This is a genomic window from Pseudogemmobacter sonorensis, assembly GCF_042762395.1.
In the GTDB taxonomy this organism is placed as follows: domain Bacteria; phylum Pseudomonadota; class Alphaproteobacteria; order Rhodobacterales; family Rhodobacteraceae; genus Pseudogemmobacter; species Pseudogemmobacter sonorensis.
Map to the genome: position 1 here is coordinate 1 of NZ_JBEFZE010000034.1, position 42,732 is coordinate 42,732.

A 42,732-nucleotide genomic window follows, 5' to 3' on the forward strand; every position below is an offset into this window, starting at 1 on the left:
CTCGGCGCCTTTGGCGCCTCACCCCCGGGATATTTTTGCAAAGAAGAAAGGGGGGGTATTGGGGGCTTGCGTCGGGTTGGGGTGGGGCGCAAGGCGGGGGCGCCCGCAGGCGATGGGGCTGCGGGCGCGGGCGGTTTTTCGGTGGCGGGGCCTGCGGCGGCCGGGTCAGGCCAGTTCGGCGAGGCGCCGGAGCGCGGAGGCGATCCGGGCGGCTTCCTCCTCGCGCGCTTCCAGATTGGCGCGGGCCTCGTCCACCACCTCTTCCGGGGCGGAGGCTACGAATTTCGGATTGTCGAGCCGCCCCTTCAGGCCGCCGATCTCTTTGCCGATCTTGTCGAGCGCCTTTTGCAGCCGGGCCTTTTCCTCGGCGATGTCGATCAGCCCTTCGAGCGGGATGGCGAAGGCTGCGCCCTCCAGCGCGACCATGATCGAGCCCCTGGGCGCCGCGCCCTCGGAGAAGCTGTCGATCCGCGCCAGCCGCCGGATCAGGGCCTCGTTCTTTTCCCAGGCGGCGCGGGCGGGAGCGGAAAGCGCGGTCGCGACCAGGTCGATCTTCAGCCCCACCGGCACATGGACCTGGGCGCGGGCCGAGCGGATCTCTTCGATCAGCCCGGTGACGAAGCCCATCTCGGCCGCGGCCTCGGCGTCGATCAGCGCGGGCCCGTACTCCGGCCAGTCGGCATGGACCAGGGGAGAGGCGCGCTTGCCGGTGGTGGACCAGAGTTCCTCGGTGATGAAGGGCATGAAGGGATGCAGCAGGATCATCGACTGGTCCAGCACCCAGGCCATGGTCGCCCGCGTCTCGGCCGCGTCCTGGCCGTCGAACAGCGGCTTGGCGAATTCGACATACCAGTCGCAGACCTTGCCCCAGACGAATTTGTAAAGCGCATCCGCCGCCTGGTCGAAGCGGAATTCGGCCAGGGCCAGGTCGACCTCGGCCAGCACCCGGGCGGTTTCGCCGATGATCCAGCGGTTGGCGGTGGCCAGCGCCCGGGGCGGGGCGGCGGTGGTGGCATGGCCGTCCCAGACGCCGTTCATCTCGGCGAAGCGGCAGGCGTTCCACAATTTTGTGCCGAAGTTGCGATAGCCCGCGATCCGCTCGCGCGAGAGTTTCAGATCGCGCCCCATCGCCGCCATCGCGGCAAGCGTGAAGCGCACCGCATCGGCGCCGTATTCGTCGATCAGCTCCAGCGGGTCGAGCACGTTGCCCAGCGATTTCGACATCTTCTTGCCCTTCTCGTCGCGGACGAGGGCATGGACATAGACGGTGCGGAACGGCACCTGATCGACCACGGCAAGCTGCATCATCATCATCCGGGCGACCCAGAAGAAGATGATGTCGAAGCCGGTGACCAGGACGCTGGTCGGGAAATAGCGGGCGAGTTCGGGGGTTTCCTCGGGCCAGCCCAGGGTGCCGATCGGCCAGAGCCCCGAGGAGAACCAGGTGTCCAGCACATCGGCGTCGCGCCAGACCGGATAGACCAGCCGGGTCGGATCCTGGCTGAGGTTGTATTCGGCCAGCGCGGCGGCCAGCACGTCGGCCGCCTCGGCCCGGTCGGCCACCTCGACGATGCGGGCGTGGTTCAAGGGCATCGGCAGCGGCGCCAGCGCGTCGCGGAAACGCTCGGTCACGCCATCGAGGGTGGCGGCGCAGAAATGCACGGGCTCGGCCGTGTTGAAGCCGCCGTCGAGCAGCAGGCCGAAGATCTCGACCTCGTCGAGGGCATTGTCGCCCTGGTCGTCGGCGAAACCGGCGGGCCAGATGTTCAGCCCATACCAGACCGGAATGCGGTGGCCCCACCACAACTGGCGCGAGATGCACCAGGGCTCGATATTCTCGAGCCAGTGGAAATAGGTCTTGGTGTCGCGCTCGGGCAGGATCACGGTGTCGCCGTTCCTGACCGCATCCAGCGCGGGCCCGACGATCCTGTCGGTGTCGACGAACCACTGGTCGGTCAGCATCGGCTCGATCACCACTTTCGAGCGGTCGCCGAAGGGCTGCATGATCGGCTTGGCCTCGACCAGCGGCACCCGTTCCAGATGCTCGGCCCCGGTCTCCTTGTCGACGGATCTGACCAGCGTGGTGACCGAGAGCTTCTCGGCATTGATCGCCGCGATCACCGCCTTGCGCGCCTCAAGCCGGTCGAGCCCGCGCAACTCCGGCGGCACCAGGTTGATCAGGTCGACCTCGGCGGCCGAGAAGGCGGCGCCGTCGAGGATCGCCTTCGCGCGGTCGCAGCTTTCGGCGTAATTCAGCCCGTCGTCGCGCATCCGCGCGCGGCTGTCCATCAGCCGGTAGAGCGGCAGGCCGTTGCGTTGCGCCACGCCGTAGTCGTTGAAGTCATGCGCGCCGGTGATCTTCACCGCGCCCGAGCCGAAGGCCGGGTCGGGATACATGTCGGTGATGATCGGGATCAGCCGCCGATGCTCTTTCGGGCCGACCGGGATTTCGCAGAGTTTCCCGACGATTGCGGAGTAACGTTCATCCGATGGATGAACCGCCACGGCGCCGTCGCCCAGCATGGTTTCCGGCCGGGTGGTGGCGATCGAGATATAGTCGCGCTCTTCCTGGAAGGTGACTTTGCCACCCTCGTCCTTCTCCTGATAGAGATAGGTCTCGCCCCCGGCCAGCGGGTATTTGAAATGCCACATATGGCCCGCGACCTCGATCTGTTCGACTTCGAGGTCCGAGATCGCCGTCTCGAAATGCGGGTCCCAGTTCACCAGCCTTTTGCCGCGATAGATCAGGCCCTTGTCGTGCATCTCGACGAAGACCTTGATCACGGCGTCATGGAAATTGCCCTCCTCGCCCTCGGGCGCGCCGGGGGCGCCGGACATGGTGAAGGCCTCGCGGTCCCAGTCGCAGGTGGCGCCGAGGCGCTGGAGCTGGCCGATGATGTTCCCGCGCGAGCGGCGCTTCTGCTCCCAGACCAGTTCCTCGAATTCGGCGCGGGTGAAATCGGTGCGGCGGCGGTTGGTCCTGGCCAGTTCGCGCTCGACCACCATCTGGGTCGCGATCCCGGCATGGTCGGTGCCGGGCTGCCACAGCGTGTCATGGCCGCGCATCCGGTGCCAGCGCACCAGCACGTCCTGCAGCGTGTTGTTGAAGGCATGCCCCATATGCAGGGCGCCGGTGACATTGGGCGGCGGGATGACGACCGAGAAGGCGGGTTTTCCGGGTTTCGCATTCGCCCCGGCGCGGCCGACCTTGTTGTCGAGCCACAGCTTCGAGATGCGGGCTTCCGCCTCGGCGGCGTTGAAGGTCTTTTCCATCGGCATCCGGCTTCTCCCCTGTGCTGACCGCGATGTAGCCAAAACCGGCGCGCAGGGGAAGGGCGCGCCGGGCGGTTGGGGTCTTCAGCTTGCCATGATCAGGGGCGTGAAGCCGCCAAAGACCATCCTTGCGCCGTCGAAGGGCATTTCGGACATGTCCTGGGTGGCGGCCAGCGCCTCCAACCGGCTGAAGGCGGCATCGCGGGTGGCCTTGTCGGGCCAGGTCATCCAGAGGAAGATCATCGTCTCGCCCTCCCGCAGATCGACGGCGCGCGATGCAAGTCGGTCCTCTGGCCCGGCGGCACATCGTCGCCCCACCCCGCGACAAGGGTCAGCGCGCCAAGATCCTTGAAGCTTCGCCACCATTTCAGCTCATGCTCGCGATAGCGCGCGCGGTCCTCGTTGCGCAGGGGAATCAGGAAGCCGTCGATATAGGCCACGCTCTCCTCCGGCGGGGCCATGAGGTGGCGATGGATCGGGGCCCCGGCTTCCAGACTGCGCCGGAAGGCGTGAAATGCAAACGAAACCTGTGCCGGGGCGTCCGGTTGGGGGCCGGAGCGGGGAGGGGGCGCGCCGGACCACGGCTTTATCGGCTTTGTAAAGTTCGCCGGGTCCTGTAAAATCGCTTTCGCGAAAGGGGGATGGTTGTGAGGTTCCGCGGTCGTCCCGTCCCGATGCGCCCGACCTGAACCGCCTGACCGATCCCTTGCCGGAGCCCGCAATGCCCCTCCTGCCTGCAAGCCCCCTCAGCCCGGCCCGGCGATGCCGCCCGCTTTGACCGCCACCCTGACCGGCGCGCGGCTGCGCGAGCGGCGGCTCGCCCTCGGGCTGCGCCAGGCCCAGGTCGCGGCGGGGGCGGGGATCTCGGCCTCCTATCTCAACCTGATCGAGCACAACCGGCGCAACGTCACGCCCGAGGTGCTGGAGCGGTTGGCCCATGCGCTCGGGGTCGAGGCGGGGGCCTTCTCCGACGCCTCTCCCGCCGCGCTGGTCGAGGATCTGCGCGCCGCCGCCGCCAGCCTGCCCGCCGCAGCCCCGGGGATCGAGCGGCCCGAGGATTTCGCCGCCCGCTTTCCCGGCTGGGCGGGGCTGGTCGCGGGGCTGCACGGGCGCAATGTCGCGCTGGAGCGGGCGGTCTCGGCGCTGAACGACCGGCTGGGCCACGACCCGCATCTGTCGGCCGCGCTGCATGAGCTGTTGTCGGCCCTGTCGGGCGTGCGGGCGACTTCGGCGATCCTGGCCGAGACCGAGGATCTGGACCCCGAATGGCGGCGGCGCTTCCACGGCAACCTGCACCAGGACAGCGAGCGGCTGGCCCGGGGCGCGGGGGCGCTGGTGGCCTATCTCGACCGGTCCGAGACCGCGCCCGAGGAAGGCGCCGCCGCCCCGCAGGAAGAGCTGGAGGGCTGGCTGGCCGCGCGCGGCTGGCACCTGCCCGAGATCGAGGCCGAGTTGGAGGCCGAACTGGCGGCGGAAGACGGGCCCGAGGGCAAAGCGGGGGCAACGAAAGAGGTGGCGGCGGCCATCACGGGGGCCATGACGGGGGCCATGACGGGGGAGGGCCTCGCCGCGGAAGCGGACCCCGCAGGGCGCGCCGGCCCGGGGGCCGACGCGGCCCCGGACGGCTTGCAGGATGACGTTTCGCGCGCCGCGCTTGACTCCACCCGCGACTCCAGGCCCGGCACCGCCCCCTCCGTCGTCCCACATCCTGCCAGGGACGCCGCCCCGCCCCCGCCCCCGCCCCGGTCCCGGTCCCGGCCACGCGCCGCCGACGCCACCCCCGGGACCGGACCCGGCGCCCCGCCGGATGCCCCGTCCGGGATGGAGGGCGGCCCGCCCGCCGGTATCGACAGGCATGGCGACCGGCGGGTTGACAGGCGGGGCGACAGGCATGCCGAGGGGCCTGTCGGCGGGCGGGCCGGGGCGCAGGCGCTTGAGCGCGAGATTTCCGCGCTGGCCTCCGGCGCGGGCCGGGCGCTGGCGCTGGCGCATCTGGCGCAGGCGCGCGCCGATGCCAGGGCGCTGCCGCTCGGCCCGTTCTCGGCCGCCCTGGCCGAGGCGGGGCCCGATCCCGCGCTGCTGGCGGCGCGGTTCGGGGTGGGCGTGCTGGCAGTGATGCGCCGCATCGCGCTCCTGCCGGGGGCCGAGGCGGGGCTCGTGCTGTGCGACGCCTCGGGGACCTTGCTGTTTCGCAAGCCCGCGCCGGGCTTCACCCTGCCGCGCTTCGGGGCGGCCTGCCCGCTCTGGCCGCTGTTTTCGGCGCTGGCGCGGCCCGGTCTGGCGGTCTCCGCCCTGGTCGAAAGCGCCAGCGCCGGGGGCGGGGTCTTCCGCGCCATGGCCTTTTGCGAAAGCCGTCTGCCCTTCGGCTTTGCCGGGCCGGACCTGCGCACCGCGGGCATGCTGCTCCTGCCGCTCGGCGATCCGGCACCGGGCGATGAGGCGCTGCCGGTCGGATCGACCTGCCGGATCTGCCCGCGCGAACCTTGCCCCGCAAGGCGCGAACTCTCGATCCTGGGCCTAAGCGCCTGAGGCTCGCCCCTGTTCCCCGACCCGCCCGAACCCGCATCGACGCCGAAACCCGGCCCCGCCGGGATCTCCCACATCCGGACCGCGCCCCGCGCCGAAATCCCGGCGCACATGCGGCCTCCACATGCACCCCCCACCAGTCGCCCCGCCTCTCCCCCATTCTTCTTTGCAAAAATATCCCGGGGGTGAGGCGCCAAAGGCGCCGAGGGGGCAGCGCCCCCTCCCTTTGACACCGCCGCGCAAATCGTCCGATACTGTCACGCCCGGACAGGGTGGCGCGGCCGCGACCATGGCGACCGCCGCGCCACCCGGCCTCCGGGCCGAAGTCTTCTCGGGGGAGGGAGACCCGCCATGACGCAGCATGTCCTGCTGATCGAGGACGAGCCGAACATCGCCGAGGCGATCTGCTTCATCCTGACCCGCGCGGGCCTGCGGGTCACGCATCTTGCCGAGGGCAAGGGCGCGCCCGAGGCCGCGCGGCGGCTGGCGCCGGATCTGGTGATCCTCGACCATATGCTGCCGGGGATGTCGGGGCTGGACGCGCTGCTGGCGATCCGCGCCGATCCGGCGACCGAGGCGCTGCCGGTGCTGATGCTGACCGCCAAGGGCCTGCCGCGCGACCGGGAAATGGCCGAGCGCGCGGGCGTCAGCCGGTTCATGACCAAACCCTTTTCGAATGCCGAGATCCTGGCCGAGGTCCGGGCGCTGACGGGCGGGGCTTAGGCCCGATGGCGGAACGCATGGCAGGCGGCCCGCGCGGCGCAGCTCGGCAAGAGCGGGGAGCGCCCCGCCCACGGCGGCAGGCCGGGCCCGCCCCTGCCGCCACCACCCCGCGCGCGCCGCAGACCGGCCGTGCCACCCCCCGCCGCGCGCGACAAGCCGGTCTCGCCCCCGCCACCGGCTTTGCGCCGAGGCCCGGGCTTGCCGCCACCGGCTTTGCGTCGCGGGCTGGTCTCGCCACAATGGCCGATTCCATGCCGCAGGCCGGTTTTTTCGCCGCCACGGCTTTTGCGCTGCGGGTGAACATCGCGCTGCGGGGCGGCATCGCCGGGCCTGCATCGCAAGCCGGTCTTGCCTCTGTCGCCGCCGCCCTGTCGCAGGCCCAACCTGCCGCGGCGGCGGCTCATGCGCCGCGGGTTGGTCCCGCTCCGGCCACAGGCCTTGCGCTGAGGACGGAGGCCACCGGCTTTGCGTCGCAGCCCAACGTCTCTTCTCAGCCCAACGTCTCTTCTCAGGCAGGTCTCGTTTCTTTCGCCGTTTCCATGCCGCGGGCCGATCTTGCCGCCGCCAGGGGCCCTGCGCCTCGGGCAGGGTTTTCCGGCGCAACCTGCGGTGCGCCGAAAGCCGTTTTCGCCATGCTCACCGGCTTCGTGTCGCAAATCGGCCATGCGGCAGTTCCTCGATCCGCGAGGCGGCCCGGAGTTGCCACAGCCTCGGGCCTCGGGTCGCAAGGCCGCCGGATGGCGGGCAGGCGATGAAGGCGCCGCGTCGGCCGATGTTCCTCGCCCGTTCGAACTACCGGCTGCGCCGGTTGCGCGATGCGGTGCGGCTCTTGCCGGTCTTCGGGCTTTTCCTGCTGACCCTGCCGGTGTTCTGGCCCGCCGCCGGGGACGGGGGGCGGGGGCTCTCGTCGGATATCGTCTATCTTTTCGCGATCTGGTCGGCGCTGATCCTGGTGGCGGCGATCTTCGCCCGCGCGCTGAGCCGACCCGGATCCGAGGGCGAGCCGGGCCCCGGTCCCGGCCCGCTGGCGGGGGCGCCCGATCTTGCGGCCGCCCGCAACCCCGCCGAGGCCGATCCGTCCCAAGGCCCCGGTCCCGGCTTCAGTCCCAGGGCCGAGGCCCGGCCCGGCAGCGGCATGGATCTTCCGCCGCCCGCCTCCGGGGACCCGGGCCGGGGCAGGGCGGCAGAGCCGACTTCGGATCCGGGAGAGGTGGCCCCGGGCCGCGCGCCCTTCCCCGACCGGGATGCCCCGTCCGGGCCGCCGACCCGGTCCGGGCCTGCGGGCCTGGCCAATCCGCTCATGCGGGCCGACGCTGGCAATCCGCTTGCCGCGAATGGTCCGCCTGTCCATCTCGATTCCGTCGCGCCATCCGATCCCGTCGCGCCATCCGGCCCAGTTGTCCCGCTCGATCCGGGTGTTCCATCCGATCCGTTCGCCCGGCCCGATCCGGTCCAGCCCGGTCCGCTCCCGCCGCCTGCATCCGGCGCGACGCGGGGCGCAGGCATGGAGCGGGCCTCGCGCGCCCTGTTCGACTATTCCGAAGCAGGCGTGCGGCCTGATGCCGAGGCCTTGCCTGAACCCGACAGAGAGTTTGCCGCAGATGCCCCGCCGGGCGGCGTTGCCCCGCTTGACCACGCCACCGCCACCGCCCGCCCGCCGACCACCATCATTCCAACCGACACTGGCATCGCGTCGGCCGTCGGCCCGCCGCCCCGCATTGTCGTCGCGCCCGGCCGGGGCCTTCCGCCCGAGGCGAGCGCGGTGCCAGAGGCGCGCGCCTTGCCCGGCCACGCCGCCGTGCTCGCCATCGTCCCCCCGCCCGACACCGTCACTCCGCCCGATACCGACCAAGACACCCCGTCCGGCCCGGGCACACCCTCCGACCAGGGTGCCCGCCCGAGCCCGCTTCCGCCGCGCTTCGGGCGTCCGGCCCCCTCCATCCGCCCGGCGGGGGGCTGAGCCATGGCCTTCAACCTTCTCGTCCTCTCCTGCCTCGCCTATGTGATCTTCCTCTTCTCGGTCGCCTTCCTGGTCGAGCGCCGGGCGCTGGCCGGGCGGCTGGCCTTCCTGCGCTCGCCCCTGGTCTATACGCTGTCGCTGTCGGTCTATTGCACCGCCTGGACCTTCTACGGCGCCGTGGGCTATGCCGCGCGCTCGGGGCCCGAGTTCCTGACCATCTACCTCGGCCCGACACTGGTCTTCATCGGCTGGTGGTGGGTGCTGCGCAAGCTGGTGCGGATCGGGCGGCGGCAGCGGGTCACCTCGATCGCCGACCTGATCTCGTCGCGCTTCGGCAAGTCGAACCTGCTGGGGGTGATCGTCACCCTGATGGCGGTGGCGGCGGTGACGCCTTATATCGCGCTGCAACTGCAATCGGTGGTCCTGGCCTTCGAGATCTTCGCCGAGGCGCAGATCCTGGCCGAGAGCGCCCCCGCCCCCCGTCCGGTGGCCGCCACCACGGCGATCTGGGTCGCGGGGGGGCTGGCGTTGTTCACCATCCTCTTCGGGACCCGCAACCTCGACGCCAACGAGCAGCACCCCGGCATCGTCACCGCCATCGCGGTCGAGGCGGTGGTGAAGCTGATCGCGCTGGTCGCGGTCGGGGGCTTCGTGGTCTGGGGCCTTGCCGGGGGCGTGGCCGAGACCATGGCGCGGATCGACGCGCTGGACCCGGCCTCGTGGGCGTTCCAGCCCGGGCGCTGGACCGCGATCCTGATGCTGGCGGGCGCGGCGGTGATCTGCCTGCCGCGGATGTTCCAGGTCATGGTGGTCGAGAATTCCGACGATGGCCAGCTTGCCCGCGCCTCATGGGCCTTTCCGGCCTATATGCTGGTGATGAGCCTGTTCATCGTGCCGATCGCCGTCCTGGGGCTGGAGCGGTTGCCCGAGGGCTCGAACCCCGACATGTTCGTGCTGACGCTGCCGCTTGCCGAGGGGCGGGGGGGGCTGGCGATGATCGCCTTCCTGGGCGGGTTCTCCTCGGCCACCTCGATGGTCATCGTCGAGGCGATCGCGCTGGCCACGATGGTGTCGAACCATATCGTGCTGCCAAGCTGGCTGCGGCTGCGGCCCTCGGGCGCGATTTCCGAGGATGTGCGGGCGCTGGTGCTGAACGCGCGGCGGATCTCGGTCGTCTTGGTGCTGGCGCTCGGCTATGGCTACTACCGGCTTTCCGGGGGGTCCGAGGCGCTGGCGGCGATCGGGCTGATCTCCTTCGCGGGGGTGGCGCAGTTCCTGCCCGCGATGCTGGGCGGGATCTTCTGGCGCGGCGCGACGCGGGTGGGGGCGGCGGCGGGGTTGCTCACGGGGTTCGCGCTTTGGGCCTGGTGCCTGTTCCTGCCGTCCTTCGGGCCGGGGGGGCTGATGTCGCCCGCGGTTCTGGACCATGGCCCCTGGGGGATCGGCTGGCTGCGCCCGCAGGCGATGTTCGGCACCGGCGCGATGGATCCGCTGGTCCATGCGCTGTTCTGGTCGATGATCCTCAACGCCTCGGCCTTCTTCCTCGGCTCGGTCCTCAGCTTTCCGGGCCCGGTGGAGCGTCTTCAGGGCGTGGCCTTCGTCAATGTCTTCGACGGATCCGCGGACGAGGGGGGCGGCTGGTCGCAAGGCCGGCCCGGCGGGATCTGGCCCGGCGGGGTCTGGACCCAGGGCGCGGCCGAGCCCGAGGCGCTTTTGATCATGGCGCAGCGCATCCTGGGCGAAGAGGCCGCGCAGGCGCTGTTCGAGGGCGCCGCCCGCGACCAGGGCAAGAGCCAGTCGCTGCTGCCCGACCCGACCCCGGCCTTCCTGGCCGCGCTGGAAGAGCGGCTGGCCGGGGCGGTCGGCGCCGCCACCGCCCATGCGATGCTGACCCGTTTCGTCGGCAGCGAGACCGTCTCGGTCGAGGATCTGATGATGCTGGCGCAGGAAAGCGCGCAGATGATGGAATATTCCAGCCAGCTCGAAAGCCAGCGCGAGGAACTGGCCCGCACCGCCACCGCGCTGCGCGAGGCCAATGAGAAGCTGACCGCGCTTTCGGTGCAGAAGGACGCCTTCCTCAGCCAGATCAGCCATGAATTGCGCACGCCGATGACCTCGATCCGCGCCTTTTCCGAGATCATGGCCGAGGGCGACCTGCCCGCCGCCATGGTCGCGCGCAACAGTGGCATCATCCGCGACGAATCCCTGCGGCTGACCCGGTTGCTGGACGACCTGCTGGACCTGTCGGTGCTGGAAAGCGGGCGGGTGCAGCTTTCGCTGGGGCTCGCGAGCCTGCGCGACATGATCGACCGCTCGATCATGGCGGTGGAGCAGGTCCGGCCCGAGCGGCGGTTCTCCTTCGTCCGCGACCCGCTGGCCGAGAACATCTTCCTGCGCACCGATGCCGACCGGCTGACCCAGGTCTTCATCAACATCCTGTCGAATGCGCGCAAATATTGCGAACCGGCGCGCCCCGGCCTTCGGCCCGAGATCCGCATCGCGGTGCGGATGCGGGCGGGGCGCGTCAGGATCGACATCTCGGACAACGGCTCGGGCATCCCCAAAGAGGCGCAATCGGTGATTTTCGAGAAATTCTCGCGCCTTCCGGGGGAATCGCGCGCCAATGGCGCGGGCCTGGGCCTGGCGATCTGCCGCGAGATCATGGGCAATCTGGGCGGCTCGATCGACTATCTGCCCGGTCAGGGCGGGGCGGCCTTCCGCATCGTGCTGCCGCTCCGGCTCGAAGGCGGTCCGGGGTGATGTCGGGTTTAACGATTCGCTAACCCCGGAGGCCTAGGCTTGGCCCTGTCCCGTCCGGTGGCCTTTCTGGTGGCTTGTCCGCTGGCCTGTCTGGTGGCTTGTCCCGTCCGGCGGCGGGGCGCGCGGCTGCGCTGCGTCCTGGTGGTGGCGCGGCCGGGGCAGGTCTGGGCGAAAGGGGAACCGGCGGCATGAACGATATCCTGCGGCGCAAGGCCCGGCGGGGCGCGGCCCCCGGCAACGAGCCGCCGACGGGGGCCGAGGCGGGCTGGCGGCTGGCCTTCCCGCGCGCGGCCCGCGACGCGACCGGGCTGCTGATCGAGGTGGCCGAGACCGCCCTGTCGCGCCGCAGCCTGGACGAGGTGCTGGAGCTTCTGCCCGAACGCGCGCTGATCGGCCTTCTGGACGGGCCGGGGGGCGGGCTTGGCATGGTTGCGCTGTCGCCAGGCCTTTCCTCCGCGCTGATCGAGATGCAGACGGTGGGGCGGGTGCTGCCTGGCCCGGTGCTGCCGCGCCGCCCCTCGCGCATCGACGCGGGGCTCGTCTCGATGGTGATCGACGGCGGGCTGGCGGGGCTGGACGATCTGCTCGCCACCGATCCCGATCTGGTCTGGGCGGGGGGCTTTCGCTACGCCTCCTTCGTCGAGGATGCGCGTTCGCTGGGCCTTTTGCTCGACGAACAGCTTTATCGCCTGCTGCGGGCAAGGCTGGCGCTTGGCATCTCCGAGGCTGATGACGGGGCGGGCGCCGATGGCGCGCCCGGGGATGCCGCAGCGCGCAAGGCCCGCCTCGTTTCCGGCGTCAGGACCGGCGAGTTGCTTCTGGTCCTTCCGGCCGAGGGGCGGGGACAGGCGCCCCCGCCCGCGCCCGAGGCCGCCTCCAGCCAGGCCGGAGAGGCGCGCGCCCGCTTCGGCGATGCGCTGGCCTCGGCGGTCATGCTGTCGGATTGCCGCCTCGATGCGGTCCTGTCGCGGCTCGTCATGCCCTTGCATGAGGTCATGGATCTCGCCCCCGACCAGGTTCTGGTGCTGGACGGGGCGGCCATCGACCGGATCACGCTGGCGGGGCTCGATGGCACCGCCCATGCCAGGGCGCGGCTCGGCCAGCATCGCGGCATGCGGGCGCTGCGGCTGGCCGAGATCGGGCCCGAGGTGCAGGCTGCGCCGACCGCTTCCGGGACGAAAGCCCCGCTGGACGGTTCCAGGGCGAAGGCCCCGCTGATCGGGCCCGGCGCGCATAGCCCGTCGTCCGCGCTGGCCCGCAATCCGCCCGGCGGAGCGGTTGCCGCCGACTTGCCCCCGACCGGCCCGCCCCCGACCGGCGCATCTCCGACCGGCGCGCCTCCGACCGGCATCGCCCCGTTGGATATGTCCCCTATCGGTATGCCCTTGGCGGGTATCCCTCCGGTCGGCACGGGTCCTGTCGGCACAGTTCCGGCTGGCAAGGGGTCGGCTGGCAAGCCCCAAGCCGGTGCGAACCTCGCCGACGCGGCGCCGACAGCGGCGGGTGTTCCGGCGGATCCGGTCGCGGCAACTTCGACGACGGCAGGTCCCGTGACGCCAGACCCGCCGATGGCAGAATCCGAGACAACGGCCCCGACCGGGTCGCCGTCCGCTCCGGGCGGCGCCGACGGCCTGCTTGCGACGGGCTAGGGAGGGGCAGTTGGGACCAGACGGGCAGGAGAGGGGCCGGGCCGAGGAGGGGCGGGCGATGGGCGGGGACCGGGGATGGGAGGGACAAGGATTGAGGGCGCGATCCCGAAGTCGTCAGATCCTCGGCCGTGCAGGGATCCCGCCTGCGATCTTCGGCCGTCCTTTGTCTCCGGTCTTCGGGTTCCGGGTTCCGTCCTCGACCGTGGGCCTGCGCCCCTCGGGTCCACTCCCCGGCTTCAGGTCTCCGGCCTTCAGCCGCGCTTTGCCGCCGCCAGCGCCTCGATCTGCGGGCGAAGATGTTCGAGCTGATAGCCGTGGCGCGCGGGCAATGCGATCAGTTCATCCGCCGGGCGCGTCCCGGCCTGGGTCAGCGCCCAGACGACCGAGGAGCGGTTGCCGCTGGCACAATAGGCCAGGACCGGGCCTTCGGCCTCGGCGATGGCGCGGGCCTGGGCCTCGACATTGGCCATGGTGAGCGCGCCGCCGATCACCGGGTTCTCGACGAAGACGAGGCCGAGCGCCTCGGCCTCGGCCCGCATGCCTTCCGCATGCAGATGATCCGGGATTTCGGCATCTGGGCGGTTGTCGATCACCACGCGGTAGCCCGCAGCCTTCACGGCGGCCAGGTCCGAAGGTTCGATCTGGGGCGAGACGGCATAGGTGTCGGTCAGCGGGCGGATATCCATGGGGTGCGGTCCTGCGTGTCGTTGGTCAGTCGTCAGTCTATCGCCTGGCCCGGCGGGCCGGAAGGGGCCCCGCGAACCGGCCGGGGCCTTGGTCTTCTGGTTCGCGGCTTGGCCCGTGCAAGGACATGGACTTTCACCCTTGCCGCGCCGGGGGGCGCATCGGCGCATCCACCCGTGATCCCCCCGCCAGCCAGCATGTGCCGGGTGCTGATCCAGCCCCAAGCGCGCGCTCCGGCGCCCCCCAATGCGTGCGCGCCCCGGCGCCAAGGGCGGATCGTGCGCCGCCGGACGGGCGGGTTGCCCCGTCGCAGCCGCACTTGACCTGCGTCAAGGCGCCATCTTCCGCGATCCTTCATGCTGTGCTTCGAAATCATAGCGGAAGAGGAGGGCATCATGCGCGGCTTTGGCGAATATCCGGTGCGGAAGACGGGCGAACTTGCCCTGGACATGGGCATTGCTGGCCATGACCTGGCCCTGCGGGCGCTGCTGGCCGAGATGCGGGCGCTCAATACCCTCATGGGGCTGGCCCCCGCTCCTGCAACGGCCGATCCCGAGACCCGTCGGCAGCGCGACGAGGCTTTCGAAGCGGCCTTCGACGACGTGCCGGTTTGATCACCGACGCCCGGGCTTGAGGCGGGCCGCTGCACCGGGAGGTCGGGCCGTCCCTGTAAATTTGCGGTGGGGTCTCAGGTCCGGCGTCGCGGGATGGTTTCGGAGCCTGCCGGGCCGAGCGGCTGTCCCGGCCGCCTCTGGAAGGGCGGGGCCTGTTCCCTTGGCCGCGATCCGAATCGCGCCGGGATTGCTGTTTTGGGACAAGCTCGGCTGCTGTAGCGGCCGCCTTTCCGGGATCGCCCTCCGGCCTGCGGGTCGCGCGGAGCCTCTGGCCCGAGGTGCGGTCGTGGCGCCTTTTGGGGCTGCATGGCGTCAAGGGCTTGATCCCTTTGGTAAAAGGCCTGTTAAACTGCGCTGCACGGGTGCAGGAGAGGGGCGGCGGATGCCGCCCGATGGTGTGGTATGAAGGCTGACGGCGCCGAGGTCGGGATCGAAAGCGCAGGTCCGGGTGGCGAGATCGCGGTCCTGACCCTCCACAATCCGCCGTCCAACGCGCTTTCGGCGCCTTTGCGTGCGGCGCTGGTCCGGACCTTCGAGGCTTTGAGCCAGGATGGCGGGGCCGGATCCGCCGCGACAGCGATGCCGGGGGGCGATGGCGCCACGGCGGAAGGCCTTGGTCGGGCCTCCGGGAAGGCGCTGGAAAACCTGGTGGCCGGATCCCAGCCACCCGAAAACGCGCCATCCGAACGCCAGCCTTTGCGCATGGGCGCGCCGCCCGCCTTTCCGCCGCAGAGTCGGCCCGGGCCCGCCGTCCCGCCCCGAACCGCCCCTGCCGCCCTGCGAGGCGTCGTTCTGGCCGTCCGGGGCGGGCGCGGTTTCGGCGCGGCCTCGGCGCTCGACCTGCCCGAGGGCGATTCACGTCTTCAGCCCGACCTCGCCCGGCTTTGCGCTTTGGTCGAGGATTGCCCGCTGCCGGTCGTCGCCGTGCTTGAGGGCGCGGTCGGCGGCCCTTGGGCGGAGCTGACGCTGGCCGCCCATGCCCGGGTGGCGGCCGATGGCGCGCGGTTCAGCCTGCCGGGGATCGCGCTTGGCCTGCCGCCGAATTCCGGCGCGACCCAGCGCCTGCCGCGCCTGGTCGGCACGGCGACGGCGGTCGAGATCCTGCTCGACGGCGTCGTGGTCACGCCCGAGGCGGGCCTTGCCGCCGGGCTGGTCGACCGCCTGGGGGGCGAGGTGCCTCTGGAGGCGGCGGTCGCGCTGGCGCGGGCGATGCGGGCGCCGCGCCCGGTCTCCGCGCGGCCGGTCTCGTCCGGTCTGGACGGTCTGTCCGGGCCCGAGGCGCATCGCGCGGCGATCGGGGCGGCGCGGGCCAGGCTGCGACCGGCGCCGCTTTCCGCCCCGGCCCGGATCCTCGATTGCGTCGAGGCCGCGCTTTACCTGCCCTTCGCCAATGGCGTCGCGATGGAGGCGGTGGCGCATGAGGATCTGGAGGCCTCGGCGGAATCGCGGGCCCTGCGGGCGGCGGCCCGGGCCGGGCGCAGGGCCTGCGCCATGCCCGCCCGGGCGCGCCCGGCCGAGGTCGCGGTGCTGGGGCTGAGGGGGCTGGCCGGGGCGCAGGCGGTTCTGGCGCAGCATGCGCTGGCGCGGGGGCTGCGGGTGCGCTGGCAGCTTGCCGACCGCGCGGCGGCGGCGACCGCGCGGCGCTGGCTTGAGGCGCGGCTCGACGCCGATCTGCGGGCCGGGCGGGTGCAGGCGCTGGCGCGCGACGCCGATCTGGCGCGGCTGGATCTGGGCGTGGATGAGGTGGAGGCGGCGGGGCTGGTCGTCCATGTTCCGGATGCCGCGCCGCGGCCCCCGGCCCGGGATGCGGTGCATCTGGCTCTGGGGGGCGGCGACGGCATGGCGGGTCTGGCGCTGGCGCCCTCGGCGAGGCTGAGCGAACTGGCCTGCCCCGAGGGCATGGCCGCGCGGGATGTCGCCACCGCCGCCGAACTCTTGCGCCGGATCGGCCTGCCCGCCGTCCTGACCGGCGGGCGGCCGGTGCTGGGGCGGCGGATGGCGTGGGCCGGGCGCGCGGCGCTGGAGCGGCTTCTGGCCGCGGGGGTGGCGCGGGACAGGCTTGCCTCGGCGCTGTCCGGTTTCGGCCAGGGGGCCGGGCCGCTGGCGGATCTGGGTGCGGATCGGGGCCCGGAAATGGCCCAGACGGAAATGGCCGGGGAAGAGATCCTGAGCCGCTGGCTGGCCGCGCTTGCCAATGAGGGGATCGCGCTGCTGAGCGAGGGGGTGGCGCGCCGGGCCTCGGACATCGACCATGTCATGGTCGAGGGGCACGGCTTTCCGCGCTGGCGCGGCGGGCCGATGTATCAGGCTGACCTGCGCGGCGCGATGGTGCTGCGCGCCGATCTGCGGCTTTGGGCCGCCGAGGATCCGGCCTGGACGCCGCATCCGGGGCTGGACCGGATCCTGCTCGCGGGCCCCGGCGCGCTTGCCTGACGGGGGGATGCATATGTCCTGTGCCCCGGTCTCGGGAACTTTGCGCGAGAGGCCCGGCCCTTAGCCGAGAAGGATCCCCGCCACCACCATCATCAGCCCGAAGGCCGAGACCAGCAGCGCCACCATATTGACCAGCACCACCCTTTGCAGGCCGATGCGCTTTTCGTCCTCGGCCAGATCGGGGCGGCGCAGGCGCAGCGCGCGCAGGACGCACCACAAGAGCCCGCCCACGCCCGCAAGCGACAGGGCGGCTCCGATCCAGACCAGCCATTCCATCGTCCGCGCTCCACCTTGCATGCCTTTGCGACTGGCTAGCGGTTGCGCCGCGCGGGTGCAAGTCCGGGAGGCGTGGGGCGCGCGGGGGGCCGAGAGGGCCATTGCCCGGGGCTGGGCGGATCGGGGTTAGGCGGATCGGGGCTTGAAAGCGCGCGGGCGCGCAAGCTATCTGCTGTGGTGCCGCGCGCCCCGATGCCGGCGGGGGCCGCCGGTCCCCGGGGATCTGTCGCGGATCTATCGGGGATCCCTCGGGGCCGAAGACAAAGGAGAGCAGGATGGAGCAGCAGGTGGACGCATATCAGGTGACGGCCGACGAGTTGCGCCAGTTCGTCGAACGGATCGAACAGCTTGAATCCGAGAAGAAGGACATCTCGGAGCAGATCAAGGAGGTCTATGCCGAGAGCAAGGGCCGGGGCTACGACACCAAGGCCCTGCGGATGATCGTTTCCCTGCGCCGCAAGGACAAGGATCAGATCGCCGAGGAAGAGGCGGTGCTGGAGATCTACAAGGAAGCCCTCGGCATGCGCTGACGGGTCCGGCCCGGAAGGGGCGGGACCGGATCGGGTCGAATGGGCCGCCCTGGGCGGGCGGGTCCCGAGTGGACCAGGCTGAGGGTGCGGAGCCTCGGCGTCTGCCCGGAGCTGCGGCGGGACCGACGCCCCGGTTTCTCGCCCGGCGCCTCGGCGCCTCGGGTCTCGCGCGGCCTCAGGTCCCGCAGCGCCTCGGGCGGCATGTCCGGGGCGAGGGATGTCCCGCGCAATGTCCCGGGCCCGGCGCCGGGTCGCGGCCTTGAGCCCAGGGGCCTGCACCGGCATCATCGACGAAGGCCCGCGCGTTCAGGCGTCGGCCCTGGCCCGCGGGCGTCTTCCGGCGCCCCGACAGGCCCCGAACCAAGGGAGGCGCGGGATGGATTTCCCGGATGTGACGCTGGCGACGGTCATTCTGTGGCTCGATCTGGTCGGGACCTTCGTCTTCGGGCTTTCGGGGGGCATGCTGGCGGTGCGGCGCAACCTTGATCTCTTCGGGATCATCGTCCTGGCCACCGCCGCCGCGACCGCGGGGGGCGCGATCCGCGACATCGCGCTTGGCGATACCCCGCCCGCCGTGCTGCGCGACCTGCGCTATCTGCTGGCGACGCTGGCGGCCGGGCTGAGCGCCTTCTTCTTCCACCGCCTGATCGAGATGCTGTCGAAGCCGGTGATGCTGCTGGACGCGATCGGGCTTGGGGTCTTTGCGGTGACCGGCAGCCAGAAGGCGCTCGACTTCGGGCTTTCGGCGCCATCGGCCTGCCTGATCGGGGTGCTGACTGCCGTCGGCGGCGGGGTCTTGCGCGATATTCTGGTGGCCGAGGTGCCGCGCGTCCTGCGTGAAGAGGTCTATGCCGTGGCGGCGATCCTGGGCGCGGCCATGGTGGTGCTGGGGACAAGCCTTGGCTGGTCGCCGGTGACGACGGCGGGGATCGGCTTTGCGCTGACCGTCGTCGTGCGGGTGCTGAGCGTGCGCTTCGGCCTTCGGATGCCCCGTGCGCGCTGACCGGCGCGCTGACGGGCGCGCTGGCCCCGGCCCGGACAAGCGCCCCGAGAGGCGCGCTCACCAGAGCCCCGACTGGCGCCCCGAAAGGCGCAACGGCTGTCGTCGGCATGACATGATTCCGGGTTAGGCCGCCCGCATGGACCCAGCCGCCGCCCCGTCCCCTGTCCCGCCTTCGTCCACGGGCCTTGCCCCGCCGCCGTCGCTGGCCGATCTGGCGCGCGTCTTCGCCCGGATCGGGATCCTGTCCTTCGGCGGGCCCGCCGCGCAGATCGCGCTTTTGCACCGCGTCGCGCGGGACGAGCGGAACTGGGTCGACGAGGGCGAATATCTGCGCGCGCTGTCCTTTTGCATGCTGCTGCCGGGGCCCGAGGCGATGCAGCTTGCGACATGGATCGGCTGGCGGCTGCGCGGCACCCCGGGCGGGCTGATCGCGGGCGGGCTGTTCGTCCTGCCCGGCGCGCTGGTGGTGCTGGCGCTTTCGGGGCTTTATGCGGGTTTCGGCGGCGTGGCCCCGGTGGCGGCGCTGTTCGTCGGCGTGCAGGCCGCCGTCATCGCCATCGTGGCGCAGGCGCTCTTGCGGCTGTCGCGCCGGGTCCTGGTCACCGGATGGGCGCGAGGGGTCGCGCTGGCGGCCTTTGTCGGGCTGTTCGCGCTGAACCTGCCGTTTCCGGCGATCCTGATCGCCGCCGCGCTGACCGGGGCGCTTGCGACGGCGGGCCCGGTCGCGCCCTCGCCGGGGCGGGTGCAAGGGCGGGCCCCCGGCGGCATGTTCCCGCGCGCGGTGGCGCTGTGGCTTGCGGTCTGGCTCTTGCCGTTGGCGGCGCTTTTCGGGCTGGCCGCGGCCTTTCCGGCGGTGCCGGGGCTGGAGCGGCTGGCCGAGATCGGCGCCTTCTTCTCGCGCCTCGCCGCGCTGAGTTTCGGCGGCGCCTATGCGCTGCTGGCCTGGATGAGCCAGGAGCTGGTCGCCGCGCGCGGCTGGCTGACGGCGGCGCAGATGATGGACGGGCTGGCCCTGGCCGAGACGACGCCGGGCCCGCTGATCCTGGTCAACCAGTTCGCGGGCTTCATGGCCGGATATCAGGCCGGGGGTTGGGCCCTGGCCCTTGCCGGGGCGGCGGTGGCGCTGTGGATGACCTTCGCGCCCTCGTTCCTTTTCATCTTCGCGGGCGCGCCCTTCATCGCGCGGCTGACGGAGGCGCCGCGCCTGGCGGGGGCACTTTCGGCCATCACCGCCGCCGCGGTGGGGGTGATCGCCAATCTGTCGCTGTGGTTCGCGCTGCATGCCCTTTTCGCGGCGCATTCGGTGGTCGCGGCGGGGCCCCTGCGCATGACCTTGCCCGTCCCCGCCAGCCTGAACCCGCTGGCGGCGCTGATCGCGGTGGTGGCGGCGCTGGCGCTGATCTGGCGCGGCTGGCCCCTGTGGCGGGTGCTGGCGCTTTCGGGGGCGCTTGCGCTTTTGCTGCCGTCGGCGCTTCCGGCGCTGGCGGTCGCACGATGAGAGGGGACGGGGGATGAAAGGCACATGGCGAAAGGCGCGCGCTCGCCTCTTTCCTTGTCACCCGAATCCCCTATGCTGGCCGGACAACGGAAAGGGTGGCGGATGACGCGCAGCATCGACTATGGCAATCTCATGCACCGGGCCATGCGCGGCCTGATCCGCTCGGTCCTGGAGGAGGTCGCCGAACACGGCCTGCCGGGGGCGCACCACTTCTTCATCACCTTCGACACCACCGCCCCGGGGGTCGAGATCGCCGACTGGCTGCACGAGCGCTATCCGGGCGAGATGACGGTGGTGCTGCAGAACTGGTTCACCGGGCTTGAGGTCACCGAAGAGGGCTTTTCGGTCACGCTGAACTTCGGCAACCAGCCCGAGCCCCTGGTGATTCCCTTCGACGCCCTGCGCACCTTCGTCGACCCTTCGGTGGAATTCGGCCTGCGGTTCGAGACCCAGGAGGACGACGAGGACGAGGAAGAGGAGGAGGAGGGCGAAGAGGCCCTCTCCGACGACGGGACGCCGCCCGCGCCGCGCCCCGAGGCCGAGGTGGTCAGCCTCGACAAATTCCGCAAGACCTGAGGATCGGGTGTCGAATGAACAGGGGCATTGAATAGACATGGGCGGGAAATAGAGATGGGCGTGGAAAGCGATATCGCATTGTTCCGCCGCAGGCTGCTGCGCAATCCGCGCCAGATCTCGGCCATCGCGCCCTCGTCGCGGACGCTGGCGCGCGCCATGACGCTGGGGATCGGCCCCGGCTCGGGCAAGGTGGTGGAATTCGGCCCCGGCACCGGGCGGTTCACCGAGGCGCTGCTGGCGCGCGGCCTGCCCCCCGAAAACCTTTCGCTGTTCGAGCTGGACGACGAATTCGTCCCCTACCTGCGCCGCCGCTTTCCCGGCGTCGCGGTCCATCGGGCCGGGGCCGAGACCGCGCCCGATGTGGTCGAGGGCGAGGTGCAGACCGTGATCTCGGGCCTGCCGCTGCTGTCCTTTCCCAAGGCGCTGCAAGAGGCGATCCTGTCGGGGGCCTTCCGCATGCTGGGCCCGCGCGGCACGCTGGTGCAATTCACCTACGGGCCGCGCCCGCCGGTGCCCGATGCGATGATCGAGGCGCTTGGGCTGAAGGTGAACAAGGGCCACAAGGTCTGGGCCAACCTGCCGCCCGCCCGGGTCTATCGCTTCCGCCGCTCATGACGCGGTTTTCGTGAGGCGGCTTCGGCCCGCCGCGCTTTTGCGGGCGGGCCGGTCGTTGCGGTGGGGCGCTCAGAACTCCTTGCCGATCAGCCGGTCGAGCGAAAGCCTGCCCCCGCCGAAGGCCGCGATGATCGCCGCGCCCGCTGCCCAGAAGGTCGAATTGAACACCGCCTTGGCCTGCACCTGATGCAGGAAGCCCGCGCCGCCGTCGCCCAGAAGCTTCTGCTGCCCGTTCGCGGTCAGGTATTGCAGGTTCTCGTTGAGGAAGGCCATGCCCTCGGGGGTCAGCAAGGCCTCGAAATCATAGGGATTGGCGACGTGGAACCGGATGGTGATCGCCAGCATGACCGCATTGGCCAGCGCGGCGGGCCGGGTCAGCAGCCCGAGCGCGATCAGCGCCCCGCCGACGAATTGCAAGATTGCCAGCAGCGGCGAGAACAGCCAGCCCGCGGGCCAGCCCAGCACATTCTCGACAAAGCCCACCTGCGCCATCGGCGCGATGATCTTGGGCCAGCCCTCGACCATCAGGAACCCGCCGATGATCAGGCGAAACGCCAGCCATCCCGTCGGCTGGGCGAAGTCGTGATAGAAGGGCGCCATGAACGGCAGGATCAGCCGCCCGCGTGGCGAAGAGGTCATTTCGGGCAATGCGCCCGCCGCAGGTTCGTTCGCCCGCAGCGCATTTGATCGCGTCATCTCGATTTCCCTTTCAGAACCTGGTCGCGACCCCGGCCTTGTCCCCGCCTTGCTCCGGGGCAAGCGTCGCCGGGGGGCGTCGTCGCCTTGCGTCTCCGGGCCGCCGGGGCAGGGCCGGGACCTTTCGGGCGGCGGTCCCGTGCAGAGGGCTGGGGCGCTTTCGCCCCCCGGTCATGCGCCCCCCGGGCGGGCGCCGCAAGGGGCAGTATGCGACGGCATGCCGATTGATTTCGCCCGCCCCCGGCGCTATGCGGGAGGCGAACAAATCCAGGAGGCCCCTGATGACCGCGACCCGCACCGAGACCGACAGCTTCGGCCCGCTCGAGGTTCCCGCCGAGAAATACTGGGGCGCGCAGACCCAGCGTTCCATCATCAACTTCCCCATCGGGTGGGAGCGTCAGCCGGTTCCGGTGATCCGCGCCCTTGGCGTGATCAAGAAGGCGGCGGCGGCGGTGAACGCGGCCCAGGGCGATCTGGACGCCGGGCTCTCCGGGGCCATCCAGCAGGCCGCGCAAGAGGTGATCGAGGGAAGGTTCGACGACAATTTCCCGCTGGTCGTGTGGCAGACCGGCTCGGGCACCCAGTCGAACATGAACGCCAACGAGGTGATCTCGAACCGCGCCATCGAGATCCTGGGCGGCGAGAAGGGCTCGAAAAAGCCGGTCCACCCCAACGATCATGTGAACATGGGGCAGTCGTCCAACGACACCTTCCCCACCGCGATGCATGTCGCCATCGGCATGCATGCGCGCGACGTGCTGCTGCCGGGGCTGGAGAAGCTGGCTGGTGCGCTTTGGGCCAAGTCGGAAGAGTTCAAGGACATCATCAAGATCGGCCGCACCCATACCCAGGATGCCACGCCCCTGACGCTTGGCCAGGAATTCTCGGGCTATGCGACCCAGGTCGATCGCGGGATCGAGCGGGTGAAGCTCGCGCTGCCGCATATCTATGAGCTGGCCCAGGGCGGCACCGCCGTCGGCACCGGGCTGAACACCCGCAAGGGCTATGACGTCAAGGTCGCGGCCGAGATCGCCGCGATCACCGATCTGCCCTTCGTCACCGCGCCCAACAAGTTCGAGGCGCTGGCCGCGCATGACGCGATGGTGTTCTTCTCGGGCGCGCTGAAGACGGTGGCGGGGTCCTTGTTCAAGATCGCCAACGACCTGCGGCTGCTGGGTTCGGGCCCGCGCTCGGGCCTGGGCGAATTGATCCTGCCCGAGAACGAGCCGGGCTCCTCGATCATGCCGGGCAAGGTCAACCCGACCCAGGCCGAGGCGCTGACCATGGTCTGCGCCCATGTCATGGGCAATGACGCCGCCATCGGTTTCGCGGGCAGCCAGGGGCATTTCGAACTGAACGTCTACAACCCGATGATGTCCTACAACGTGTTGCAGAGCATGCAGCTTCTGGGCGATGCGGCATCCAGCTTCACCGACAACATGGTCGTCGGCACCCAGGCCAATGTGGCGCGGATCGACAAGCTGATGAAGGAATCGCTGATGCTGGTCACGGCGCTGGCGCCGACCATCGGCTATGACAACGCCACCAAGGTCGCCAAGACCGCGCACAAGAACGGCACCACTCTGCGCGAGGAAGCCATCGCGCTCGGCTTCGTCGATGCCGAGACCTTCGACCGCGTGGTCCGCCCCGAGGACATGATCGGCCCGAAGGACTGATCGCAATGGCCGAAATCGTCAACCTTCGCACCGCGCGCAAGCAGGCCGCCCGCAAGGCGGCCCGGGCGAAGGGGGATGAGAATGCGCTGAAGCACGGCCAGACCCGCGCCGCGCGGGATCTGGCGCAGGCGCGGGCCGAGAAAACGGCCCGCGACCTGGACGGCCACCGGCGCGAGACCCCGGCGCCGGAGGGGTCCGATCCCTCGGGGGAATGAAGCCGCCGCCGCGCATGGCGGGGGGGGGGGATGGCGCATGACGGTTGCCCCCCGACGATCCGGCGCCCTGCGGCCGCAGAGGCGCAGGCCTTCAGGGCGCTTCCGCTGGCGGGGCCGCGCCTGCATCCCGAGACCTTCGGCGCTGCCGTCGAGGATGAGGTGGCGCGCGCGCCGGAGACTTTCGCGGTCCGGCTTGCAGAGGGCACGGTTCTTGGTGGTTTCGATACCGGGAACGGGCTGCGCGGGGTGATCGGCGTGGCGCGGAGCAGGGCGCCTGAGACCCGGCAGTCGCGCATCTGTGGGGCATGTATGTCGCGCCGGAGGCGCGCGGCACGGGCCTTGGGCGGGCGCCGGTCGGGGCCGCCATCACCGAGGCGTTCCGCGACTGCCGCACGATTCGCCTCTTGGTCAAGCGCATCCGGATGCGCTGGTTGTTGAACGCGCCGGTGATCGCCCCCAGCCCGAAGGTTCCAAGCAGGGTCCCGTAGCCAAGCGCCCCGCCCGCACATCGCGCGCCGTGGTCAAGGGCAAAAGCGCGGTCACTCCGATCCCGAAAAGGCCAAACAGAAACTGCGCCGCATCACATTCAGCACATGCCCCGAGACCATGGTGTAACGCAGACGCGTCGAACGCGGCGGCGATACGGCTTTGTCGGCGCGCCGGTTTCCGGCAATGGGCGGTCGATCATGCGACGCTTTGCACGGTCGATCATGCAACGCTTTGCGTCGGCGGGGTTTCCCACGACAAATTGGGGATGCGCCTGGACGCGGATATTGATGCGGATCTTCCGGCCTGCGCCCCGGGGGCCAAGGCCCGTCTGGGGATCGCCTCAGCCCTCGTGATCGGGCCGCTTGCGCGAGGGGGCGAGATAGGGCCGCGTCACATCCTCCAGCCGGATCTCCAGCGCCTCAAGCTCAAGCGCGATGGCGCCGCCGCCGGCAAGGATCAGCACCAGCCGCCCCGGCCCGGCAAGAGCGGGATCGACGTCCTCGGCGGGCGCCTGCGCGGCGGGCTGCCAGTCCAGCGACAGGATCGACAGCACCGCGTCAGAGTCGTCCGGGTGGTCGATGCCGGCGCTGCGCACCGCCAGCACATCCTCGACGGTCAGCAGGCTGCGCACCCTTTCATAGGGGCGGCCCTCGCGTTCGGCGGCCTCGCGGTCCTCCCAGCGGAAACGGTTGAGCAGCGCGGCGAAGCGGCGCTGCTTCGGCGCATAGCGCATCTCGCCCGGCGGCAGCACGGCATCCTGCACCAGCGCCGACAGCACCGGCACATCGCCCGGGCCGCGCGCGATCAGAAGCAGCGGGCCCTCGTCGCCATCCGCGAATCGCGCATCGGCCATCACGCGCCCCCCTTGATCCGTTCGATCTTCGCCCCGCAGGCGGAAAGCTTTTCCTCGACCCGCTCATAGCCGCGATCGAGGTGATAGACCCGGCTGACCACCGTCTCGCCCTCGGCCGCCAGACCGGCGAGGATCAGCGAGACGCTGGCCCGCAGGTCGGTCGCCATCACCGGCGCGCCGCGCAGCCGCTCGACCCCGGTGACGGTGGCATGGCCGCCGTGGACCTCGATCCTGGCGCCCATCCGCATCAGTTCGGGGGCATGCATGAAGCGGTTCTCGAAGATCCTCTCCTCCAGCACCGAAGTCCCCTCGGCGGTGCACAGAAGCGCCATCATCTGGGCCTGCAGGTCGGTGGGGAAGCCGGGGAAGGGCTCGGTCACCACATCGACCGCGCGGACCCGCCCGTTGCGGCGCGCGACCTTGAGGCCCCTCTCGGTCTCGGTCACCGAAATCCCGGCGGCGTCGAGCTTTTCGCAAAAGGCCGCCAGCAGGTCGATCCGCCCGCCCAGGCATTCCACCTCGCCGCCGCAGATCGCGGGGGCGAGCATGTAGGTGCCAAGCTCGATCCGGTCGGTCACCACAGGATGGGTGGCGCCGCGCAGGGCGGTCACGCCCTGAATGGTGATGGTCGGCGTGCCTTCGCCCTCGATCTCGGCGCCCATCCGGCGCAGGCAGTGCACGAGATCGACGATCTCGGGCTCGCGCGCGGCGTTACTGAGGACGCTGGTGCCCTTCGCGAGCGTTGCGGCCATGACGAAATTCTCGGTCGCGCCGACCGAGGCGAAGCGCATCTCATGCACAGCGCCCGTCAGCCCGCCTTGGGTCTTCGCATGCAGATAGCCGTCCCTCAGGTCGATCTCGGCGCCAAGCGCGGCCAGCGCGTCGATATGGATGTCCATCGGCCGCGCGCCGATGGCGCAGCCGCCGGGCAGCGAGACCACCGCATGGCCGAGCCGCGCCAGCAGCGGCCCCAGCACCAGGTTCGAGGCCCGCATCTTGCGCACGATGTCGTAATCGGCGGTCGGGTTCAGCACGCCATGCGAGGACATGGTGATCACCTTGCCGTCCTGCAGCGACGAGACCTCGGCCCCCAAGGATTGCAGCAGGCTGGTCATGGTGCGGATGTCCGAAAGCCGCGGCGCATTGGTCAGCGTCAGCGGCTCTTCCGACAAGAGCGTGGCGGGCATCAGCGCCAGACAGGCGTTCTTGGCGCCCGCGATGGGAATCGCCCCGTTGAGCGGCCCGTTGCCCTTGACCAGTATCGAATCCATGCCCGCCTCTTGCTGCCGTTCTTGTCGTTGTTCCGTCTCTGCCCTCGGGGCCATCCGCGGCCGCCCGGGGCCGCGCCGCGCGCCTCAGTCCGTTTCTCCGGCCTCTTTCGCCGCCTGCGCCCCCGCGCCGGGGCCGCCCGTTTCCGCCCGCACCCGGGCCTGGGCCTTGCGCCGGGCCATATTGGCCTTGAGCGCGGCCTTGAGCCGGTCCTCGCGCGTCGCGGGCTTCGCCGCACCCGCCTTCGCGGCGCGGTGCGAGCCGACGCCGGGCGATGCGGGGCGCTGCCCCGCGGGGGGATTTCCATCTTCGGTCTTGCGCATGGGCCGAGCCTTATCCCAGCCCGCAGGCCCGGTCCAGAGCGGCATGTCAAAAGGGGGGTTGCGGAGGCAGATGTTTGCGTCTAAATCCGCCTCCACCGACGGCGCTGCAGTAGCTCAGTGGTAGAGCACTCCCTTGGTAAGGGAGAGGTCGAGAGTTCAATCCTCTCTTGCAGCACCATCTTTCCCCCTTCGAATTTGGCTTTCCTGTCAGGCGGTTGGCTGGTCTCATTGGCCGGTCTTGGCGGTAATCTGTCGCGCCATGGGCCGCCGCGGATGCCGCCTGCCCGCCGGGAGGGGCCGTCGCCGCCGCGGCGGCAAAGGGCATTGGAGCGCGAGGTATTGCGGCAAGGAGCGGGCGAGGGGCCTTCGATCGGGGCGTGCGGGACGAAACCGCCCGGCGCCCCCGCCGCGCGATGGGGCAGGGGGGGCGTCAGGCCGAAAGGAACGCCACCCCGGGCAGGTTACGGATCGTCTCGATGTCGCGGTAATAGCCCTCGGTGATCGAATCGACCAGCGCGGGTGTCCAGCCGGGCAGGTCGAAGCGCAGGGAAAGCTGGTCGGGGCGGCCGAATTTCTCAAGGAAGGCGGTGACGATCCGCCGCCTCTGCGCCAGATTGGCAGGGGGGTGGTCGTCGGTGTAGCGGCGCATCCGGGCGAAGCCCTCGGGCGACATGATCAGCGACAGCAGCTCGTCGGTTTCCTCAAGTGCGAAACCGTCGTCATGGCCCGAGACCTCTTGCAGCACCTCGTCCCAGATCAGCGGCGTATCCTCGTCGGCCCAGATCGTCAGCGGCACGCCGGGGTTCTGGGTCACGATCTGGCGCACCACATCCGACCAGCGGATCTGCAACGGATCGGCGCCTTCGATGAATTCCTCGTAGCTTTTGCCCTTCTGGCGCTCGAACAGGGCGGGAAGGAAGGTCGCGGGGTTGCGGATCGCCAGGTGGAATTCGGCGCCGATCGCGGGAAAGATCTGGGTGAAGGCGCGGATCCGCTCGCCCGCGAAACCGTAAAGCTGGCCGCGCAGCGCCCATTGCGGAAAGGCGAGGAAGCTGTCCCAGCTCAGGATCAGCCGGTCGGCGTCATCCTCGTCCATGATCTGCTCCAGCACCATGGTCTGGGTCTCGACCGAGGCGGCGGCGCCCTTGAGCTGGACGGCGGTGTCGCGCAAGAGGCGGCGATAGCGGGTGGGGGCGGGCACGGCGATGCCCTGCTCGGCCAGGGCGCTGCGGTTCTTCAGCAGGCAGCGGATGAGCCGCTCTTCATCGGTGCAATGGGCGCCGAGATGGTAGACGATGCGCATGGCGGGCCTGCTCCGGGGCTTTTTTCGAGGCTTGTTCTCTCGGCGCGCAAGCGCCCCGACCGGCGCCGATGCGGCGAATATAGGCGGTTTCTGGCCGGGACGAAACCGGATTTCTGGGGTGCCGTTCCGTGCGGGACCTGGCCTGCGGCGCCGCGCGGCGGGCGTCCGGCTTCATCATCATCATGCGATGATTTCAACACCGCATCCATTGACAGATGCGGCGCGGCGGCAGAGCCTGCGTGCTGATCCAGGTGCCGGGGGAAGCCCCGGGTAAAAGGGAATCCGGTCAGGGCGAAGGCCCGAATCCGGGACTGCCCCCGCAACTGTAGGCGGAGAGCCTGTCCGACATGCCACTGGTGCGCAAAACGCGCCGGGAAGGCCGGACAAGGCGGCGACCCGCAAGTCAGGAAACCTGCCCGGATCTGTTCACCTGTTCCGGCCGCGGTGGGCGCGTCGGGAGCGGCAAATCCGCAAAGGTGACGGCAAGCGCCTTCACGACCCCGGTCGTGGGGGCCCGTTTCGCGGCCTTTGGTCGCGGGGCGCGTCCGTTCATTTATCGGCCCGGGGGTTTCCGGGCCGCCCGGAAGGCATGTCACGATGATCCAGACCGAATCCCGTTTCCGCCGCCGCGCGCCCTGCCGGGCCGATCATGTCGGCTCTCTCCTGCGCCCCGGGATGGTGCGCGCGTTGCGCGAGCGGGGCATTTTCGACGGCGAGCTGACCCTGGTCGAGGATATGGCGGTCCGCGACCTGGTGAAGCTTCAGAAGGATGCGGGCCTCAGGGTCTTCACCGACGGCGAGGTGCGCCGCCAGTTCTGGCACTACGATTTCATGGGCATGCTGACCGGCCTCGACATGAAGCCCTCGACCCGAAGCCTGCCGTTCCAGACCGAGCACAAGACGCCCCCCATCGAGGCGCATCTGACCGGGCCGCTGGATTTTCCCGCCGATCATCCGATGCTTGCGCATTTCACCTTCGTGCGGGATCTGGTGCGCCCCGGGGAGGGCGTACCCAAGATCTCGATCCCCGGCCCCTCGGCCTGCCACTACCGGATGGAGCCGGAGAATATCGAACACGCCCCCTATCGCGATCCGGAGGCTTTGTTCCACGACATCGCCGCGACCTATAAAAAGGCGGTGCGGGCCTTCTACGACGCGGGCTGCCGCTATCTGCAACTGGACGACATCTTCTTCGCCTATCTGGGCGATCCCAAACAGCGCGAGATCCGACGCGCCATGGGGCAGGACCCCGATGAGCTGGTAAAGAAATACGCCTGGATGCTGGAAGAGGCGATCAGGGACCGCCCCGAGGATCTGGTGATCGGCATGCATATGTGCCGGGGGAACTTCCGCTCCTCGCATGTGGCCGAGGGGGGCTACGACTTCGCGGCGGATGCGATCTTCAACCAGACCTCGGTCGATGTGTATTTCATGGAATACGACACCGATCGCGCGGGCGGGCTGGAGCCCTTGCGCCTGCTGCCCAGGGGCGACAAGCGGGTGATGGCGGGGTTCATCACCACGAAGACCGGCGATCTGGAAGATCTCGACTGGCTGCGCGCCAAATTCGACGAGGCGTCGAAACATGTCGATCTCGACCAGCTTGGCATCGCGCCGCAATGCGGTTTCGCCTCGACCGAACATGGCAATGCGATCACCGAGGACGGTCAGAAGCGCAAGCTGGAACTGGTGGTGAAGACCGCCGAGGCGATCTGGGGCGAGGCCTGATCCCGCCCGCGGGCTCCGGCCCTTCGGGTCCGGGCCCTTGGCGCCGCGCCTTCCGGGGCCGCTCTTCCGGCCTCGGTCTTCCTTCGGGCGCAGGGCTTCGGGCCGCGCCCTTCCGCAGAAAGGATATGACATGACTTTCCCGATCCGGGCGGCCCTTGCTGTCCTGCTCTTTGCCGCGCCCGCCATGGGTCCGGCCACTCCGGCGGCGGCCGAAACCCTGCGTTTCGCGCATTTCGTCGCCCCGACCCATACCCTGACCGAGGCCATCGTGACGCCGCTGACCACGGGCGTCGCGCCCTCGGGCCTGGTGATCCGCACCTATCCGGCGGGCGAGTTGGGCGCGGGCCCGGCCGAGCAATATGTCCGCGCCGTGCAGGGCGTGGCCGATATCGTCTGGGGCCTGCCGGGCTATACCTCGTCGCAATTCCCGCTTTCCATGCTGACCGAATATCCCGGCGCGCTGCCCCAGGGCATGAGTGGCGCGGATTTCCTGTGGAACGGCCATGAGGCGGGGCTTCTGGCGCGCGAATATCCCGCGACCGAGCCGCTGGCGCTGTGGACGGCCGAGCCCGCCGTGCTGGTCACCCGCGACCGCGCGGTCCGCGCGCCCTCGGACCTTGCGGGGCTGAAGATCCGCGTCTCCGGCTCGGTCACCTCGGGCGTGGTGCAGGCGCTTGGCGCGATCCCGGTGCAGATGCCCGCGGGCGATGTCTACAACGCATTGCAGACCGGGCTGGTCGACGGGGTGATCATCGGGTCGAGCGGGATCTCGGACTTCCGCTTCGACGAGGTGCTGGGCCATGTGACGCTGGGGATTCCGCTGGGCAATCAGGCCTTCTATGTCGTCGCCAATGCCGCCCGGGTCGAGGCCCTGCCCGAGGCCGAGCGTGCCGCGCTGCGCGCGGTCTCGGGCCGCGATCTCTCGCGCCATGCCGAGGCGGCCTGGAATGCCAGGGGCGCGGCGGCGATCGGGGGGCTGCGCGCCCGCGACGGCGTGGTGGTGGATCTGACCGGGGCCGAGATCGCGGCCTTCGAGGCGGTGCTTCTGCCGCTGACCGAGGCCGCCATCGCGGGTCTGGGGGCCGAAGCCGCCATCGCCGCGATGCGGGGCGCCGAGTGAGCACCCCCAGACCTGACACCTCCGGGCGCGACGGGGCCACGGACGCCACCACCACGGGCGGCGCGGTCGAGCATGGGGGACGGCCCGCCGCCACCGGCGCCGAGCGGCCCGAGTTTGGGCGACCCGAGTCTGGGCGGGAGAGGCGGCCTGCAGCCACGGGCGGGGGACAGCCCGCTGTCGGGGGCGGGGGGCAACCCGATGCCCTGTTCCGCCGCGCGCTCGGCTTCCTCGACCGGATCGCGGGCGGGCTGGCGGCGTTCTGCGCCCGGCTTTCCGGCGCGGTGCTGCTGGCCCTGACCGGCATGCTTCTGGCCGATGTGGTCGGGCGCGGCTTCGGCCGCCCGCTGTTCGGCGCGCAGGACCTGGCCGAAATGGGCATGGTCGTGGTCACCTTCGGCGCGCTGGCCATGCTCGACCACCGGGGCGGGCAGATCCGGGTCGATCTTTTCGCGGGTGCGATGCCGGGCTGGATGCGGCGCGGAGGGGACCGGCTGTCGGCGGCCCTGGGGGCGGCGATCTGGCTCGCACTGGCCTGGGCGCTGTGGGATGCGGCGCGGCTTTCGGCCCTGCTGAACCTGTCGAGCAATATCCTGTCGATCTCCAAGGCGCCGTTTCAGCACGCCCTTGCCGCCTTCGCCGTGATCGCGGCGCTTGGGGGGATCCTGCGCGCCATCCTGCCGGAGCGGCCCCGCCATGGCTGACACCCTTTCCGGCCTGGCGGGCATCCTTGCGCTGCTGGCGCTGATCCTCTTGCGGGTGCCGGTGGCCTTCGCGATGTTCGCGGTCGGTTTCGTCGGGATCTGGGCGCTGTCGGGCCTGCCCGTCGCCATGGGCCTTCTGGCCTCGGAGACCTTCACCCTGGCCTCGAAATTCGAGCTGATCGTGATCCCGCTCTTCATCCTGATGGGCAATCTCGCCAGCCGCGGCGGCATGAGCCGGGCGCTTTACGAGGCCGCCTTCGCGCTGGTGGGGCGGTTCCGGGGCGGGCTGGCGCAGGCGACGCTTCTGGGCTGCGGCGCGTTCTCGGCGCTTTGCGGCTCGTCCATCGCCTCGGCGCTGACCATGGGCAAGGTCTCGCTGGGCGAGATGGAGCGTTACGGCTATGCCCCCCGCCTCGCCACCGCGACGGTGGCGGCGGGCGGCACGCTGGGCATCCTGATCCCGCCCTCGACCGGCTTCGTGCTTTACGCGATCCTGACCGAGCAGAGCATCGGGCGGCTGTTTCTGGCGGGCTTCCTGCCGGGCCTTCTGCTGCTTGGGCTTTTCATGGCGGTGGTGACGCTGATCTGCTGGCGCCGCCCGGGGGCGGGCCCGGCCGGTGCGCCGGTGGCGCGGGCCGCGGCGCGGCGCGCGATGATCGGCGCGCTGCCGGGGCTTTCGGTGATCCTGGTCACCATCGGGGGGCTTTACAGCGGCCTCTTCTCGCCCGTGGAATCCGCCGCCGTCGGCGCGGGCCTGCTGGCCATTCTGGGCCTGGCGCGGCGCGGGATCGGGTTGCGCGACCTGTGGGACGCGGGGCGCGATTGCGCGCTGACCTCGGCCAGCGTGATGCTGATCCTGATCGGGGCGCATCTGTTCAACCCGTTCATGGCGCTCAGCCATATCCCGCAGGACATCGGCGCGGCGCTGACCGGATCCGGCCTTGGCCCCTGGGGGGTGATGGCGCTGATCGTGCTGTGCTATCTGGTGCTGGGCATGTTCATGGACGGCTTTGCGATGCTGGTGCTGACGCTGCCGGTGTTCTTTCCGGTGGTGACGGCGCTTGGGTTCGACCCGATCTGGTTCGGCGTGATCGTCATGGTGGTGCTGGAGATGGGGCTGATCTCGCCCCCGGTGGGGATGAACGTCTTCATCGTCCATTCGGTCGCCCGCCATGTGCCGCAAGGGGTGATCTATCGCGGCGTCGCACCGTTCTGGCTGGCCATGCTGGCGGGCGTGGCGATCCTGTCCGTCTTCCCCGCCATCGCGACCGCGCTTCCCGACTGGGTCATGGGGCCCGGTTTGCGCTGAGGGCGCCCTGCGCAAGGCCCGGGCGATAGGGGATTGCGCGAGGGGCCGGGCTTCGGGCATCAAGGCAGGGTTCGCACCGGCCCCGTCCGGCGCGGTTTGCCCGTAGCGCGGCCCCACCGCGTTTCCGTTTCGCCCGCCCCGAAAGCCCGCGCCATGACCAGTCGCCTGTGCCATATCGAAATCGACGAGACCGGCCTGGCCCGCGCCACGCCCGAGATCGAGCAGGAGCGCCGCGTCGCGATCTTCGACCTTCTGGAGGAGAACGCCTTCGCCTTGCCCCCGCGCGAGGGGCGCGAGGTGCCGCCCGGCCCCTACCGGCTGGGGCTTTCGATCCGCGAGGGACGGCTGGTCTTCGGCCTGGGCTGCGAGGACGAAAGCCCCGTCGGCGAGTTCCACCTGAGCCTCGGCCCGTTCCGGCAGGTGGTGAAGGATTATTTCCAGATCTGCGAAAGCTATTTCGAGGCGGTGAAGCGCCTGCCGCCCAGCCAGATCGAGGCCATCGACATGGCGCGGCGCGGCATCCACAACGAAGGCGCCTCGATCCTGGTCGAGCGGCTTTCGGGCAAGGCCGAGGTCGACAACGCCACCGCGCGGCGGCTGTTCACCCTGATCTGCGTGTTGCTCAGGGGGTGAATTTGGCCGATCTGCCGCAGTCCGTGCTGTTTTGCTGCGACCATAATGCGGTGCGCTCTCCGATGGCCGAGGGCATGATGAAACACTTCTACGGCCAGCGCGCCTATGTCCAGTCGGCGGGGGTCAGGAACGACATGGAGGTGGACGGCTTCTCGATCGCGGTCTGCCAGGAGATCGGGGTCGAGATCTCGCGCCACCGCGCCCGCTCGTTCGAGGAGATGATCGACTGGGGCGACGATCTGGGCCAGTTCGACCTGATCGTCGCGCTGTCGCCCGCCAGCCAGCGCATGGCGCTGGAACTGACGCGCTACCACCATATCGAGGTGGAATACTGGCCGATCCTGGATCCGACCGGCCTTGGCGAAAGCCGCGAGGCCCGGCTGGCCGCCTACAGACAGGCGCGCGACCAGATCCGGGGGCGGATGATCCAGCGCTTCGGCCCGCCGCAGACCGATGCCGCCCGGGATGGGGCGGAGGGCTAGGGCGATTTCGGCGGGGCCGGGTCGACGCCGCCCGTTCGTTGGGGGCCGATCGTTGGGGCCGGATCGGCAGGGTCATGGTCCCGGGCCCGGGGCAGGTCCCGGATCGGCAGGTCCCGGATCGGACGCGCCCAGATCGGCAGGGCGCACGCGGCCTTAGGCCGCATGCCCCTGCCGCGCGGCCTGGATCGCGCCGACATTCTCCTCAAGCCAGCCCACCAGCGCGATCAGGTGGCAGGCCGCGCCCCGCCCGGCCGGGGTCAGCGAATATTCCACATGCGGCGGCACCACGTCATGGGCGAGACGGCGCACGAAACCGTCGGCCTCCAGCTCTTTCAGCGTCTGGCTCAGCATCCTTTCGCTGACGCCCCCGACCGCGCGGCGCAATTGCGCGAAACGATGCGGCCCGGTGGCAAGCGTCACCATGATCAGCGTGCCCCAGCGGTTGGTCAGGTGCTGAAGCATCCTGCGCGAGGGGCAGTCGGCCGCCATCACATTGCCGCGCTGCCAGCGGTCGAGCAGGTTCTGTGCATCCCTGGGCGAGGTCATGTGCGGTCCTTCGGCATACTGACAAAAAGGTGCGTTCTTCCTTTTCGTAAGTAATGCGTTATCTCTGTCGCTGTCAATTTCAGGGAATGGAGACATCCGATGACCATCGCCATCACCGGCGCCACCGGCCAGCTTGGCCGACTCGCCCTTGCCGCGCTGAAGGCGCGCGCGCCCGAAGCGGCCGTCGTGGCCCTGGCCCGCGATCCGTCCCGCGTCGCCGAAGCCGGGGTCGCCGAAGCCGGGGTCGAGGCCCGCGCCTTCGACTATACCCTGCCCGAGACCTTTTCGGCGCTGGAGGGGGTCGGGGTTCTGGTGCTGATCTCGTCGAACGCGGTCGGCCAGCGTTTCGCGCAGCACAAGGCGGTGATCGAGGCGGCGAAGGCGTCGGGCGTCGGGCGGGTGATCTACACCTCGCTTCTCAAGGGCGAGGGCTCGACGATGAAGCTCGCCGAGGAGCATGTCGCGACCGAGGCGCTGCTGAAGGCCTCGGGCCTGCCCTTCACCATCCTTCGCAATGGCTGGTATACCGAGAATTCGACCGGCGCGCTTGGCGCGGCGCTGGAACATGGCGCGATCATCGGCGCTTCGGGCGAGGGGCGGTTCTCCTCGGCGCCGCGCGCCGATTACGCCGAGGCGATCGCCGTGACCGCCCTTGGCGCGGGCCATGAAGGCAAGATCTACGAACTGGCGGGCGACACCGCCTTCACCGCCGCCGACCTGGCCGCCGAGGTGGCGCGGCAATCGGGCAAGCCGGTGGCCTTCGTCAACATGTCCGAGGCGGAATATGCCAAGGCGCTGGAAGGCTTCGGCCTGCATCCGGGCTTTGCCGCCATCCTTGCCGACAGCGATGCCCAGACCGGCGCCGCCGATGCGCTTTTCGACGACAGCCGGACGCTTTCGACCCTGATCGGGCGCCCGACGACTCCCCTGGCGGAAACCGTCCGCGCCGCGCTGGCCGCGCTCTGATCCGTATCGGGCTTCCATGCCGGGCTTCCATGCCCGGCCTTCCACGCAAGGGGCGGTCGCTTTCGCGGCCGCCCCTTTCGCTTTTAGGCCTTTCCCCCGCTGTCCGCGCCGCTATCCTTCGCCTCCAACCCATGTCCGACCCATGTCCGACCCTGGCCCGACGAGAGGAGCCCGCCGATGCCCACGCCCGAGACCGAAGCCCGCAAGCTGATCGAGGCCTATTACGCCGCCTTCAACGCGCTCGACCCCGAGGCGATGACGGCGCTGGTCACCGAGGATGTCGAGCATCGGGTGAACGAGGGCGCGATCCGGCTGGGGCGCGCGAAATTCGCCGAATTCGGCGCGCATATGGGGGTAAGCTATCGCGAGACCCTGAAGGATATCGTGATCTTCGTGAATGGCGAAGGCACGCGGGCGGCGGCGGAATTCACCGTCCACGGCGAATATCTGAAGACCGACCCGGGCCTGCCCGAGGCGAGGGGGCAGAAATACATCCTGCCCGCCGGGGCGTTCTTCACGCTGCGCGAGGGCAGGATCGCGCGGGTCAGCACCTTCTACAACCTTGCCGACTGGATCGCCCAGATCTCGGGCGCGCCGGTTTCGGGCGCGGGGGTTTCGGGCGGCCAGACCCCGGGCGGCCAGATCCCGGGCGGGCAGGCCGCAGCGGGATGAGCGGGCAGGCCGGGGCAGGCGGCGTCGAGATCCGCGCCCTTGCCGGCGAGGCGCTTGGCGCCGCGCTCGACGATGTGGCGCGGCTGCGGATCGCGGTCTTTCGCGACTGGCCCTATCTTTACGACGGCGATCTCGCATACGAGCGCGACTACCTGCGGGTCTATCGCGACAGCCCCGGCGCGCTGGTGGTGGGCGCTTTCGACGGCGCGCGGCTGGTGGGGGCGGCCACCGCCTCGCCGATGGAGGACCATGCGGCGGAATTCGCAGCCCCCCTGCGCCGCATCGGCCTGCCGGTCGAGCAGATCTACTACGCGGCGGAATCGGTGCTTTTGCCGCAATACCGGGGCAGGGGCATCGGGCACCGATTCTTCGACCTGCGCGAGGCCCGCGCCCGCGCGCTTGGCGACAGCCATATGGCCTTCTGCGCGGTGATCCGGCCCGGGGATCATCCCTTGCGCCCGGGGGATGCCCGCTCGAACGAGGGATTCTGGTCGCGGCGCGGCTATGCCCGGGTCGAGGGCGCGGTGGCGCAATTCGCCTGGCGCGACATCGGGGCGACGGAGGAGAGCGGCAAGCCGCTTCAGTTCTGGATGCGGCGGCTTTGAACGCGGGCCGGGGATGCCTCCGGCGGGGATATTTTTGCCAAGATGAAGAGGTGGCGCGGGGGAGGCGGGGACCGGGCCGGTTTTCGGCGCCCCTCTTCGGCGCCCCTCTTCGGCGCTCGGGGTGGTTTGGCGGCGCGCCCGGCAGAAAGTCCTTGAAAAAGGGCGGGGCGGGGCGCATATGCCGGGCACTGTGCCCGCGGAGACCCGCGGGCTTGACCCCGTTACGGAGTGAACATGGCCAAGGAAGACATTCTCGAATTCCCCGGTGTCGTGAAGGAACTCCTGCCCAATGCGACATTCAAGGTCGAACTCGACAATGGCCATGAACTGATCGCGACGATGGCAGGCAAGATGCGCAAGAACCGCATCCGTGTTCTGGCCGGCGACAAGGTGCAGGTGGAAATGACCCCCTACGACCTGTCGAAGGGCCGCATCAACTATCGCTTCAAGTAAGTTGCGGCTTATCCTCGGCTCTTCCTCGCCGCGCCGGAAGGATCTTCTGGCGCAGATCGGCGTGACGCCCGACCTGATCCTTGCCCCCGACATCGACGAGGATCCGCGCAAGGGCGAATTGCCCCGCCCCTACGCCGCCCGCGTCGCGCGCGAGAAGGCGCAGGCCATCCCCTCGGCGCCCGGGGATGTCGTGCTTTCGGCCGATACCACGGTGGCGCTTGGCCGCCGGATCCTTGGCAAGCCCTCGGACGCGGCAGAGGCGGCGCGGTTCCTGACCCTTCTGGGCGGGCGGCGCCATCAGGTGATCACCGCCGTCGCGGTGCGGCGCGATGCGCGGCTTTGGGCGGTCGAGGTGGTTTCGGCGGTGAAGATGAAGCGGCTCTCGGATGCCGAGTTGAACGGCTATCTGGCCAGCGGCGAATGGCAGGGCAAGGCCGGGGGCTACGGCATCCACGGTCTGGCGGGCGCGTTCTTCCCCTGGATTTCCGGCAGTTTCAGCGCCATCGTCGGCCTGCCCCTGGCCGAGACGGCCCGGCTGCTTTCCGCCGCCGGCTGGCCGGTCTGGCGCCAGGACTGACATGATCCGGGGTTTGCTGCGCGGAGAGATGCGATGAAGGGCCGGGTGATCGTGCTGGACCGTCTGGACGGCCGCGAGGCCGCGGCGCTGATGGTCGACGGGCGGCTGGAGGAGATCGCGATCGATCCGGCGGGGGAGGGCCTTTCCCCCGGTGCGATCTGCCGCGCGGTTGCCGAGCGGCCGATGAAGGGGCAGGGCGGGCTTTTCGTCAGGCTGCCCGGCGGCGCGCGCGGTTTCCTGCGCCAGACCGGCGGGGTTTCGGCGGGCCAGCCGCTGCTGGTCCAGATCGCCGGGCCCGCGCCCGAGCCGGGCAAGGCGCTGCCGGTGGTGACGCGGCTGCTGTTCAAGTCGCGATTCGCCATCGTGACGCCGGGGGCGCCGGGGCTGAACGTCTCGCGCCGCATCCAGGACAGCGGGCGGCGCGAGGGGCTTGAGGCGCTGGCGCAGGCGGGGATGGCGGGGGCCGCGCCCGATCTTGGCGTGATCCTGCGCTCGGCCGCGGGGCTGGCCGGAGAGGAGGAGGTGGCGGCCGATCTGGCCGAAATGCGCGCGATGGCCGAGGCGGTGCTGCCCGATCTTTCCGGCGCGCCGGAGCTGCTGGTCGATGCCGCCACGGCGCATGAGCTGGCCTGGCGCGACTGGCTCGACCCCGCGCCCGACGAGGTGGTCGAGGCCGACGGCCCCCCCGGCGCGCAGTTCGGCGCCCATGCGGTGGACGATGCGCTGGACGCGCTGCTTGGCCCCCAGGTGGCGCTTGGCGGCGGCGGCCATATGTGGATCGAGCCGACCCGCGCCCTGGTCGCGGTGGATGTGAACACCGGCGCCGACACCTCGCCCGCCGCCAGCCTGAAGGCCAATGTCGCCGCCGCGCGCGAATTGCCGCGCCAGTTGCGCCTGCGCGGCCTGGGCGGCCAGGTGGTGGTCGATTTCGCCCCGATCCCGAAGCGTGACCGCCATATCCTGGACCAGGTGATGAAGGCGGCCTTCCGCGCGGGCGGCGAGGCCAATCTGGTGGGGTGGAGCACGCTTGGCCTTTACGAACTCACCCGCCGCCGCGACCGTTCGGCCCTGTCCGAGCTTTGGCCATGACCTGTCCGATCTGTGCGAAACCGACCCAGACCGAATGGCGCCCGTTCTGCTCGCGCCGCTGCGCCGATGTGGATCTGGCGCGCTGGCTGGGCGAGGGTTACCGCATCCCCGCCCTGGACGAGGATGAGGCCGCCGCGCCGGTCGAGCCGCCCGCCCGTCCCCCCGCCGGGCGCTCTGACGAAAGGTCGTCGTGAAGGGCGTTTTCCCTCTGGACAGCCCCCGCCGCCGCCTGTATCACCCGCCCACCCGAAGGGCGAAGCCCTTGGAACGGTGCCCAGATAGCTCAGTTGGTAGAGCAGCGGATTGAAAATCCGCGTGTCGCTGGTTCGATTCCGGCTCTGGGCACCACTTAAGCCGGATATATTTGAAAATCGGATCTTTGCGGCGCGCCAGTGGCAGGCGTCGGTGCCGTTTTCTGCTTTTCCAGGCCGGGTCGGTTGCGGTGCTCTGGCCTGTCCGCCGGGCTCGCGGTCCAGGTGCGCCGCTTTTCCAGTGTTCTTCTATTGCGAACGCCGACATGTCGGTTTTGCGGGTGACGGCAGTTTTCCCTGCGATAATCTGGCGGGAAGCGGATTTGTCGTCATTGTGGTTGCCGCATGGAAGAAACGATGCTTTCGATGGCCTTTCCCGCGCCGGATGCCTTCCTGCGCGATGCCCGGGCGCTGTTGCGGCGCGATCCCGGGCTGGGCGCCCTGATCGGGCTGGATCCCGACGCTTTGCCGCATGACGGCGCGCTGATCGCCGGGGTGCTGGCGCAGGCGTTGCCGGGGGATGTGGCGGGGGGCTTCTTGCGCCTTGCCGCGCCGCTCGCCGCGCCCGGAGGCGCGCTTTTCGACCTTCTGCGCGAGGATTGCCGCGTCACCGCCGCCCGCGATCAGGATCCCGGCGGCGCGGTGACCAGCCTGCTCTTCGCCAACGGGCTGCAAGGCCTGCTGGCCCATCGCTTCGCCCATCACCTGCTCGGCCAGGGCCGCGCCGCCGTGGCCCATGCGCTGAAGATCCGTTTCCTGCGCGCCTTCGGCGCCGATATCATGCCCGAGGCGCGGATCGGCCGCCGGGTCTGGATCGACCATGGCCTTGGCCTGGTCATCGGCCAGACCGCCGTGATCGAAGAGGATGTGAGCCTGTGGCACGGCGTCACGCTTGGCACCAACCTGGTCGACCGGGGCGAGGGGCGCCACCCGAAGATCCGCCGGGGCGCGGTGATCGGTGCGGGCGCCAAGCTGATCGGCCCCATCGAGATCGGCGAGGGGGCGGTCGTGGCCTCGGGCGCCGTGGTGACCGAGGACGTGCCTGCGCGCGGGCTTTTCATCGGGGCCAGGGGCCGCCTGCTTGAGGGCCGCGCCCGCCCGGCACATGAGCTTGGCATTCGGATCGGAGAACTGGAATGACCCTTTCCTCGCTTGGTCTCGACCATGCGCTCGTCTGTGTGCGGGACCTGCCCGCCGCGCGCGAGACCTATATGGCGCTTGGCTTTCTGTCGCGGGGGCTGAGCCAGCATCCCTGGGGCACCTCGACCATGGTGCTGATCTTCGCGGGCCAGCTTTTCGAGGTGGTGTCGATCGGCGATCCGGCGCTTCTGGACGGCCATGAGGCCGGGGGCTTTCGCTTCGGCCGCCATGTCGAGGCGCATCTGGCCGCGCGCGAGGGGGTCTGCCTGACCGCGCTGAACAGCGAGGATGCCGAGGCGGATGCCCAGGCCCTGCGCGCGCGCGGCGTGGCGGTGACCGGCACCGTGCATTTCGGGCGCGATGTCACGCGCGGGGACGGCACCCCCGACCGCACCAGGACCCGGCTGGAAATCCTCGCCAATGCCGATTTCCCGCGCCTGTCGCTGTTCGCCTGCCAGCAGTTCCGCCGCGACCTGATCGAATATCCCGACTGGATGGATCACCCCAACGGCGTGACCGGCATCGCCGGGCTGACGGTGGTTGCGGGGGCGGAGGCGCCCGGCGTGGTGGACTGGTTCTCGCGCGTCCACGACCAGACGCCCGCGCCGGGGGCGCATGTCACGGAAATCGCCACCGCCAGGGGCCGCTGGCGGGTGACCGATGCCGCCGGGTTCGAGGCGCTTTACGGCCGCGCCGCCGATTGGGCGGATGCGGCGCCCTCGGTGATGGCCATCGACCTTCAGACCCGGACGCCGCAAGAGGTCGCGGCCCGCGCCGCCGCCACCGGCCTTGCGCATCACTGGCGGGACGGTTTCCTCGTGCTGCCCGGGCCCGAACGCCTGGGCGGGGTGATCCTGCGGTTCGGCGATTTCGAGGGCGCGGGCGCATGACGATCCCCGAATCCCACCTGGCCGAGGCCCGGGCCTGGCGCCATGACTTCCACCGCCACCCCGAGCTGGGGTTCCAGGAGACCCGCACCTCGGGCCTCATCGCCGGGCTGCTGGAGGGCTGGGGCCTGCGCGTGCAGCGCGGCATCGCCCGGACCGGGGTGATCGGCACGCTGGGCGACGGATCGGGGCCGCGCCTTGGCATCCGCGCCGATATCGACGCGCTGCCGATCACCGAAGAGACCGGGCTGCCCCATGCCTCGGTCCATCCCGGGGTGATGCATGCCTGCGGCCATGACGGCCATGCCGCCACGCTTTTGCTGGCCGCCCGGCTGGCGGCCGAGGCCTTCGCGCAGGGCGAGGGGCGGGGGACGGTGCATTTCATCTTCCAGCCCGCCGAGGAAAACGACGGCGGCGCGCGGGTGATGGTCGAGGAGGGCCTGTTCGACCGTGCCCCCTGCGACCGGATCTTTGCGCTGCACAACTGGCCGGGGCTGGCGCCGGGGCAGGTGGTGGCGGCCCCGGGGCCGATGATGGCGGCTTTCGCGGCCTGGGACATCACCCTGCGCGGAAGGGGCGGCCATGCCGCCATGCCGCATCTGGCCGAGGGGGTGATCTCGGCCGCGATGGCCCTGGGGCTCGCGCTGCACGAACTTCCGGCGCGGCGGATCGATCCCCTGGACCCGGCGGTGCTGACGGTGACGCAACTGCATGCCGGGACGGCCTGGAACGTCTCGCCCGAAAGCGCGGTGCTCTCAGGCACGGCGCGGTGGTTTTCCGACCGCGCGGGCGATCTGCTGGAGGAAAACCTGCGCCGCCTTGCCCGCAGCATCGCCGAATCGCAGGGCTGCACCGCCGAGGTGGACTACCAGCGCCGCTATCCCGCCACGATCAATACGCCCGATGCGGCGGCGCTGGTCGCGCAGGCCGCGCGCGACGCCGGGCTTTCGCCCGTGCCGGGCGGCCCCAGCATGGCGTCCGAGGATTTCGCCTATATGCTGCAAGACCGCCCCGGAAGCCTTGGCGGCGCCTATCTGTGGCTGGGCGCCGCGCGGGCGGGCGAAAACCCGGGCCTGCACTCGCCGCGTTTCGATTTCGACGATGCGCTGCTGGGGCAGGGGGCGGCGCTGTGGCTCGCGCTGATCCGGCGGGCCGGGGGATGAGCGCGCCGCCCGTCGCACCCGAGGCGTTCGACCTGAAATTCCTGCGCGAATTCATGGTGACCGCGCAGGAAGGCTCGATCCGCCGCGCGGGCGAGCGGCTGGGGATCGTGCCCTCGGCCATCTCGCGCAAGCTGTCGGATGCGGAAATCCGGCTGGGGGTGAAGCTGTTCGAGCGTCATTCCCAGGGCATGCGGCTGACCGATGCCGGGCGGGTGCTGGTGGAACACGCCATCCATATGGCCGAGGAGCAGGACCATGTCCTGGACCTTCTTGGCCAGTTCCGCGACGAGACGCGTGCGATCATCCGCCTGGGCGTGGGCGAGGGTTTCGCGGCCGATCTGATGCAGAACGGCTTTCCCCCGCTGATGCGCAGCTTTCCCGGCCTTCGCTTCGACATCCGGCAGGCCGGGTCCGAGGCGTTGCAGCGCCTTGTCGCCTCTGGGCAGGTGGATATCGCCATCGCCTA

General features: G+C 70.4%; 42 protein-coding genes, 2 tRNA genes, 3 pseudogenes and 1 riboswitch. Of the genes and pseudogenes, 35 read left to right on the forward strand and 12 right to left on the reverse strand.

Features of this window, described 5'->3' with window-relative positions:
- Nucleotides 1–165: 165 nt before the first annotated feature.
- The 3 genes from ABNX41_RS18135 to ABNX41_RS18145 all read right to left on the reverse strand — a co-directional run bounded on the left by ABNX41_RS18135 (nucleotide 166) and on the right by ABNX41_RS18145 (nucleotide 3,713).
- The gene (locus tag ABNX41_RS18135; protein ID WP_438671112.1) at nucleotides 166–3,279 is read right to left on the reverse strand and encodes a valine--tRNA ligase; all 3,114 of its coding nucleotides are present in this window, start codon (nucleotides 3,277–3,279) and stop codon (nucleotides 166–168) included.
- 78 nt (nucleotides 3,280–3,357) lie between these two features.
- On the reverse strand, nucleotides 3,358–3,516 hold the full coding sequence (locus ABNX41_RS18140) for a DUF1428 family protein (protein ID WP_438671113.1): 159 nt from the start codon (nucleotides 3,514–3,516) through the stop codon (nucleotides 3,358–3,360).
- Nucleotides 3,513–3,713: a DUF1428 family protein gene (locus ABNX41_RS18145; RefSeq protein WP_438671114.1), complete on the reverse strand. Its 201-nt coding sequence runs from the start codon at nucleotides 3,711–3,713 to the stop codon at nucleotides 3,513–3,515. The genes ABNX41_RS18140 and ABNX41_RS18145 overlap by 4 nt, the downstream gene beginning before the upstream one ends.
- 334 nt (nucleotides 3,714–4,047) lie before the next feature.
- Between ABNX41_RS18145 and ABNX41_RS18150 the strand changes: the two genes are divergently transcribed.
- The 6 genes from ABNX41_RS18150 (at nucleotide 4,048) to ABNX41_RS18175 (ending at nucleotide 12,891) form a co-directional block, all read left to right on the forward strand.
- Nucleotides 4,048–5,802, forward strand: coding sequence for a helix-turn-helix domain-containing protein (locus ABNX41_RS18150; protein ID WP_438671115.1), 1,755 nt, complete (start codon nucleotides 4,048–4,050; stop codon nucleotides 5,800–5,802).
- A gap of 348 nt (nucleotides 5,803–6,150) precedes the next feature.
- Nucleotides 6,151–6,522, forward strand: coding sequence for a response regulator transcription factor (locus ABNX41_RS18155; protein WP_438671116.1), 372 nt, complete (start codon nucleotides 6,151–6,153; stop codon nucleotides 6,520–6,522).
- A gap of 239 nt (nucleotides 6,523–6,761) precedes the next feature.
- On the forward strand, nucleotides 6,762–7,277 hold the full coding sequence (locus ABNX41_RS18160; RefSeq protein ID WP_438671117.1) for a hypothetical protein: 516 nt from the start codon (nucleotides 6,762–6,764) through the stop codon (nucleotides 7,275–7,277).
- Nucleotides 7,274–8,482 (forward strand): hypothetical protein, encoded by a 1,209-nt coding sequence (locus tag ABNX41_RS18165; RefSeq protein WP_438671118.1) that lies wholly within the window; start codon nucleotides 7,274–7,276, stop codon nucleotides 8,480–8,482. The genes ABNX41_RS18160 and ABNX41_RS18165 overlap by 4 nt, the downstream gene beginning before the upstream one ends.
- A gap of 3 nt (nucleotides 8,483–8,485) precedes the next feature.
- Nucleotides 8,486–11,242 (forward strand): ATP-binding protein, encoded by a 2,757-nt coding sequence (locus ABNX41_RS18170; protein ID WP_438671119.1) that lies wholly within the window; start codon nucleotides 8,486–8,488, stop codon nucleotides 11,240–11,242.
- A gap of 188 nt (nucleotides 11,243–11,430) precedes the next feature.
- Complete coding sequence (locus tag ABNX41_RS18175; protein WP_438671120.1) at nucleotides 11,431–12,891, forward strand: FliM/FliN family flagellar motor C-terminal domain-containing protein; 1,461 nt, start codon at nucleotides 11,431–11,433, stop codon at nucleotides 12,889–12,891.
- 251 nt (nucleotides 12,892–13,142) lie between these two features.
- Here the strand turns inward: ABNX41_RS18175 and ABNX41_RS18180 are convergent, their stop codons facing one another.
- Nucleotides 13,143–13,577 carry a protein tyrosine phosphatase family protein gene (locus ABNX41_RS18180; protein WP_438671121.1) on the reverse strand — a complete coding sequence of 145 codons (435 nt, stop codon included), beginning with the start codon at nucleotides 13,575–13,577 and terminating at the stop codon, nucleotides 13,143–13,145.
- A gap of 354 nt (nucleotides 13,578–13,931) precedes the next feature.
- Between ABNX41_RS18180 and ABNX41_RS18185 the strand changes: the two genes are divergently transcribed.
- Together ABNX41_RS18185 and ABNX41_RS18190 are read left to right on the forward strand one after the other, a co-directional pair.
- Entirely contained in the window at nucleotides 13,932–14,189 is a 258-nt protein-coding gene (locus ABNX41_RS18185) for a hypothetical protein (RefSeq protein WP_438671122.1), read from the forward strand.
- A gap of 402 nt (nucleotides 14,190–14,591) precedes the next feature.
- Nucleotides 14,592–16,622 carry an enoyl-CoA hydratase-related protein gene (locus ABNX41_RS18190; protein WP_438671123.1) on the forward strand — a complete coding sequence of 677 codons (2,031 nt, stop codon included), beginning with the start codon at nucleotides 14,592–14,594 and terminating at the stop codon, nucleotides 16,620–16,622.
- A 60-nt stretch (nucleotides 16,623–16,682) separates the two neighbouring features.
- Here ABNX41_RS18190 and ABNX41_RS18195 read toward each other — a convergent pair whose 3' ends face one another.
- Nucleotides 16,683–16,898 carry a hypothetical protein gene (locus ABNX41_RS18195; RefSeq protein ID WP_438671124.1) on the reverse strand — a complete coding sequence of 72 codons (216 nt, stop codon included), beginning with the start codon at nucleotides 16,896–16,898 and terminating at the stop codon, nucleotides 16,683–16,685.
- A gap of 275 nt (nucleotides 16,899–17,173) precedes the next feature.
- Here ABNX41_RS18195 and ABNX41_RS18200 point away from each other — a divergent pair, with 275 nt between their 5' ends.
- The 5 genes from ABNX41_RS18200 (at nucleotide 17,174) to ABNX41_RS18220 (ending at nucleotide 21,120) form a co-directional block, all read left to right on the forward strand.
- Nucleotides 17,174–17,428, forward strand: a complete 255-nt coding sequence (locus tag ABNX41_RS18200; protein WP_438671125.1) for a DUF2312 domain-containing protein — start codon at nucleotides 17,174–17,176, stop codon at nucleotides 17,426–17,428.
- Between the two features lie 376 nt (nucleotides 17,429–17,804).
- Nucleotides 17,805–18,431: a trimeric intracellular cation channel family protein gene (locus tag ABNX41_RS18205; RefSeq protein WP_438671126.1), complete on the forward strand. Its 627-nt coding sequence runs from the start codon at nucleotides 17,805–17,807 to the stop codon at nucleotides 18,429–18,431.
- A gap of 136 nt (nucleotides 18,432–18,567) precedes the next feature.
- Nucleotides 18,568–19,929, forward strand: coding sequence for a chromate efflux transporter (chrA, locus tag ABNX41_RS18210; protein ID WP_438671127.1), 1,362 nt, complete (start codon nucleotides 18,568–18,570; stop codon nucleotides 19,927–19,929).
- Between the two features lie 102 nt (nucleotides 19,930–20,031).
- Complete coding sequence (locus tag ABNX41_RS18215; RefSeq protein ID WP_438671128.1) at nucleotides 20,032–20,505, forward strand: SspB family protein; 474 nt, start codon at nucleotides 20,032–20,034, stop codon at nucleotides 20,503–20,505.
- 60 nt (nucleotides 20,506–20,565) lie between these two features.
- Nucleotides 20,566–21,120 carry a class I SAM-dependent methyltransferase gene (locus ABNX41_RS18220; protein ID WP_438671129.1) on the forward strand — a complete coding sequence of 185 codons (555 nt, stop codon included), beginning with the start codon at nucleotides 20,566–20,568 and terminating at the stop codon, nucleotides 21,118–21,120.
- Between the two features lie 69 nt (nucleotides 21,121–21,189).
- On the opposite strand, the gene ABNX41_RS18225 is transcribed toward ABNX41_RS18220, so the two are convergent.
- Entirely contained in the window at nucleotides 21,190–21,816 is a 627-nt protein-coding gene (locus tag ABNX41_RS18225) for a DoxX family protein (protein WP_438671130.1), read from the reverse strand.
- A 281-nt stretch (nucleotides 21,817–22,097) separates the two neighbouring features.
- Here ABNX41_RS18225 and fumC point away from each other — a divergent pair, with 281 nt between their 5' ends.
- The 3 genes and pseudogenes from fumC to ABNX41_RS18240 all read left to right on the forward strand — a co-directional run.
- Nucleotides 22,098–23,492, forward strand: a complete 1,395-nt coding sequence (gene fumC, locus ABNX41_RS18230) for a class II fumarate hydratase (protein ID WP_438671131.1) — start codon at nucleotides 22,098–22,100, stop codon at nucleotides 23,490–23,492.
- A 5-nt stretch (nucleotides 23,493–23,497) separates the two neighbouring features.
- The gene (locus tag ABNX41_RS18235; protein ID WP_438671132.1) at nucleotides 23,498–23,707 is read left to right on the forward strand and encodes a DUF4169 family protein; all 210 of its coding nucleotides are present in this window, start codon (nucleotides 23,498–23,500) and stop codon (nucleotides 23,705–23,707) included.
- 296 nt (nucleotides 23,708–24,003) lie between these two features.
- Nucleotides 24,004–24,099, forward strand: a pseudogene (locus ABNX41_RS18240) (GNAT family N-acetyltransferase); the annotation flags it as partial.
- Here the strand turns inward: ABNX41_RS18240 and ABNX41_RS18245 are convergent.
- From ABNX41_RS18245 to ABNX41_RS18260, 4 genes and pseudogenes are all read right to left on the reverse strand, one after another.
- Nucleotides 24,099–24,203, reverse strand: a pseudogene (locus ABNX41_RS18245) (MFS transporter); the annotation flags it as partial. The pseudogenes ABNX41_RS18240 and ABNX41_RS18245 overlap by 1 nt on opposite strands.
- 333 nt (nucleotides 24,204–24,536) lie before the next feature.
- A complete protein-coding gene (locus ABNX41_RS18250; RefSeq protein ID WP_438671133.1) occupies nucleotides 24,537–25,049 on the reverse strand; it encodes a DUF2948 family protein in 513 nt (170 codons plus the stop codon).
- Nucleotides 25,049–26,320 (reverse strand): UDP-N-acetylglucosamine 1-carboxyvinyltransferase, encoded by a 1,272-nt coding sequence (murA, locus tag ABNX41_RS18255; protein WP_438671134.1) that lies wholly within the window; start codon nucleotides 26,318–26,320, stop codon nucleotides 25,049–25,051. The genes ABNX41_RS18250 and murA overlap by 1 nt, the downstream gene beginning before the upstream one ends.
- Before the next feature lie 84 nt (nucleotides 26,321–26,404).
- On the reverse strand, nucleotides 26,405–26,641 hold the full coding sequence (locus ABNX41_RS18260; protein WP_438671152.1) for a hypothetical protein: 237 nt from the start codon (nucleotides 26,639–26,641) through the stop codon (nucleotides 26,405–26,407).
- A gap of 103 nt (nucleotides 26,642–26,744) precedes the next feature.
- Here ABNX41_RS18260 and ABNX41_RS18265 point away from each other — a divergent pair.
- Nucleotides 26,745–26,819, forward strand: a tRNA-Thr gene (locus ABNX41_RS18265).
- Nucleotides 26,820–27,071: 252 nt separating this feature from the next.
- On the opposite strand, the gene ABNX41_RS18270 is transcribed toward ABNX41_RS18265, so the two are convergent.
- Nucleotides 27,072–27,944: a hypothetical protein gene (locus tag ABNX41_RS18270; protein ID WP_438671135.1), complete on the reverse strand. Its 873-nt coding sequence runs from the start codon at nucleotides 27,942–27,944 to the stop codon at nucleotides 27,072–27,074.
- Nucleotides 27,945–28,176: 232 nt separating this feature from the next.
- Nucleotides 28,177–28,378, forward strand: a riboswitch (cobalamin riboswitch).
- Nucleotides 28,379–28,541: 163 nt separating this feature from the next.
- Between ABNX41_RS18270 and ABNX41_RS18275 the strand changes: the two genes are divergently transcribed.
- The 6 genes from ABNX41_RS18275 to ABNX41_RS18300 all read left to right on the forward strand — a co-directional run bounded on the left by ABNX41_RS18275 (nucleotide 28,542) and on the right by ABNX41_RS18300 (nucleotide 33,917).
- On the forward strand, nucleotides 28,542–29,672 hold the full coding sequence (locus ABNX41_RS18275; RefSeq protein WP_438671136.1) for a 5-methyltetrahydropteroyltriglutamate--homocysteine S-methyltransferase: 1,131 nt from the start codon (nucleotides 28,542–28,544) through the stop codon (nucleotides 29,670–29,672).
- Between the two features lie 130 nt (nucleotides 29,673–29,802).
- The gene (locus tag ABNX41_RS18280; protein WP_438671137.1) at nucleotides 29,803–30,792 is read left to right on the forward strand and encodes a TRAP transporter substrate-binding protein; all 990 of its coding nucleotides are present in this window, start codon (nucleotides 29,803–29,805) and stop codon (nucleotides 30,790–30,792) included.
- Nucleotides 30,789–31,493, forward strand: a complete 705-nt coding sequence (locus ABNX41_RS18285; protein ID WP_438671138.1) for a TRAP transporter small permease — start codon at nucleotides 30,789–30,791, stop codon at nucleotides 31,491–31,493. Before ABNX41_RS18280 ends, ABNX41_RS18285 begins: the two co-directional genes overlap by 4 nt.
- The gene (locus ABNX41_RS18290; protein WP_438671139.1) at nucleotides 31,486–32,802 is read left to right on the forward strand and encodes a TRAP transporter large permease; all 1,317 of its coding nucleotides are present in this window, start codon (nucleotides 31,486–31,488) and stop codon (nucleotides 32,800–32,802) included. The genes ABNX41_RS18285 and ABNX41_RS18290 overlap by 8 nt, the downstream gene beginning before the upstream one ends.
- Before the next feature lie 153 nt (nucleotides 32,803–32,955).
- On the forward strand, nucleotides 32,956–33,435 hold the full coding sequence (locus tag ABNX41_RS18295; RefSeq protein ID WP_438671140.1) for a UPF0262 family protein: 480 nt from the start codon (nucleotides 32,956–32,958) through the stop codon (nucleotides 33,433–33,435).
- A gap of 62 nt (nucleotides 33,436–33,497) precedes the next feature.
- Nucleotides 33,498–33,917 carry an arsenate-mycothiol transferase ArsC gene (locus tag ABNX41_RS18300; protein WP_438671151.1) on the forward strand — a complete coding sequence of 140 codons (420 nt, stop codon included), beginning with the start codon at nucleotides 33,498–33,500 and terminating at the stop codon, nucleotides 33,915–33,917.
- Between the two features lie 153 nt (nucleotides 33,918–34,070).
- Here ABNX41_RS18300 and ABNX41_RS18305 read toward each other — a convergent pair whose 3' ends face one another.
- The gene (locus tag ABNX41_RS18305; protein ID WP_438671141.1) at nucleotides 34,071–34,463 is read right to left on the reverse strand and encodes a winged helix-turn-helix transcriptional regulator; all 393 of its coding nucleotides are present in this window, start codon (nucleotides 34,461–34,463) and stop codon (nucleotides 34,071–34,073) included.
- A gap of 99 nt (nucleotides 34,464–34,562) precedes the next feature.
- Between ABNX41_RS18305 and ABNX41_RS18310 the strand changes: the two genes are divergently transcribed.
- The 12 genes and pseudogenes from ABNX41_RS18310 to ABNX41_RS18365 all read left to right on the forward strand — a co-directional run.
- Entirely contained in the window at nucleotides 34,563–35,429 is an 867-nt protein-coding gene (locus ABNX41_RS18310; RefSeq protein WP_438671142.1) for an SDR family oxidoreductase, read from the forward strand.
- Nucleotides 35,430–35,606: 177 nt separating this feature from the next.
- A pseudogene (locus ABNX41_RS18315) lies at nucleotides 35,607–36,017 on the forward strand (ketosteroid isomerase-related protein); the annotation flags it as partial.
- An 80-nt stretch (nucleotides 36,018–36,097) separates the two neighbouring features.
- The gene (locus tag ABNX41_RS18320; RefSeq protein WP_438671143.1) at nucleotides 36,098–36,706 is read left to right on the forward strand and encodes a GNAT family N-acetyltransferase; all 609 of its coding nucleotides are present in this window, start codon (nucleotides 36,098–36,100) and stop codon (nucleotides 36,704–36,706) included.
- 234 nt (nucleotides 36,707–36,940) lie between these two features.
- A complete protein-coding gene (infA, locus tag ABNX41_RS18325; RefSeq protein ID WP_045389309.1) occupies nucleotides 36,941–37,159 on the forward strand; it encodes a translation initiation factor IF-1 in 219 nt (72 codons plus the stop codon).
- A 1-nt stretch (nucleotide 37,160) separates the two neighbouring features.
- Nucleotides 37,161–37,736, forward strand: a complete 576-nt coding sequence (locus ABNX41_RS18330) for a Maf family protein (RefSeq protein ID WP_438671144.1) — start codon at nucleotides 37,161–37,163, stop codon at nucleotides 37,734–37,736.
- A 33-nt stretch (nucleotides 37,737–37,769) separates the two neighbouring features.
- Entirely contained in the window at nucleotides 37,770–38,825 is a 1,056-nt protein-coding gene (locus ABNX41_RS18335) for a ribonuclease E/G (RefSeq protein WP_438671145.1), read from the forward strand.
- The gene (locus ABNX41_RS18340; RefSeq protein WP_438671146.1) at nucleotides 38,822–39,019 is read left to right on the forward strand and encodes a DNA gyrase inhibitor YacG; all 198 of its coding nucleotides are present in this window, start codon (nucleotides 38,822–38,824) and stop codon (nucleotides 39,017–39,019) included. The genes ABNX41_RS18335 and ABNX41_RS18340 overlap by 4 nt, the downstream gene beginning before the upstream one ends.
- Nucleotides 39,020–39,097: 78 nt before the next feature.
- Nucleotides 39,098–39,173 (forward strand) — tRNA-Phe (locus ABNX41_RS18345).
- 248 nt (nucleotides 39,174–39,421) lie between these two features.
- Nucleotides 39,422–40,216 carry a serine O-acetyltransferase gene (locus tag ABNX41_RS18350; RefSeq protein ID WP_438671147.1) on the forward strand — a complete coding sequence of 265 codons (795 nt, stop codon included), beginning with the start codon at nucleotides 39,422–39,424 and terminating at the stop codon, nucleotides 40,214–40,216.
- Nucleotides 40,213–41,106, forward strand: a complete 894-nt coding sequence (locus ABNX41_RS18355; protein WP_438671148.1) for a VOC family protein — start codon at nucleotides 40,213–40,215, stop codon at nucleotides 41,104–41,106. The genes ABNX41_RS18350 and ABNX41_RS18355 overlap by 4 nt, the downstream gene beginning before the upstream one ends.
- Nucleotides 41,103–42,266, forward strand: coding sequence for an amidohydrolase (locus ABNX41_RS18360; protein ID WP_438671149.1), 1,164 nt, complete (start codon nucleotides 41,103–41,105; stop codon nucleotides 42,264–42,266). The genes ABNX41_RS18355 and ABNX41_RS18360 overlap by 4 nt, the downstream gene beginning before the upstream one ends.
- On the forward strand, nucleotides 42,263–42,732 hold a 470-nt coding region (locus ABNX41_RS18365), incomplete at its 3' end, for a LysR family transcriptional regulator (protein WP_438671150.1). The genes ABNX41_RS18360 and ABNX41_RS18365, both read left to right, overlap by 4 nt.

Coding starts and splice junctions, on each gene's coding strand:
- ABNX41_RS18135 (WP_438671112.1), bottom strand. CDS start 3,279: ATGCCGATGGAAAAGACCTTCAACGCCGCCGAGGCGGAAGCCCGCATC.
- ABNX41_RS18140 (WP_438671113.1), bottom strand. CDS start 3,516: ATGATCTTCCTCTGGATGACCTGGCCCGACAAGGCCACCCGCGATGCC.
- ABNX41_RS18155 (WP_438671116.1), top strand. CDS start 6,151: ATGACGCAGCATGTCCTGCTGATCGAGGACGAGCCGAACATCGCCGAG.
- ABNX41_RS18160 (WP_438671117.1), top strand. CDS start 6,762: ATGGCCGATTCCATGCCGCAGGCCGGTTTTTTCGCCGCCACGGCTTTT.
- ABNX41_RS18165 (WP_438671118.1), top strand. CDS start 7,274: ATGAAGGCGCCGCGTCGGCCGATGTTCCTCGCCCGTTCGAACTACCGG.
- ABNX41_RS18170 (WP_438671119.1), top strand. CDS start 8,486: ATGGCCTTCAACCTTCTCGTCCTCTCCTGCCTCGCCTATGTGATCTTC.
- ABNX41_RS18175 (WP_438671120.1), top strand. CDS start 11,431: ATGAACGATATCCTGCGGCGCAAGGCCCGGCGGGGCGCGGCCCCCGGC.
- ABNX41_RS18180 (WP_438671121.1), bottom strand. CDS start 13,577: ATGGATATCCGCCCGCTGACCGACACCTATGCCGTCTCGCCCCAGATC.
- ABNX41_RS18185 (WP_438671122.1), top strand. CDS start 13,932: ATGCTGTGCTTCGAAATCATAGCGGAAGAGGAGGGCATCATGCGCGGC.
- ABNX41_RS18190 (WP_438671123.1), top strand. CDS start 14,592: ATGAAGGCTGACGGCGCCGAGGTCGGGATCGAAAGCGCAGGTCCGGGT.
- ABNX41_RS18195 (WP_438671124.1), bottom strand. CDS start 16,898: ATGGAATGGCTGGTCTGGATCGGAGCCGCCCTGTCGCTTGCGGGCGTG.
- ABNX41_RS18200 (WP_438671125.1), top strand. CDS start 17,174: ATGGAGCAGCAGGTGGACGCATATCAGGTGACGGCCGACGAGTTGCGC.
- ABNX41_RS18205 (WP_438671126.1), top strand. CDS start 17,805: ATGGATTTCCCGGATGTGACGCTGGCGACGGTCATTCTGTGGCTCGAT.
- chrA (WP_438671127.1), top strand. CDS start 18,568: ATGGACCCAGCCGCCGCCCCGTCCCCTGTCCCGCCTTCGTCCACGGGC.
- ABNX41_RS18215 (WP_438671128.1), top strand. CDS start 20,032: ATGACGCGCAGCATCGACTATGGCAATCTCATGCACCGGGCCATGCGC.
- ABNX41_RS18225 (WP_438671130.1), bottom strand. CDS start 21,816: ATGACGCGATCAAATGCGCTGCGGGCGAACGAACCTGCGGCGGGCGCA.
- fumC (WP_438671131.1), top strand. CDS start 22,098: ATGACCGCGACCCGCACCGAGACCGACAGCTTCGGCCCGCTCGAGGTT.
- ABNX41_RS18235 (WP_438671132.1), top strand. CDS start 23,498: ATGGCCGAAATCGTCAACCTTCGCACCGCGCGCAAGCAGGCCGCCCGC.
- ABNX41_RS18250 (WP_438671133.1), bottom strand. CDS start 25,049: ATGGCCGATGCGCGATTCGCGGATGGCGACGAGGGCCCGCTGCTTCTG.
- murA (WP_438671134.1), bottom strand. CDS start 26,320: ATGGATTCGATACTGGTCAAGGGCAACGGGCCGCTCAACGGGGCGATT.
- ABNX41_RS18260 (WP_438671152.1), bottom strand. CDS start 26,641: ATGCGCAAGACCGAAGATGGAAATCCCCCCGCGGGGCAGCGCCCCGCA.
- ABNX41_RS18270 (WP_438671135.1), bottom strand. CDS start 27,944: ATGCGCATCGTCTACCATCTCGGCGCCCATTGCACCGATGAAGAGCGG.
- ABNX41_RS18275 (WP_438671136.1), top strand. CDS start 28,542: ATGATCCAGACCGAATCCCGTTTCCGCCGCCGCGCGCCCTGCCGGGCC.
- ABNX41_RS18280 (WP_438671137.1), top strand. CDS start 29,803: ATGACTTTCCCGATCCGGGCGGCCCTTGCTGTCCTGCTCTTTGCCGCG.
- ABNX41_RS18290 (WP_438671139.1), top strand. CDS start 31,486: ATGGCTGACACCCTTTCCGGCCTGGCGGGCATCCTTGCGCTGCTGGCG.
- ABNX41_RS18295 (WP_438671140.1), top strand. CDS start 32,956: ATGACCAGTCGCCTGTGCCATATCGAAATCGACGAGACCGGCCTGGCC.
- ABNX41_RS18300 (WP_438671151.1), top strand. CDS start 33,498: ATGGCCGAGGGCATGATGAAACACTTCTACGGCCAGCGCGCCTATGTC.
- ABNX41_RS18305 (WP_438671141.1), bottom strand. CDS start 34,463: ATGACCTCGCCCAGGGATGCACAGAACCTGCTCGACCGCTGGCAGCGC.
- ABNX41_RS18310 (WP_438671142.1), top strand. CDS start 34,563: ATGACCATCGCCATCACCGGCGCCACCGGCCAGCTTGGCCGACTCGCC.
- ABNX41_RS18320 (WP_438671143.1), top strand. CDS start 36,098: ATGAGCGGGCAGGCCGGGGCAGGCGGCGTCGAGATCCGCGCCCTTGCC.
- infA (WP_045389309.1), top strand. CDS start 36,941: ATGGCCAAGGAAGACATTCTCGAATTCCCCGGTGTCGTGAAGGAACTC.
- ABNX41_RS18335 (WP_438671145.1), top strand. CDS start 37,770: ATGAAGGGCCGGGTGATCGTGCTGGACCGTCTGGACGGCCGCGAGGCC.
- ABNX41_RS18340 (WP_438671146.1), top strand. CDS start 38,822: ATGACCTGTCCGATCTGTGCGAAACCGACCCAGACCGAATGGCGCCCG.
- ABNX41_RS18350 (WP_438671147.1), top strand. CDS start 39,422: ATGGAAGAAACGATGCTTTCGATGGCCTTTCCCGCGCCGGATGCCTTC.
- ABNX41_RS18355 (WP_438671148.1), top strand. CDS start 40,213: ATGACCCTTTCCTCGCTTGGTCTCGACCATGCGCTCGTCTGTGTGCGG.
- ABNX41_RS18360 (WP_438671149.1), top strand. CDS start 41,103: ATGACGATCCCCGAATCCCACCTGGCCGAGGCCCGGGCCTGGCGCCAT.